General features: G+C 67.9%; 54 protein-coding genes and 1 pseudogene (2 of these 55 running past the window's edge). 21 read left to right on the forward strand and 34 right to left on the reverse strand.

The window, feature by feature from the left end:
* From BVE01S_RS05525 to BVE01S_RS05535, 3 genes are all read right to left on the reverse strand, one after another.
* Positions 1-2,056, reverse strand: partial view of a protein-disulfide reductase DsbD family protein gene (locus tag BVE01S_RS05525; RefSeq protein ID WP_240612041.1) — the 5' portion only. 119 nt of this gene lie to the left of the window's left edge; only the first 2,056 of its 2,175 coding nucleotides appear in the window; its start codon is at positions 2,054-2,056; its stop codon lies off the left edge, out of view.
* 85 nt (positions 2,057-2,141) lie between these two features.
* A complete protein-coding gene (locus BVE01S_RS05530; RefSeq protein WP_066625253.1) occupies positions 2,142-2,570 on the reverse strand; it encodes an OmpA family protein in 429 nt (142 codons plus the stop codon).
* Between the two features lie 131 nt (positions 2,571-2,701).
* Complete coding sequence (locus BVE01S_RS05535) at positions 2,702-3,052, reverse strand: YMGG-like glycine zipper-containing protein (protein WP_066625255.1); 351 nt, start codon at positions 3,050-3,052, stop codon at positions 2,702-2,704.
* Between the two features lie 142 nt (positions 3,053-3,194).
* Between BVE01S_RS05535 and BVE01S_RS05540 the strand changes: the two genes are divergently transcribed.
* Both BVE01S_RS05540 and BVE01S_RS05545 read left to right on the forward strand, forming a co-directional pair.
* Complete coding sequence (locus tag BVE01S_RS05540) at positions 3,195-4,130, forward strand: diacylglycerol/lipid kinase family protein (protein ID WP_055808810.1); 936 nt, start codon at positions 3,195-3,197, stop codon at positions 4,128-4,130.
* Complete coding sequence (locus tag BVE01S_RS05545) at positions 4,130-4,981, forward strand: metallophosphoesterase family protein (RefSeq protein WP_055808812.1); 852 nt, start codon at positions 4,130-4,132, stop codon at positions 4,979-4,981. The genes BVE01S_RS05540 and BVE01S_RS05545 overlap by 1 nt, the downstream gene beginning before the upstream one ends.
* A 164-nt stretch (positions 4,982-5,145) precedes the next feature.
* Here BVE01S_RS05545 and BVE01S_RS05550 read toward each other — a convergent pair whose 3' ends face one another.
* Positions 5,146-6,591 carry an AMP nucleosidase gene (locus tag BVE01S_RS05550; protein ID WP_066625261.1) on the reverse strand — a complete coding sequence of 482 codons (1,446 nt, stop codon included), beginning with the start codon at positions 6,589-6,591 and terminating at the stop codon, positions 5,146-5,148.
* Positions 6,592-6,719: 128 nt separating this feature from the next.
* Between BVE01S_RS05550 and BVE01S_RS05555 the strand changes: the two genes are divergently transcribed.
* Complete coding sequence (locus BVE01S_RS05555; RefSeq protein WP_066625263.1) at positions 6,720-7,970, forward strand: multidrug effflux MFS transporter; 1,251 nt, start codon at positions 6,720-6,722, stop codon at positions 7,968-7,970.
* 63 nt (positions 7,971-8,033) lie between these two features.
* Positions 8,034-9,986, forward strand: a complete 1,953-nt coding sequence (locus BVE01S_RS05560) for a M1 family metallopeptidase (protein WP_066625265.1) — start codon at positions 8,034-8,036, stop codon at positions 9,984-9,986.
* 2 nt (positions 9,987-9,988) lie between these two features.
* Here the strand turns inward: BVE01S_RS05560 and BVE01S_RS05565 are convergent, their stop codons facing one another.
* Entirely contained in the window at positions 9,989-10,420 is a 432-nt protein-coding gene (locus BVE01S_RS05565; protein ID WP_066625273.1) for a DUF488 domain-containing protein, read from the reverse strand.
* Positions 10,421-10,535: 115 nt separating this feature from the next.
* On the opposite strand from BVE01S_RS05565, the gene BVE01S_RS05570 reads away from it, so the two are divergent.
* Both BVE01S_RS05570 and recQ read left to right on the forward strand, forming a co-directional pair.
* Complete coding sequence (locus tag BVE01S_RS05570) at positions 10,536-11,513, forward strand: complex I NDUFA9 subunit family protein (RefSeq protein WP_066625278.1); 978 nt, start codon at positions 10,536-10,538, stop codon at positions 11,511-11,513.
* Positions 11,514-11,597: 84 nt separating this feature from the next.
* Entirely contained in the window at positions 11,598-13,475 is a 1,878-nt protein-coding gene (gene recQ / locus BVE01S_RS05575) for a DNA helicase RecQ (RefSeq protein WP_066625280.1), read from the forward strand.
* Positions 13,476-13,481: 6 nt separating this feature from the next.
* Here recQ and BVE01S_RS05580 read toward each other — a convergent pair whose 3' ends face one another.
* Positions 13,482-13,958 carry a hypothetical protein gene (locus tag BVE01S_RS05580; protein ID WP_066625283.1) on the reverse strand — a complete coding sequence of 159 codons (477 nt, stop codon included), beginning with the start codon at positions 13,956-13,958 and terminating at the stop codon, positions 13,482-13,484.
* A 99-nt stretch (positions 13,959-14,057) separates the two neighbouring features.
* Here BVE01S_RS05580 and pgi point away from each other — a divergent pair, with 99 nt between their 5' ends.
* Positions 14,058-15,665: a glucose-6-phosphate isomerase gene (gene pgi, locus BVE01S_RS05585; protein WP_066625427.1), complete on the forward strand. Its 1,608-nt coding sequence runs from the start codon at positions 14,058-14,060 to the stop codon at positions 15,663-15,665.
* Here pgi and BVE01S_RS05590 read toward each other — a convergent pair.
* A complete protein-coding gene (locus tag BVE01S_RS05590) occupies positions 15,662-16,234 on the reverse strand; it encodes a DUF1826 domain-containing protein (RefSeq protein WP_066625286.1) in 573 nt (190 codons plus the stop codon). The genes pgi and BVE01S_RS05590 overlap by 4 nt on opposite strands.
* A 78-nt stretch (positions 16,235-16,312) precedes the next feature.
* On the opposite strand from BVE01S_RS05590, the gene zigA reads away from it, so the two are divergent.
* Positions 16,313-17,533: a zinc metallochaperone GTPase ZigA gene (gene zigA / locus BVE01S_RS05595; RefSeq protein ID WP_240612042.1), complete on the forward strand. Its 1,221-nt coding sequence runs from the start codon at positions 16,313-16,315 to the stop codon at positions 17,531-17,533.
* A 48-nt stretch (positions 17,534-17,581) separates the two neighbouring features.
* On the opposite strand, the gene BVE01S_RS05600 is transcribed toward zigA, so the two are convergent.
* Positions 17,582-18,004, reverse strand: coding sequence for a YMGG-like glycine zipper-containing protein (locus BVE01S_RS05600; protein ID WP_066625291.1), 423 nt, complete (start codon positions 18,002-18,004; stop codon positions 17,582-17,584).
* A 298-nt stretch (positions 18,005-18,302) separates the two neighbouring features.
* Between BVE01S_RS05600 and groES the strand changes: the two genes are divergently transcribed.
* Together groES and groL are read left to right on the forward strand one after the other, a co-directional pair.
* Positions 18,303-18,590: a co-chaperone GroES gene (gene groES / locus BVE01S_RS05605; RefSeq protein ID WP_017505470.1), complete on the forward strand. Its 288-nt coding sequence runs from the start codon at positions 18,303-18,305 to the stop codon at positions 18,588-18,590.
* A 53-nt stretch (positions 18,591-18,643) separates the two neighbouring features.
* Positions 18,644-20,290: a chaperonin GroEL gene (groL, locus tag BVE01S_RS05610; protein WP_066625293.1), complete on the forward strand. Its 1,647-nt coding sequence runs from the start codon at positions 18,644-18,646 to the stop codon at positions 20,288-20,290.
* 216 nt (positions 20,291-20,506) lie between these two features.
* Here groL and BVE01S_RS05615 read toward each other — a convergent pair whose 3' ends face one another.
* The gene (locus tag BVE01S_RS05615; RefSeq protein WP_066625294.1) at positions 20,507-21,235 is read right to left on the reverse strand and encodes a glycosyltransferase family 2 protein; all 729 of its coding nucleotides are present in this window, start codon (positions 21,233-21,235) and stop codon (positions 20,507-20,509) included.
* A 76-nt stretch (positions 21,236-21,311) separates the two neighbouring features.
* On the opposite strand from BVE01S_RS05615, the gene BVE01S_RS05620 reads away from it, so the two are divergent.
* From BVE01S_RS05620 to BVE01S_RS05630, 3 genes are all read left to right on the forward strand, one after another.
* The gene (locus BVE01S_RS05620; RefSeq protein WP_066625297.1) at positions 21,312-23,000 is read left to right on the forward strand and encodes an ArnT family glycosyltransferase; all 1,689 of its coding nucleotides are present in this window, start codon (positions 21,312-21,314) and stop codon (positions 22,998-23,000) included.
* A complete protein-coding gene (locus tag BVE01S_RS05625) occupies positions 23,000-23,914 on the forward strand; it encodes a hydroxymethylglutaryl-CoA lyase (RefSeq protein WP_066625298.1) in 915 nt (304 codons plus the stop codon). The genes BVE01S_RS05620 and BVE01S_RS05625 overlap by 1 nt, the downstream gene beginning before the upstream one ends.
* Positions 23,915-23,997: 83 nt before the next feature.
* On the forward strand, positions 23,998-24,423 hold the full coding sequence (locus tag BVE01S_RS05630; RefSeq protein ID WP_066553946.1) for a hypothetical protein: 426 nt from the start codon (positions 23,998-24,000) through the stop codon (positions 24,421-24,423).
* Positions 24,424-24,648: 225 nt separating this feature from the next.
* On the opposite strand, the gene BVE01S_RS05635 is transcribed toward BVE01S_RS05630, so the two are convergent.
* From BVE01S_RS05635 to trhA, 3 genes are all read right to left on the reverse strand, one after another.
* Positions 24,649-25,002 carry a hypothetical protein gene (locus BVE01S_RS05635; protein WP_066625300.1) on the reverse strand — a complete coding sequence of 118 codons (354 nt, stop codon included), beginning with the start codon at positions 25,000-25,002 and terminating at the stop codon, positions 24,649-24,651.
* Positions 24,999-25,628, reverse strand: a complete 630-nt coding sequence (phaR, locus tag BVE01S_RS05640) for a polyhydroxyalkanoate synthesis repressor PhaR (RefSeq protein ID WP_066625303.1) — start codon at positions 25,626-25,628, stop codon at positions 24,999-25,001. Before phaR ends, BVE01S_RS05635 begins: the two co-directional genes overlap by 4 nt.
* Before the next feature lie 91 nt (positions 25,629-25,719).
* Positions 25,720-26,433, reverse strand: coding sequence for a PAQR family membrane homeostasis protein TrhA (gene trhA / locus BVE01S_RS05645; RefSeq protein ID WP_066625308.1), 714 nt, complete (start codon positions 26,431-26,433; stop codon positions 25,720-25,722).
* Between the two features lie 160 nt (positions 26,434-26,593).
* Here trhA and BVE01S_RS05650 point away from each other — a divergent pair, with 160 nt between their 5' ends.
* On the forward strand, positions 26,594-27,769 hold the full coding sequence (locus tag BVE01S_RS05650; RefSeq protein ID WP_066625313.1) for an acetyl-CoA C-acetyltransferase: 1,176 nt from the start codon (positions 26,594-26,596) through the stop codon (positions 27,767-27,769).
* Between the two features lie 45 nt (positions 27,770-27,814).
* Here BVE01S_RS05650 and BVE01S_RS05655 read toward each other — a convergent pair whose 3' ends face one another.
* Together BVE01S_RS05655 and htpX are read right to left on the reverse strand one after the other, a co-directional pair.
* Entirely contained in the window at positions 27,815-29,422 is a 1,608-nt protein-coding gene (locus BVE01S_RS05655; RefSeq protein ID WP_066625314.1) for a M20/M25/M40 family metallo-hydrolase, read from the reverse strand.
* Positions 29,423-29,542: 120 nt separating this feature from the next.
* Entirely contained in the window at positions 29,543-30,508 is a 966-nt protein-coding gene (htpX, locus tag BVE01S_RS05660) for a zinc metalloprotease HtpX (protein WP_066625316.1), read from the reverse strand.
* 86 nt (positions 30,509-30,594) lie between these two features.
* Here htpX and BVE01S_RS05665 point away from each other — a divergent pair, with 86 nt between their 5' ends.
* Together BVE01S_RS05665 and BVE01S_RS05670 are read left to right on the forward strand one after the other, a co-directional pair.
* Complete coding sequence (locus tag BVE01S_RS05665; RefSeq protein ID WP_066625320.1) at positions 30,595-30,852, forward strand: DUF1674 domain-containing protein; 258 nt, start codon at positions 30,595-30,597, stop codon at positions 30,850-30,852.
* Between the two features lie 98 nt (positions 30,853-30,950).
* Positions 30,951-32,108, forward strand: a complete 1,158-nt coding sequence (locus BVE01S_RS05670) for a ribosomal eL19 family protein (RefSeq protein ID WP_066625324.1) — start codon at positions 30,951-30,953, stop codon at positions 32,106-32,108.
* A 48-nt stretch (positions 32,109-32,156) separates the two neighbouring features.
* Here the strand turns inward: BVE01S_RS05670 and pyrF are convergent, their stop codons facing one another.
* Positions 32,157-32,885, reverse strand: coding sequence for an orotidine-5'-phosphate decarboxylase (gene pyrF, locus BVE01S_RS05675; RefSeq protein WP_066625327.1), 729 nt, complete (start codon positions 32,883-32,885; stop codon positions 32,157-32,159).
* 83 nt (positions 32,886-32,968) lie between these two features.
* Here pyrF and BVE01S_RS05680 point away from each other — a divergent pair, with 83 nt between their 5' ends.
* The gene (locus BVE01S_RS05680; protein WP_017505485.1) at positions 32,969-33,664 is read left to right on the forward strand and encodes a MarC family protein; all 696 of its coding nucleotides are present in this window, start codon (positions 32,969-32,971) and stop codon (positions 33,662-33,664) included.
* 4 nt (positions 33,665-33,668) lie between these two features.
* Here the strand turns inward: BVE01S_RS05680 and BVE01S_RS05685 are convergent, their stop codons facing one another.
* The gene (locus BVE01S_RS05685; protein ID WP_066625429.1) at positions 33,669-34,067 is read right to left on the reverse strand and encodes a metallopeptidase family protein; all 399 of its coding nucleotides are present in this window, start codon (positions 34,065-34,067) and stop codon (positions 33,669-33,671) included.
* A 130-nt stretch (positions 34,068-34,197) separates the two neighbouring features.
* Here BVE01S_RS05685 and BVE01S_RS05690 point away from each other — a divergent pair, with 130 nt between their 5' ends.
* Positions 34,198-36,519: a sensor histidine kinase gene (locus tag BVE01S_RS05690; RefSeq protein ID WP_066625329.1), complete on the forward strand. Its 2,322-nt coding sequence runs from the start codon at positions 34,198-34,200 to the stop codon at positions 36,517-36,519.
* Here BVE01S_RS05690 and BVE01S_RS05695 read toward each other — a convergent pair.
* A complete protein-coding gene (locus BVE01S_RS05695; protein ID WP_066625332.1) occupies positions 36,516-38,162 on the reverse strand; it encodes a M28 family metallopeptidase in 1,647 nt (548 codons plus the stop codon). The two genes, BVE01S_RS05690 and BVE01S_RS05695, sit on opposite strands and share 4 nt — an antisense overlap.
* Positions 38,163-38,199: 37 nt before the next feature.
* Positions 38,200-39,428 (reverse strand): annotated as a pseudogene (locus BVE01S_RS05700) (BaiN/RdsA family NAD(P)/FAD-dependent oxidoreductase).
* Between the two features lie 64 nt (positions 39,429-39,492).
* Here BVE01S_RS05700 and greA point away from each other — a divergent pair.
* Complete coding sequence (greA, locus tag BVE01S_RS05705) at positions 39,493-39,972, forward strand: transcription elongation factor GreA (RefSeq protein WP_026108478.1); 480 nt, start codon at positions 39,493-39,495, stop codon at positions 39,970-39,972.
* A 3-nt stretch (positions 39,973-39,975) separates the two neighbouring features.
* Here the strand turns inward: greA and BVE01S_RS05710 are convergent, their stop codons facing one another.
* From BVE01S_RS05710 to BVE01S_RS05755, 10 genes are read right to left on the reverse strand one after another with little or no spacing between them, the layout of a single operon-like run.
* Positions 39,976-40,383, reverse strand: coding sequence for a helix-turn-helix domain-containing protein (locus BVE01S_RS05710; RefSeq protein WP_066625335.1), 408 nt, complete (start codon positions 40,381-40,383; stop codon positions 39,976-39,978).
* Between the two features lie 16 nt (positions 40,384-40,399).
* Complete coding sequence (gene lnt, locus BVE01S_RS05715; protein ID WP_084375305.1) at positions 40,400-42,037, reverse strand: apolipoprotein N-acyltransferase; 1,638 nt, start codon at positions 42,035-42,037, stop codon at positions 40,400-40,402.
* 4 nt (positions 42,038-42,041) lie between these two features.
* Entirely contained in the window at positions 42,042-42,488 is a 447-nt protein-coding gene (gene ybeY / locus BVE01S_RS05720) for an rRNA maturation RNase YbeY (RefSeq protein ID WP_066625337.1), read from the reverse strand.
* On the reverse strand, positions 42,485-43,471 hold the full coding sequence (locus BVE01S_RS05725) for a PhoH family protein (protein WP_066625340.1): 987 nt from the start codon (positions 43,469-43,471) through the stop codon (positions 42,485-42,487). The genes ybeY and BVE01S_RS05725 overlap by 4 nt, the downstream gene beginning before the upstream one ends.
* Entirely contained in the window at positions 43,471-44,907 is a 1,437-nt protein-coding gene (miaB, locus tag BVE01S_RS05730; RefSeq protein WP_066625433.1) for a tRNA (N6-isopentenyl adenosine(37)-C2)-methylthiotransferase MiaB, read from the reverse strand. The genes BVE01S_RS05725 and miaB overlap by 1 nt, the downstream gene beginning before the upstream one ends.
* 43 nt (positions 44,908-44,950) lie before the next feature.
* Positions 44,951-45,436 (reverse strand): Fur family transcriptional regulator, encoded by a 486-nt coding sequence (locus BVE01S_RS05735; RefSeq protein WP_017505496.1) that lies wholly within the window; start codon positions 45,434-45,436, stop codon positions 44,951-44,953.
* A gap of 27 nt (positions 45,437-45,463) precedes the next feature.
* A complete protein-coding gene (rimI, locus tag BVE01S_RS05740) occupies positions 45,464-45,907 on the reverse strand; it encodes a ribosomal protein S18-alanine N-acetyltransferase (RefSeq protein ID WP_066625343.1) in 444 nt (147 codons plus the stop codon).
* Positions 45,904-46,584, reverse strand: a complete 681-nt coding sequence (gene tsaB / locus BVE01S_RS05745) for a tRNA (adenosine(37)-N6)-threonylcarbamoyltransferase complex dimerization subunit type 1 TsaB (RefSeq protein WP_066625345.1) — start codon at positions 46,582-46,584, stop codon at positions 45,904-45,906. Before tsaB ends, rimI begins: the two co-directional genes overlap by 4 nt.
* Before the next feature lie 46 nt (positions 46,585-46,630).
* A complete protein-coding gene (locus BVE01S_RS05750; RefSeq protein WP_055808867.1) occupies positions 46,631-47,191 on the reverse strand; it encodes a NifU family protein in 561 nt (186 codons plus the stop codon).
* Positions 47,192-47,240: 49 nt separating this feature from the next.
* Complete coding sequence (locus BVE01S_RS05755) at positions 47,241-48,803, reverse strand: helicase HerA-like domain-containing protein (RefSeq protein ID WP_066625355.1); 1,563 nt, start codon at positions 48,801-48,803, stop codon at positions 47,241-47,243.
* A 98-nt stretch (positions 48,804-48,901) separates the two neighbouring features.
* Between BVE01S_RS05755 and BVE01S_RS05760 the strand changes: the two genes are divergently transcribed.
* Positions 48,902-50,035: an AI-2E family transporter gene (locus BVE01S_RS05760; RefSeq protein ID WP_055808872.1), complete on the forward strand. Its 1,134-nt coding sequence runs from the start codon at positions 48,902-48,904 to the stop codon at positions 50,033-50,035.
* Here the strand turns inward: BVE01S_RS05760 and obgE are convergent, their stop codons facing one another.
* From obgE to nepR, 6 genes are all read right to left on the reverse strand, one after another.
* Complete coding sequence (gene obgE / locus BVE01S_RS05765; RefSeq protein ID WP_066625361.1) at positions 50,036-51,082, reverse strand: GTPase ObgE; 1,047 nt, start codon at positions 51,080-51,082, stop codon at positions 50,036-50,038. It lies immediately after the preceding gene.
* A gap of 52 nt (positions 51,083-51,134) precedes the next feature.
* Complete coding sequence (locus BVE01S_RS05770; protein WP_066625363.1) at positions 51,135-52,589, reverse strand: NAD-dependent succinate-semialdehyde dehydrogenase; 1,455 nt, start codon at positions 52,587-52,589, stop codon at positions 51,135-51,137.
* Between the two features lie 93 nt (positions 52,590-52,682).
* Positions 52,683-52,820: an entericidin A/B family lipoprotein gene (locus BVE01S_RS05775; RefSeq protein WP_017505506.1), complete on the reverse strand. Its 138-nt coding sequence runs from the start codon at positions 52,818-52,820 to the stop codon at positions 52,683-52,685.
* 50 nt (positions 52,821-52,870) lie between these two features.
* Positions 52,871-54,565, reverse strand: a complete 1,695-nt coding sequence (gene phyK / locus BVE01S_RS05780; protein ID WP_066625365.1) for a sensor histidine kinase PhyK — start codon at positions 54,563-54,565, stop codon at positions 52,871-52,873.
* A 102-nt stretch (positions 54,566-54,667) separates the two neighbouring features.
* The gene (locus tag BVE01S_RS05785; protein ID WP_055754558.1) at positions 54,668-55,279 is read right to left on the reverse strand and encodes a sigma-70 family RNA polymerase sigma factor; all 612 of its coding nucleotides are present in this window, start codon (positions 55,277-55,279) and stop codon (positions 54,668-54,670) included.
* Positions 55,276-55,476, reverse strand: coding sequence for an anti-sigma T factor NepR (nepR, locus tag BVE01S_RS05790; protein WP_045809524.1), 201 nt, complete (start codon positions 55,474-55,476; stop codon positions 55,276-55,278). The genes BVE01S_RS05785 and nepR overlap by 4 nt, the downstream gene beginning before the upstream one ends.
* 201 nt (positions 55,477-55,677) lie before the next feature.
* Between nepR and phyR the strand changes: the two genes are divergently transcribed.
* Positions 55,678-55,706, forward strand: the start of a protein-coding gene (gene phyR / locus BVE01S_RS05795; RefSeq protein ID WP_026108480.1) for an anti-anti sigma factor/receiver protein PhyR. 766 nt of this gene lie beyond the right edge of the window; the window shows 29 of its 795 coding nt (coding positions 1-29); the start codon lies at positions 55,678-55,680; its stop codon lies off the right edge, out of view.

Consider the following 55,706-nt stretch of genomic DNA (forward strand, 5'->3'; position numbering starts at 1 on the left):
GAAGCTCGCGGGTGATGGCGTCGTCGCGCCGGGTCCAGTCGCCGATCAGATAGGCGGCGTTCGCTTCGCGCATGGCTTCGGCCACGCGGGGGGAGGACAGGGCCGCGCGTTCGTTGATCTTGCAGGTCACGCACCAGTCGGCGGTCAGATTGACCAGCACGGGTCGCCTCGACGCGGTCGCTGCATTCACCGCCGCCGCCGACCAGGGCTGGGCCGCCAGCGGGCCGCTGTCGCCTTGCGGCGCGGCGTCCGCATCCCGTGCCGCGCCCGCCGCTGCGCCCGCCAACCCCAGCGCCAGGACGCCGACGACGATCGCGCAGATCGTGGTCAGGATCGGCCGTTCATCACGCTGGCGCGCCGCTTGCGCCAGACCCGTCAGCCAGGCCGCCAGGGCCAGCAGCAGCGCCGCCGCCAGCAGCAGGCCGAGAGCATCCACGCCGCCCTGTCGCGTGAACACCCACAGCAGCCACAGCGCCGCCCCATACATGGGAAAGGCCAGCAGACCCTTCAGCCGCTCCATCCAGACGCCCGGTCTCGGCAGGCGCGACAGCAGGCCGGGCGACAGGCTGATGGCCAGATAGGGCAGGGCCAGACCCAGCCCCAGCATCAGGAACACGGCCAGCGCCATCGGCCAGGACAGCACCAGGGCTGCCCCGAGCGCTGCGGCCATGAAGGGCGCGGTGCAGGGCGCCGCAACGACCACGGCCAGCACCCCGGTGAAGACGGCGCCCGCCGAACCGGGCAGGCGCGACAGGGGACCGGACCCCGCGCTCTGCAATCCGGCGCCCACATGGAAGACGCCCGACAGGTTCAGCCCGACCAGCAGCATGACCAGGGCCAAGGCCGCGACCACGCCCGGCGACTGGAGCTGGAAGCCCCAGCCGATAGCCTGACCCGCCGCCCTCAGCGCCAGCAGAACGCCGGCCAGAACCAGAAAACTGACCAGCGCCCCGGCGGTGAAGGCCAGGCCGTCGCGCCGGGCCCGCGCCGGATCATGTGCAGCCGCCGACAGCGACGCCGCCTTCATCGCCAGAACCGGGAAGACGCACGGCATCAGGTTCAGCACAAGCCCGCCCAGCAGCGCCAGGCCCAGGGCTTGAAGGAAGACCAGCGCGCCGGTCTTCACCGGCGTCGCCGTGGTTTCGTCCAGCGGCTTCAGCGCCTCGCCGCCTTGGGCGCCCGCCAGAGGCGCGCCCGGCTCCGCCGCGATCTCCCACGCGCCCTTGTCGGTCGCCAGGACCCCTCTCAGCGCCGTCTGCGTGGCATCCTTGCCGGCCGTCAGCGTCAATGTCAGGCCGTTCGGACCCCGCTGGCCCGACTGGGCCGCCGCATGGTCGATCCGCCCGCCGTCGAAAGGATAGAAGTAGACTTGGACGATGTCGGCGCCCGCCTGGTCACCAGATAGCGGCCCGCCGATCGCGGTCAGGATCAGCTGGCCGCCCTGACGCGTGACGCGCGCCTCGATCCCGGCCGGGCGAGGCGCGGTTTCGACCAGCCGCTCGATCTCCTCGCCCCAGGGTTTGGCCAAGGGCGCTGCGCCCTCGCGCACCGGCAGCGCCAGCGACAGGGTCATCGGCTCGGGCACGCACATCTGGTCGCTGCACACCAGAAACAGCACATCCGTCGTCAGGGTCAGCACTTCGCCCGGCCGCGCCGTCGGCGGCACATGGATCGGCACGGGCAAGAGCACCGCGCCCGAATAGCCATAGTTCATCAGGCTCATCAGCCGCTGGCGGCTGGGCAGGGGCCACAGGATCGGATCGGCGGTCACCCCGGCGGGCAGGGTCCAGATCAGGCTGGTCGCACCGCCGCTGTCGCCCGGATTGCGCCAATAGGTGTGCCAGCCGGGCGCGATCTTCTGGCGCACCGCCACCACGGTCGTCGAACCGGGCGCGACCCATTGCGACATCGGGACCAGTTCGGCCTCGATCCGCTCGGTCCGCTGCGGCCCGAAGGCGACGACGCCTGTGGGCTGGCTCTGAACCGGCTGGGCGACGGTCGCCGAAACGCCCGTCAAACTAAACAGCAGGCCGAGGAGAAGAGCGAAGAGGCGCAAACGCGTGTTCCGGCAGGCGAGGGGAGCGCCGCAACCTAATGCGTCACGCGTCCCCGCGCCATCGCTGCGCCCGCTCCCGCGTCGATCAGCGCGGATAGGCCTCGTAGATCACTTCCGCACGGCGCCGCAGCGGTTCGTCATTGCCGGCTGCGGTCGTGGCGCCCGCATCGCCTGCGGCGTTCAGCTCGAAGATCGGCGCGGGCATGCCCGCTTGGGTCAGCGCCTCGACCACCGTCCGCGCGCGCCGCTGCGAAAGGTTCAGATTGGCTTCGGGCGTTCCCGTGGCGTCGGCCAGGCCAACCACGCGCACCTTGCGCACGTCGCAATCCTTGGCCTTGCTCGCCGCCGCCTTCAACACCATCGCCGCCGGTTCGGTCAGCCGCGCCTGGTTTTCCAGGAAATAGATATCGAAACGCCCCGGCGCGCACAGCGACTCGCCCACCACCAGCGCCTCGCGCTTCGGCATCGGCGCGCACGCCGCCAGCACACCCACGGCCGCCACAGCCAGAACCATTGATCGCTTCATCTCAGCCCTCCTCCGGCTCGGCCGGCCCATTACGCAAAAGAGGCGGCCCGTCGTCCGACAGGCCGCCTCTTCAACCTAGCGCCGGTCGCGGACCTTCGCGACCGGCATTTGATCGCTGATCAATAACGGCGCTGACCGTTGTCCCAGTAGCACTCGTCCTGACGGTTGTCGTAGCAGTAGTAGTAGCGACCTTGGCTGTCGCGATAACGCTGCTGGTTGTTGCGGTCCTGGTTGGAGCCGCGGATGGCGCCGGCCGTGCCGCCCAGGGCGCCGCCGATCAGAGCGCCGGTCGCAGCGTTGCCGCCGCCGACGTTGTTGCCGATGATGGCGCCGGCGACGGCGCCCAGGCCGGCGCCGATGGCGCCCTGGCGGACGGTTTCGTTCGAGCCGTTGTTATAGCCGTACGGGTCGCTGGCGCAGGCCGAAGCCAGCAAGCCGGCGCCGGCAATCGCGATAATCGCCTTTTTCATGATGAATTCCTTTGTCCCTGGGTGTTGGCCCCTGTGGGCAGCAAACGTGTCCTCGCGGCATAGGTTCCGCGTCGGCAGACTGCATCCGCAACTATGGTGACGCTTGGGCGGAACGACGGCGCCTGCGGGGCGTTCGGCCGCCATGACCGATGTCGCCCAACCCCCCTCCGATGCAGACGACAAAACTGCGTTGACGCCCCATGCCCAGATCCGGCACGCCGTGATGCTGGTCAATCCGCTGTCCGGAAGCGTGGGGCCCCGCGCCGCCGGCGAGGCCGAAGCCCTGTTGGGGCAGTATGACCTCAAGGCCGAGGTCGTGTCGTTTGAAGGGGGCAACTTCGACCAGATCATCGCCGACGCCTTCGCCGCCAAGCCGGACGTAATCTTCGTTCTGGCCGGCGACGGCACGGCACGCTCGGTGGCGTCGAAGGCCAAGCCTGACGGTCCGATGATCGCGCCCTTGCCCGGCGGCACGATGAACATGTTGCCCAAGGCGCTTTATGGCACCGCCGACTGGAAGCTGGCGCTGAAGCGGGCGCTGGAGGAGGGCGAGCCTCAGGCCGTTTCGGGCGGCGAGGTTCAGGGCGAATACTTCTATTGCGCCGCCATTCTGGGATCGCCGGCGCTGTGGGCGCCGGCGCGCGAGGCGATGCGGACCGGCAAGATCAAGCTGGCCTGGCAATACGGCCGGCGCGCCCTGAAACGCGCCTTCTCCGGCCGTCTGCGCTTCACTCTTGATGGCGGCGAGAAACGCCGCACCGAGGCGCTGGTGCTGATCAGCCCGATGATCTCCAAGGCGATGGAGGATCCCATCGGACTGGAGGCCGCCGCCATGGACCCCAGCGACACGACCCAGGCCTTCCGCCTGGCCGCGACCGCCTTGTTCAGCGATTGGCGCCAGGATCCGGCCGTCTCGACCCGCCCGGCGAAACGGATCGAGGTGCGCGCCCGCTCGAAAATTCCGGCCGTGATCGACGGCGAGCCGCTGCTGCTCAAGCCCGAGGCCGTGATCCGCTTCGTGCCCAAGGCCTTCAAGGCGCTGGCGCCCAAGCCGCCCTCAGCCGAGGACAGCATCTAGTGGGACGCGTTCTTCAGTTCTCCGACGTCCATTTCGGCTGCGAGCACAAACGCGCCTGCGCCGCCGCTCTGGAATACGCCCACGCCACGCCGAACGATCTGGTGCTGATCACCGGCGACATCACCCAGAAGGGGTTTCCCGACGAGTTCACGGCCGCGGGCGAATGGATGCGGGCCATGCCCGAGCCGCGCTTCGTCATCGTCGGCAATCATGACGTGCCCTATTGGGACGCCATCGCGCGGGTCTTCCATCCCTGGCGGGCGTTCGAGACGGCGACAGGCTTTCCCGCCCACGACGGCCAGTTCTGCAGCGATGCGGTCATGGTGCGCGGCGTCGTCACCGCGCGCGGCTGGCAGGCGCGGCCCAACTGGTCGAAGGGCGTCATCGACCTGGACCAGACGCGGCGTGCGGCGGAGGCCCTGCGTCAGGCGCCGATCGGCGCGCTGCGGATCCTGGCCTGTCACCATCCGCTGATCGAGATGGTCGGCACGCCGATGACTGGCGACGTCAAGCGCGGCGACGAGGCGGCCCTGATCTTCGCCGAGGCGGGGGTCGATCTGATAATGACCGGCCACGTCCATGTGCCGTTCGCCATGCCGATCCCGCTGGCGGATCGTTGCTCCTACGCCGTCGGCTGCGGGACGCTGTCGCATCGCGAGCGCGGCGCGCCGCCCGGCTTCAACCAGATCGACTGGGACGCCAAGACCATAACGGTGACGGCCCTGGCCTGGGATGGAACGAGCTATCGCTCGCACCAGGTGTGGCGCCTGCCGCGCCGTCAGGATACCCGCAAGGCGACCACCGCGCCCAGCCCGGTCGAGCCGGGCGCCTTGGAGAAGGCTGCGGTCTGAAGACTTCAGATCCGTCCCCTCCCTGCGAAGCGGGGAGGTGGCTCGAAGAGTAGCGGAGAGACGGAGGGGTTCTTTGCCGCATTGCAGGCGCTAGTGGGATTTCAACAACCCCTCCACCGCTCCGCGGTCCCCCTCCCCACGCTGTGGGGAGGAGACTTTCTCGCCTACCGGAACGGCGGTTCGTCGAAGGCGCGCAGCTTGCGTGAGTGCAGCTTTGAGCCTTCGCTGCGCATCAGATCGACCGCCTGGATGCCGATCTGCAGATGTTCAGAGATCGAGCCTTCGTAGAAGCGGTTGGCCTGACCCGGCAGTTTGATCTCGCCGTGCAGCGGCTTGTCCGACACGCAAAGCAGCGTCCCGTAGGGCACGCGGAAGCGATAGCCCTGGGCCGCGATGGTGGCGCTTTCCATGTCGATGGCGACGGCGCGGCTCTGGTTGAAGCGCAGGGCCGACTTGGAATAGCGCAGCTCCCAGTTCCGGTCGTCGGTGGTGACGACGGTGCCGGTGCGCAGGCGTAGTTTGACCTCGTCGCCCGGCATGCCGCTGACCGACTTGGTGGCGTCATAGAGCGCGCGCTGAACCTCGGCGATCGACGGGATCGGAATGTCGGGCGGCAGCACTGCGTCCAGAACGTGATCGTCGCGCAGATAGGCGTGGGCCAGCACATAGTCGCCGATGGTCTGGCTGGCGCGCAGGCCGCCGCAGTGACCGATCATCAGCCAGACGTGCGGACGGGTGACCGCAAGGTGATCCGTGATCGTCTTGGCGTTGGACGGGCCGACGCCGATGTTGACCAGGGTCACGCCCTTATGGCCCGGCGCGGTCAGGTGATAGGCCGGCATTTGGTGCTTCTTCCAGGCCGTGTCGCTGATCGCCGCCTCGGGGTTGGGCGTGTCGCGCGTGATCACCACGCCGCCGGCGCAGGACAGGGTCTGATACGGCGAGCCGGGCGTCCGAAGCTGCTCGATGGCCCAGCGCACGAACTCATCGACGTAGCGATTGTAGTTGGTGAACAGGACATAGGACTGAACGTCGTCCACCGGCGTGCCGGTGTAGTGTTTCAGCCGCGCCAGCGAGAAGTCGGTCCGCAGACCGTCGAAGTGCGACAGGGGGAAGTCGCCGCCCATTTCGAACAGGCCGTCGGCGATCTCGTCGCCGATATGGGCCAGGTCCGTGGTGGGGAACCAGCGCGCCAGGGCCGCCGTCATCGACCGGTCCAGCGCGACCTCCAGCCCGTCGGTCACATAGGGGAAGGGGATCTCCTGGCGGGACAGGCCGACCTCGAAGGTCGCGTTATATTCCTGCTCCAGCAGGCCCAGCTGTTCCGTCAGATAGGGGCGGAAAAGGTCGGGCCGCGTGACCGTGGTCGAATAGCTGCCCTGTCTGGACAGCCGGGCGTAGGCGCGCGGCTCCAGGTCCTGGGGGCGATCCCCGTCCCAGCGGATGCGAAGTTCGGGATAGGCGAACACACCTTCGGCGCGTTTGACCGGATCGGGCCGCGCGCCGGTATTGACGAAATCCCGCACGGCGTCGCGCAGGTTGGTCACGGATTGGGTGTAGAGGGTTTCGAGGCGGTCCAGCGCCGCCTGTGCTGTCATCTGTTCTGTCATGACTTCCTCTAGCGAAGCTTCGCGGCTTTGGCGAGGCGCCGCCCGTTCAAACCCGATTTCGCTGCATTGCAGCAATTTATGACGGGCGTGCGGTTGCGGATCGGGGCGTTACGGCGCATCTGGCCCGGATGTCTTCTTCCCTTGCGTCAGCGCCCGCCAAGAAGGAACTCGGCTTCGTCGAGTTCGTCTGCCTCATCGCCCTGATGATGGCGCTGAATGCGCTGGCGATCGATTCGATGCTGCCGGCCCTGCCGCACATCGGCGCCGACCTGAACGTGGCGACCGACAACGACCGACAATGGGTGGTGACGGCCTATCTGCTGGGCTTCGGCGGGGCGCAGCTGTTCTACGGTCCGTTGGCGGATCGGTTCGGCCGAAAGCCCGTCCTGCTGTTCGGCGTCGGCGTCTATGTGATGTTCAGCCTGCTGGCGACCCTGGCGCCGACCTTCGAAACGCTGATCATGGCCCGCGTCGGCCAGGGTCTGGGCAGCGCCTGCACCCGCGTGCTGGCCGTCTCGATCGTGCGCGATCGCTATGAGGGTCGCACCATGGCGCGGGTCATGTCGTTCAGCTTCCTGGTCTTCCTGGGCGTGCCAATCCTGGCGCCGTCGCTGGGACAGTTGATCATGCTGGTCGGACCGTGGCGCTGGATCTTCGCGGGGCTGGGTCTGATCGGGGTCGGCCTGGTCGTCTGGGCGTCTTTGCGTCTGCCCGAGACGCTGAAGCCCGAGGATCGGCTGCCGATCCAGATCAAGCGTCTGACCGCAGCCTACAAGATCGCCCTGACCGACCGCACCGCCGTCGGCTACACCCTGGCCATGACGGCGATCACCGGGGCCCTGTTCGGCTTCATCAACTCATCGCAGCAGATCTTCGCCGACGTCTTTCACGCCGAGGCGGCTTTTCCGGCGGTGTTCGCGCTGATCGCGGGCGGCATCGCCGTGGCCTCGATCGTCAATGCGCGGCTGGTGGTGAAGTTGGGTTCGCGCAAGATTTCGCACACCGCCCTGATCGGCTTCACCAGCATCGCCGCCATCCATGCGGGGGTGGCGATCAGCGGTCATGAATCGATCTGGACCTTTGCGGTGCTGCAGACCCTGACCATGTTCTGTTTCGGCCTGATCGCGGGCAATTTCGGATCGATGGCGATGGAGACGATGGGCAAGATCGCGGGCACGGCGGCCTCGATCCAGGGCTTCATCTCCACCATCGTCGGCTCTCTGCTGGGCTTTGCGGTGGGCCAGCAGTTCAACGGCACGACCATTCCGATGTCGGTCGGCTTCACCGTCTTTGGTTTGATCGCCCTCGGCTGGGTGCTGTTCGCCGAGCGGGGACGGCTGTTCCGGGCCCATCACGCGCCGGTCGCCGCCAAGGCTTGATCTTTTTCGCGTTTCCGCGCGTTCTCCGGGCCAATCGTCAAGATCAGCCCAGGAAAAACCTCGATGACGCTGAAAGCGCTCGGTCTCGTCTCCGCCCTCGCCCTGGCCGCCGCCATGGGTCTGAGCGCCTGCTCCACCACGACGGGAGGGTCGGCCATGACCCCGCCCGCCATCGCCCCGGCGCCCGGTCCCGAAGCGGTGGACGTCCATACCCACGCCCGGCCCGAGATCGCCCGCGTCGTCGATGTGGCCTTGGATCTGACCGCCGACTTCAACGCCAAGACCCTGGCGGGCACGGCGACCCTGGACGTCCTGGCGATCCCGGGCGCCAACGAGATCGTGCTGGATATCCGCGACCTGGAAATTCAGGACGTGCGCGACGCGGCGGGTCAGCCGCTGCGCTATGTCGTCGGCGACAATGACGCCGTTCTGGGCCAGCCGCTGACGGTCTATTTCCCGGCCTTCGCCGCCAATGAGCGACGCAAGATCACCATCCGCTACTCGACCCGCCCCAACGCGGCGGCTCTGCAATGGCTGAACGCCAGCCAGACGGCCGGTGGACAGAAGCCCTATCTGTTCAGCCAGGGCCAGGCGATCCTGACCCGCACCTGGGTGCCGACCCAGGACAGCCCCGGCATCCGCCAGACCTATTCGGCCCGCATCACCGCGCCCGAAGATCTGACGGTGGTCATGAGCGCCGACCATCTGACGCCGAACGGCGAGCGGGCCGCAAACGGCATGAAGACCTGGCGCTTCCGGATGGACAATCCGATCCCGCCCTATCTGATCGCGCTGGGCGTCGGCGACATCGCCTTTGCGCCGTTCGACGGCCGCACCGGGGTCTGGACCGAGCCCAGCCGGCTGCGCGCCGCCCAATCGGAGCTGGAACCGACCGCCCAGATGGTGACGGCGGCCGAGAAGCTGTACGGCCCCTATCGCTGGGGCCGCTACGACCTCCTGGTCCTGCCGCCCTCCTTCCCGTTCGGCGGGATGGAGAACCCGAAACTGACCTTCGCCACCCCGACGATCATCGCCGGCGATCGCTCGCTGGTGTCGCTGGTCGCGCACGAACTGGCGCACTCCTGGTCGGGCAATCTGGTGACCAACGCGACCTGGAACGACTTCTGGCTGAACGAGGGCTTTACCGTCTATTTCGAGAACCGGATCATGGAGTCGGTCTATGGCCATGACCGCGCCATGCAGGAGCAGGTGCTGGGCTGGGACAGCCTTCAGGATACGCTGAAGTCCCTGCCGGCGGCGGACACCCGCCTGCATCTGGACCTGAAGGGCCGCGATCCCGACGACGGCATGAACGACATCGCCTACGAGAAGGGCGCCCTGTTCCTGCGGACCATCGAACGCACCGTCGGACGGGATCGGTTTGACGCCTGGCTCCGCGGCTATTTCGACCGCAACGCCTATCGTCCGATGACCACGGCCATGTTCCTGCAAGACATCCGCGACAACCTGATCAAGGGCGACGCGGCGCTGGAAAGTCAGCTGCAGATGGACGCCTGGGTCTATCAGCCCGGCCTGCCGTCCAACGCCGTCGCGCCGGTGTCCCACGCCTTCGAGCCGGTGGACGCCGCCGCCGTCGCCTTCTTCAAGGACAAGGGGCCGGCCTCGGCCATTCCGTGGGCGGACTGGAACACCCAGCAGCGCCAGCGTTTCCTGGGCTGGCGTCCCGAGGGTCTGCGGACGGGGGCCGACTGGCTGACGAATGCGCAACTGGCCGATCTGGAGCGGACGCTGAACCTGGCGAACGAAGGCAACGCCGAACTGACCTTCGCCTGGCTGCAGATCGCCCTGGCCCATCGCTATCAGCCGTCGGTCGCCACGGCCGAGAAGTTCCTGACCAGCCAGGGCCGTCGCAAGTTCGTCCTGCCGCTGTTCCAGACCCTGTGGAACGAGGGCGAATGGGGCCGGGGCAACGCGCGGCGCATCTACGCCGAGGCCCGGCCGCTCTATCACCCGGTCACCAGCGGTTCGGTCGATCAGCTGGTCGGACGGCCTTAAGGCTAGAGATCCACGACCGCCACGCCGGTTTCCTCCGCCAGTCGTTCCGCCAGGACGGCGCGGTGGCAGCCGGCGTGGTCGGCCTCGAAGCACAGCAAGGCGACGGGTTTGTCGGCCGCCAGCGCCTTCAATTGCTCGTACTCGATCTGCGCCTGGGGCTCGGCCAGGTGATCGGCGAAGATGGCGCGCATCTCGTCGACACGGCCCTTGCGCGCTGCGTCACGTCCCGCCTTGGGCGTGCCCAGCCCGCGCAGGTGGACATAGTCGATCCCTTCGGCCTTCAGGCTCTCGCCCAGGATCGTCTTAGAAAAGCCGGCGCGGCGGGATGCGGCGACCGCGCGGACATCGACCAGGGTTTGCACGCCGGCCGTCTTCAGCCGCGCGATGACGTCGGCCTGGGTCGCGCCCTCGTAGCCAATAGTGAAAAGCTTCATCCGCCTCAGATGGGCGGGAGCGCGTCGAACGCCAGCGTGACCGTGAAGGCTCGCGTTGCGGTGCGGCGCCCTATCGTCTATCCCGCCGAAACGGATTTCGACTGGAGCTTTCCCCATGGCTGACCTCGCCCCCGGCGTCGTGACCCTCTTTGGAGGTTCGGGCTTTATCGGGTCGCAGGCGGTGCGCGCCCTGGCGCGTCGCGGCTGGCGCATTCGGGTCGCCGTGCGAAACCCGGTCCTGGCGATCGAAATCCAGCCGCTGGGCGATCCCGGCCAGATCCAGTTCATGCGCTGCGACATCACCAACCCGGCGGATGTGGCGCAGGCCGTGCGCGGCGCGGACGCCGTCGTCAATCTGGTCGGCGTGCTGCATGACGCAGGCGGCAAGCGCGGCTTCGACGCCGTTCACACCGAGGCGGCCAAGACTATCGCCGAGGCCGCCAAGGCGGCGGGCGTTGAGCGCCTGGTCCAGATCTCGGCCATCGGCGCCGACGCCGCCAGCCCTTCGGCCTATGGTCGCACCAAGGCCCAGGCCGAACAGGCGGTGCGCGCCGTCTATCCCGATGCGGTGATCCTGCGGCCTTCGCTGGTGTTCGGCGCGGGCGACGGCTTCCTGAACCGCTTCGCCGCCATGGCGACCCTGTCGCCGGTCCTGCCGTTGATCGGCGGCGGCGAAACCAAGTTCCAGCCGGTCTATGTCGGCGATGTCGCCGAGGCCATTGCGCGCGGCGTGACCCGCGCGGACGCCGCCGGCCGCACCTATGAACTGGGCGGGCCGAGCCTCTACACCTTCCGGGAAGTGCTGGAGCTGGTGCGTCGCGAGACGGGCCGCGACCGGATGCTGGTTTCGGTGCCCTTCATCGTCGCCAAGCCCCTGGGTTCGCTGCTGCAACTGAGCCGGTTCGTCGGCCTGACCCCGCCGCTGACGCGCGATCAGGTGCTGATGCTGGAAAAGGACAATGTGGTTGCCGCAGATGCGTTCGGCCTCAGCGATCTGGGCATCGACCATCCGGCCGGCATGGCGGCGATCGCCCCGTCCTATCTGTGGCGCTACCGCGTCGGCGGCCAGTTCGCCGAAGCGCCCGCCCACTGAACCCTCCCCATCTGATGCCGCCGCCGGTCGCCTTCGCGCCCGGCGGCGTCTTCTGTTCGGGAACAAAGAGTGCACAGCTTAAGGATGCCGGCCACGCGCCCCCAGTTCTCCTCGACCGATACGCCTGACCTGAACGACGCGCGGGCGTTGTTGGCGCGCGTCTGGGGTCACGCCGACTTCCGGGGGCTGCAGGGGCGGGTGGTCGAGCAAATCCTGTCGGGCGGCGATGTGCTGGCGGTCCTGCCGACCGGCGGCGGCAAGAGCGTCTGCTATCAGATCCCGGCCATCCTGCGCCCCGGACTGGGGCTGGTGGTGTCTCCCCTGATCGCCCTGATGACCGATCAGGTGGAGGCGTTGAAGCAGCAGGGCGTCGCGGCGGCGCGGCTGGATTCCGGCGTGTCGCTGGACGAGCGTTCGGCCATCTGGGCGGCCGCGCGGTCGGGGGACCTGGACCTGCTCTATGTCTCGCCCGAAGGCCTGGCGGCGGGCGCCATGATGGACCGGCTGGCGGAACTGCCGTTGAGCCTGATCGCCATCGACGAGGCGCACTGCGTCTCGCAATGGGGCCACGACTTCCGCCCCGACTATCGCAACCTGGGCCTGCTGGCCGAGCGGTTCCCCGATGTGCCGCGCATCGCGGTGACGGCGACCGCCGACGCCCGCACGCGCGACGACATCCTGCGCTCGCTGCGGCTGGAAGAGGCGACGGTCTTCGTCGACAGTTTCGCGCGTCCGAACCTGCAACTGTCGGCCGAGCGCAAGGAGAGCGCGTCCCGGGCCAAGACCGATGCGCGGGTCATCGAACTCGTGCGCGAACGGCGGGGCAAGTCGGGCGTCGTCTATTGCGGCAGCCGCGACGGTTGCGACCGCGTGGCCCAGGCCCTGCGCGACGCCGGGACCAACGCCATCGCCTATCACGCCGGCATGGACACGAAAGAGCGCGACCGCCGGCTGGAGCGCTTCCTGGCCGAAGAGGGCGCCGTCATGGTCGCGACCATCGCCTTCGGCATGGGCGTCGACAAGGCCGACGTGCGCTTCGTCATTCACGCCGATCCGCCGGGCAGCCTGGAGGCCTATTGGCAGGAGATCGGGCGCGGCGGTCGCGACGGCGAGCCAGCCGAGGGCATCACCCTGTATGGGCCGTCCGACATCGCCTGGTCCTTGCGTCGGCTGGACAGCCGCCCGATGGCCGATGAGGTCAAACAGGTCCAGGTCAGGAAGACCCGCCAGCTGTTCGCCATGCTGGACGGCGCTGTCTGTCGCGCCCAGGCCGTGCGGCGATACTTCGGCGAGCATGACGCTCAGCCTTGCGGCGTCTGCGATATCTGCGGCGACCCGCCTCAGCTCTATGATGCGACCGTCCCGGCCCAGAAGGCGTTGGCGGCGGTGCAGCGGCTGGGCGGCCGGTTCGGGCGCAATCGCGTCGTCGATCATCTGACCGCCCGCACCAAGGACGTGCAGCCGTGGGAGCAGCAACTGTCCACCTGGGGCATCGGGCGCGAGATTTCGCTGAACAGCTGGCGCGAGATCGTCGATCATCTGCTGTTCGAAGGTCTGCTGGCCGAGGATCCCAACGACGGCAAGCCGCTGGTCGGGCTGGGCGATTCCGAGGCGGTGCGCGCCGTCTATCGCGGCGAGCGCCAGATCGAGGTGCGTCGCGCGCCTCTGAGGGCCGATACCGCCCCGCGCCGTCGTGATCGATCGGGCGAAGGGCGCAATGCGGCGCTGGAGACGATGGACGCGGACGTCCGCGCCCGGTTCGAGGCCTTGCGCGCCTGGCGCCGCGACCGCGCCTCGGAACAGCACGTCCCGCCCTATGTCATCTTCCAGGACCGGACGTTGCTCGAGATCGCCCACGCCGAGCCGGGCGACCTGAACAGTCTGGGCGCCATTTCCGGCGTCGGTCAATCCAAGCTGGATCGTTACGGCAAGGGCGTGCTGGAGGCGCTGGCCGCTCTCTAGAAGGCGTCAGACTTCCGGCTTGGGCGGGGCGGTGATGACTTCGACGTTGTCGTTCAGCAGATAGGACAGTTCCGACAGGGCCACGGCGCGTTCGGCCGGGTTGGCGGCGGCCTGAACGGCCTGAACCTTCTTGGGCATGTCCTCGGAAATGCCGCGCAGGATGCATTTCAGGTCGCCGTCGGTGCCGCGTTCCTTCAGGATCAGGTGGCCCTGCATGTCCAGAGCGGCCAACTGCTCGGCCTGGGCCTTGAAGCCGGTGAAGGCCTGGCTGGTGAAGAAGGCGGCGTCGTCGGCGGCGTTGGCGGCGGCCCAGCCGTCGACCATGGCCTTCAGGCTGGCCGAGCGCGCGATGATGTCGGCGAACAGCGGCTCGCCCGCCACCGAGATCGGCGCGCCGGGCGCGGCGGCCGGCTGTTCGGCGGCCAGGGCCACCGAGGGATTGGACATCGCCAGGGCGATCGTGAGAGCAAGGCCGCAGGACATGGAGGTGACTTCCTGTTTCAGCGTCCGCTGGGACGTTGAACCTGAATACGCCCCAGCCGTAAACGAGTGTTTACCCTGTCATTCCCGATGGAGACGACGATGACCCGCGACGCCGCCTGGACCGCCTTCGACCAAGCCGCCGCCGAGGCCGCCTCCGCGCGGATCGTGGATCAGTTCGCCGCCGATCCGGACCGGCTGGCGCGGATGTCGGTCGAGGCGGCGGGGCTTTTTCTCGACCTGTCGAAACAGAGCTGGACCAAGGCCGCCTTCGACGCTTGTCTGGACTTGGCGCGCGCCAGCGACGTCGAAGGGCGTCGAGCGGCCCTGTTCGCCGGCGAGGCCGTCAATCTGACCGAGGGCCGGGCGGTCCTACACCCCGCTCTGCGCGCTGCGCCGGGCGCCGACTTCAAGGCCTTAGGCGAGCCCGTCTCGGCCGAGGTGGACGCCGTGCGAGTGGACATGAAGGGCTATGCGGATGCAGTACGGTCGGGCGCCGAGGCGGGCGCGACGGGCAAGACGTTCGAGGCGATCGTTCATGTCGGCATCGGCGGTTCGGACCTGGGGCCGCGCGTGGTCTGGGATGCGCTGCGCCCGCTGGACCCGGCCATCGACCTGCGCTTCGTTGCGAATATCGACCCGCGCGACATGGCTGAGGCGCTGACCGGCCTGGATCCCGAGACGGCCTTGGTGGTGGTCGTGTCCAAGACCTTCACGACGCAGGAAACCCTGGCCAACGCCGAGGCGGCCAAGGCCTGGCTGGCGGCGTCGCTGCCGCCCGAGGGGATGACGAAACACTTCATCGGGGTGACGGCGGCGCCGGACAAGGCGGCGGCCTTCGGCTGCGGCCGCACCTTCGCCTTCCGGGACTGGGTCGGCGGGCGATATTCGCTGTGGTCGGCGGTCAGCCTGTCGTGCGGCATCGCCCTGGGCTGGGACGTATTCGAGGATATGCTGGCGGGCGCCGCGGAGATGGATGCGCATTTCGTCTCGGCGCCGCTGGAGCGAAACGCGCCGATCCTGCTGGCCCTGGCCCAGGTGTTCAACGTCGATGGGCTGAACCGGCCGGCGCGGACGGTCGCGCCCTATGCGCACGCCCTGCGTCGCCTGCCAAGCTTCCTGCAACAGTTGGAGATGGAGTCGAACGGCAAGCGGGTGCATCGCGACGGCACGCCGGTGACGCGCCAGACCTGCCCCGTCGTCTTCGGTGAGCCGGGCACCAACGGCCAGCACGCCTTCTTCCAGCAGATCCACCAAGGGCCGCAGACCGTCCCGGCCGAGTTCGTCATCGTCGCCAAGACTCATGAGGACGCGCCGGAGTCGCCGCTTTGGTCGAATGCGCTGGCTCAGGGCCAGGCCCTGATGCTGGGCAAGACGACCGAGGCCGCCAAGGCCGAGGGGTTGGCGCAAGGATTGTCGGAGGAGGAGGCGACGCGCCTGGCGTCCCACCGCACCTTCACCGGCAACCGTCCGTCGACATCCATCGTCATGGATCGTTTGACGCCCCAGACCCTGGGCGCGCTATTGGCCCTGTATGAGCACAAGACCTTCGTCGAAGGCGTGATCTGGGACATCAACAGCTTCGACCAATGGGGCGTCGAACTGGGCAAGGTCCTGGCCAAGGCGATCCTGAAGGACGTGGACGCGGGCGGCCCCTCGGCGGACCTGGATCCGTCCACAGCGGCCCTGATGACGCGGTTGATGGGTTAGGCCTCGATCGGCGCCACGGCGTCGATCGTCAGCACGTGACGAAACGCATTTCGGCTGGCCGCAGGCGACCGATGCAGCACGACCGGAAGGTCGGGCCAAGGCTCCCACCCATCGGCCGTGCCCTTCATGATGGCGATGTCGCCCGGTTGGAGCGTGCGCACGCGACGTCGCGTTTCTGCGCGTCGCGCGTCCAGATCATCGCCTAACTCGGTCGCGAAAGCCCATTCCGATCCTGGTCCTTGATAGGTCGCGATCAACCGCACCGAAATCGCATCCTGATGAAAGCGCGGACAGGCGCGCGTGGTTACGCGTTGAAATGTGGCGCGCCAGTTCGGGCTTCCGCTGACGGCCGACAGGATGCCGCCCAGGCCCTGAATGTCGTCAAGCAGCCAGTCTGGCGCCGGCCCCGAAGTCGCGAGCCACGGCCCTTCGCACGTCGCCTCGAATGCATCGGGTCCGTCCACTTCAAGCGGGGCCGGACGCGACCAGACGGCCATCCGAACGTGAGGCTCCATCAGCGTTGTGAAGACGGTGGGACTAATCCCCGTCACGACCGCGCCAACCGCCATGTTCCATCCTCGATCAAGTATGTTATAACGTAACATACTCTGTATATATCTATGAAACACGCCTCAAGAGAGATTGCTGTGCCCGAGTTGCGCAAACTGCCCGTCACCGTCCTGTCCGGCTTTCTGGGTGCGGGGAAGACGACCCTGCTGAACCATGTGCTGAGCAACAGAGACGGACTGCGCGTGGCGGTGATCGTCAATGACATGAGCGAGGTGAACATCGACGCCGCCCTGGTGCGGGACGGCGGCGGGGCGGATCTGTCGCGGACCGAGGAACGGCTGGTGGAGATGTCGAACGGCTGCATCTGCTGCACCCTGCGCGAGGATTTGCTGATCGAAGTCGGCAAGCTGGCGCGCGAGGGGCGGTTCGACTGCCTGCTGATCGAGTCCACCGGCATTTCCGAACCTATGCCGGTCGCCGCCACCTTCGACTTTCGCGACGAGGACGGGTTCAGCCTGTCGGACCTGGCCCGGATCGACACCATGGTCACGGTGGTGGACGCCTTCAACTTCTACCGAGACTATCCCTCGACCGACCGGCTGAAGACCCGAGGCGAACATCTCGGCGAGGACGACGAGCGCACCGTCGCCAATCTGCTGATCGATCAGATCGAGTTCGCCGACGTCATCGTTCTGAACAAGTGCGACCTGCTGGATGCGACCCAACTCGGGACGCTGAAGGCGATGATGACCCAGTTCAATCCCCGCGCCAGAGTCCTGGAGGCTGTGCGCGGCGCCGTGCCCTTGGAGCAGGTCATCGGCACGGGCCTGTTCGATATGGAGCGGGCGGAACAGGCCGCCGGCTGGTCCCAGGCCCTGCGCGGCGAGGTCACGCCCGAGACCGAGGAATACGGCGTATCGACCTTCGTCTATCGGGCGCGCAGGCCGTTCCATCCCCGGCGCTTCTACGACCTGATGAACAGGGAATGGCCCGGCGTCTGGCGTTCCAAAGGGTTCTTCTGGCTGGCGAGCCGAATGGCCTATGTCGGATCCTGGAGCCAGGCCGGGGCCGTGACGGAACACGAATGGGGCGGTCTGTGGTGGGCCTCGGCGCCGCGCGAACGCTGGCCCGACGACAATCCCGAATGGCTGAAGGCGATCGAGGCGGTCTGGCGTCAGCCCTACGGCGACCGCCGTCAGGAAATCGTTCTGATCGGCAAGGACATGAACCGCGACCTGCTATTCTCCATGTTTGACGGCGCCTTGCTGACCCGCTTCGAGATGGAGCGCGGTCCGAAGGGGTGGGCGAAACTCGAGGATCCCTTCCCGCATTGGGGACCCCGTCAGGACGCGGCATAAGAAAAAGAGGCGCCCCACCGGGCGCCCCCTCTCCTCGAAACCCGACGCTTACCAGCGGCGGTCGTAGCGATAGTCGCGGTCACGGCGATAATCGCGATAGTCGCGGCGACCTTCGTAACGGCGGCCGTCGTAGCGGTAATCGTAGCCCGAGCGGCTGCGGTCGCTGCCGTGCTCGCGCTCCCAATGGCCTTGGTTACGGTAGCACTGGCCGCCGCGGTAGTATTCGCAGCCCGAGCCGCGGTTGGAGGCTACCGCGCCCAGCGCCGCGCCGGCCAGGGCGCCGCCCGCGATGTAGCTGCCGTCGCCGTTGCCATAGATGGCGCCGGCCAGACCGCCCACGGCGGCGCCGATCAGGGCGTTACGGCCGGTGTTGTCGCGATCGCGCGATTGGGCAGAAGCCGGAGCGGCCATCAGGCTCAGGGCCACGACGGGGGCGGCGGCGACCGCAGTGATCTTCAGCAGCTTGGACATTTTGGTCTCCTTGTTTGCTTGCCGATCTGCGTTTCCGGGGCGGGAAGGCATCCAGCGTTGAGGCCTTTCTATCGCTCCCAGTTTGAACGACCCCGGAGGTCGGCATTCATTTTCGGTTCATTTGTCACAGAGAATTCGCGCGGCGATCCATCGCCGCCGCTTGACGATGACCCTGCCTCTGCCTAACTCCCGCTCGCGTTAGCACTCTCGCTGGTCGGCTGCCAAAACGGCGATCGCGAGAGCGCCGCACACCGTTTCAAAAACGCCCCGATCCGGGGGTTTTACAGGGAGAAGTCCGATGGCGTTCCGTCCGCTCGGCGACCGCGTGCTGGTCAAGCGCGTTGAAGAAGAATCCAAGACCAAGGGTGGCATCATCATCCCCGACACCGCCAAGGAAAAGCCGCAGGAAGGCGAAGTCGTCTCCGTCGGCCCTGGCGCCCGTGACGATCAAGGCAAGGTCAATGCTCTTGAGCTGAAGGCCGGAGACCGCATCCTGTTCGGCAAGTGGTCCGGCACGGAAGTGAAGATCGACGGCGAAGACCTGATCATCATGAAGGAATCCGACGTCCTGGGCGTGCTGTCCTAAGCACCCGACGTCCGACGTTCTTCAATCAATCCATATAGATAGGAGCTGCCCGCATGGCCGCTAAAATCGTACACTTCAACACCGACGCGCGCGACAAGATGCTGCGCGGCGTCAACGTGCTCGCCAACGCCGTCAAGGTGACGCTGGGTCCCAAGGGCCGCAACGTCGTGATCCAGAAGTCCTTCGGCGCTCCGCGCTCGACCAAGGACGGCGTGTCGGTCGCCAAAGAGATCGAGCTGGAAGACGCCTTCGAGAACATGGGCGCCCAGATGATCCGCGAAGTCGCTTCGAAAACGAACGACAAGGCGGGCGACGGCACCACCACCGCAACCGTTCTGGCTCAAGCCATCGTGCAAGAGGGCCTGAAGGCCGTCGCCGCCGGCATGAACCCGATGGATCTGAAGCGCGGCATCGACAAGGCCGTCGGCCTGGTGCTGGAAGAGATCAAGTCGAAGTCCAAGCCCGTTTCGAACAACTCGGAAATCGCCCAGGTCGGCACCATCTCGGCCAACGGCGACTCGGAAATCGGTGAGCTGATCGCTCAGGCGATGGCCAAGGTCGGCAATGAAGGCGTCATCACCGTCGAGGAAGCCAAGACCGCCGACACCACCGTCGACGTCGTCGAAGGCATGCAGTTCGACCGCGGCTACCTGTCGCCTTACTTCATCACCAACGCCGACAAGATGGAGGCCCAACTCGAAGAGCCGCTCATCCTGTTGTTCGAGAAGAAGCTGACCTCGCTGCAAGCCATGCTGCCGATCCTGGAAGCCGTGGTGCAGTCGGGCCGTCCGCTGCTGATCATCGCCGAGGACATCGAAGGCGAAGCCCTGGCGACCCTGGTCGTCAACAAGCTGCGTGGCGGCCTGCGCGTCGCCGCCGTCAAGGCTCCGGGCTTCGGCGATCGCCGCAAGGCCATGCTGGAAGACATCGCCATCCTGACGGGCGGCCAGGTCATCTCCGAAGACCTGGGCATCAAGCTTGAGAGCGTCACCATCGACATGCTCGGCAAGGCCAAGAAGGTCACCATCACCAAGGACGACACCACCATCGTCGAAGGCGTCGGCGGCAAGGACGAGATCGAAGCCCGCGTGGCCCAGATCAAGCGCCAGATCGAAGACACCACCTCCGACTACGACAAGGAAAAGCTGCAGGAACGTCTGGCCAAGCTGGCCGGCGGCGTCGCGGTTCTCCGCGTCGGCGGTTCGACCGAAGTCGAAGTGAAGGAAAAGAAGGACCGCGTCGACGACGCCCTGAACGCCACGCGCGCCGCGGCTGACGAAGGCATCGTTCCGGGCGGCGGCATCGCCCTGCTGAAGGCCTCCAAGATCCTGGCCGACGTCAAGGGCGACAACGCCGACCAGAACGCCGGCATCGCGATCATCCGTCGCGCCCTGCAGGCTCCGATCCGTCAGATCGCCGAAAACTCGGGCGTCGAAGGCTCGATCGTGGTCGGCAAGGTGCTGGAAAACGGCGACGCTTCGTTCGGCTTCAACGCCCAGACCGAAGAGTACGGCGACCTGGTGCAGATGGGCGTCATCGACCCGGCCAAGGTTGTCCGCACGGCCCTGCAAGACGCCGCTTCGGTGGCCGGCATCCTGATCACCACGGAAGCCGCCGTCGCCGACGCCCCCAAGAAGTCGGGCGGCGCCTCGGCCCCCGACATGGGCGGCATGGGCGGCATGGGCGGCATGGACTTCTAAGTCCAAGCTGACCGACGCTGAAATGCAGAGGGGCGGGGCCGCAAGGTCCCGCCCTTTTTGTTTGCCTATCCTCTCTGCGAAGCGGGGAGGGGGATCGCGTAGCGGTGGAGGGGCTCTTGAAGTCCACTGACGTCTGCGATACGTCGCAGAACCCCTCCGTCACGACGCCAAGAGGCGTCGCGCCACCTCCCCACGAGGTGGGGAGGAGACAGCGTTCTAGAACTCGGAAATCGCGCCCGGCTTGCGGGACCGGGTCTTCAGCCACATCACGCCCAGGAGGTCCGAGACGGACGCCCGCAGTCGGCCCCAATTGGTGTATTTCGACCGACCGACCTCGCGGTGGCGGTGGTCCACGTCGAGATACTGGTTCTTGAACCCCTCGCGGATCATCAGCGCCGGCAGGTAGCGGTGGATGTGATCGAAGTAGGGGAGGCGCAGGAAGACGTCGCGGCGGAAGGCCTTCAGCCCGCAGCCGGTGTCGTCGGCGTCGTCACCCAGCAGTTTGCGGCGGATGCGGTTGGCCCAGATCGAGGCCTGGCGTTTGGCCTCGGTGTCCTGGCGTTTGGCGCGACGGCCGCCGACCAGGCCCACGTCGCCGGGGGCGGACAGAAGCGCATCAACCAGGCGCGGCGCATCGGCGGGCGGGTTCTGGCCATCGCCGTCCATCGTCACCACGACCGGCGCGCGCGCGGCCAGGACGCCGGTTCGAACCGCCCGGCTCTGGCCCGCATTGGTCCCGTGGGCCAGCACGCGGAGCGCCGGCAGTTCGGCCATGGCCGCCTTCAACTCGGCCAAGGTCGCGTCCCTGGACGCATCGTCCACGAAGATCATCTCGTACGAACGGCCGGCGAAGGCGGCGGCGATCTCGCGCGCCAGGGGCACGGCGGCGCCCGCCTCGTCATGGACGGGAACGACGACGGAGATTTCGGGCGTTTCGGCGGTCATCGGCGCTCCATAGAGGATAACGAGCGCTTAGGGGAGACGGCTGACGCAGGCGTGGTCGCCGTGTAAGGAGTCTGGAATGAAGACTTTCGATCTGGATAGCCGCATCGCCGGCTGGCGCGGGCCGGTTCTCGCGGCCCTGCTGACGCTGATCGCCGGCCTGCCGGGCCTGCTGCTGCTGCCGCCGCTGGATCGCGACGAGAGCCGGTTCGCCCAGGCCACGTCCCAGATGCTGGAAAGCGGCGACTATGTCGACATCCGCTATCAGGACGAGCCGCGCTGGAAGAAGCCGGTCGGCATCTACTGGATGCAGGCGATCGCCGTGGGCCTGACCTCGGATGTCGAGGACCGCAAAATCGCGCCCTATCGCATCCCTTCCTTGCTGGGCGCCATGCTGGCGGCCTGGGCCGTGGCCTGGGCCGGCTCGGCCATGCTGGGCGGGCGAGTCGGCTTCTTCGGCGGGGCCATCATGGGGGCGACCTTCCTGCTGTCGACCGAGGCGGGGATCGCCAAGACCGACGCCATGTTGTGCGGGGCGACGACCCTGGCCATGGCGGCGCTGGCGCGCATCTATATGGCGACGAAGGCGGGCGAACGACCGATCCGGCCGCACAAGCTGTTGTTCTGGATCGGGATCGGTCTGTCGATCCTGATCAAGGGACCGATCGGGTTCCTGGTCGTGGCCCTGGCGATTATCGCCCTGTCGATCTGGGATCGGAACGTCAAATGGCTGTATCGCCTGGGCTGGGGTTGGGGTCTGCCGCTGGTCGCCCTGATGGTCGGACCGTGGGCCATCGCCATAACCATCGCCACCGACGGCGGTTTCTGGCGCGAGGCCATCGGCGGGGACCTGGCGCCCAAGATCGCCGGGGCGCATGAGAGCCATTCGGGCTTCCCCGGCATGTATCTGCTGCTGGCGCCCCTGCTGTTCTTCCCTTCGACCCTGCTGTTGCCCGCCGCCGTCTCGACGGGCTGGAGCCGACGCGCCGAGCCGGCGATCCGGTTCCTGGTCTGCTGGCTGGTCCCAGGCTGGCTGATGTTCGAACTGGCGCCGACCAAGCTGTGGCACTACACCCTGCCGACCTTCGGAGCGCTGGCCCTGTTGGCGGCCGCGGCCCTGGCCCAGCCCATCGGCAAGGTTTCGCGCATCACCGGCGCGGTGCTGGGCGCGTTCGCGGCCCTGCTGATCATCAGCATCACCGTTTATGGACTGACCGTCTACGGCACCTCGACGGCCCAGACCTGGGCGGCGCTGACGGTGGTCATGGCGCTGGCGGCGGGGGCGATGGGCGGCTTCCTTCTGCTGAACCGCGCGCCGGTCGCAGCGCTGGTCGCCTCGCTGGCGTTCGGGATCGTGGCGCACGCGGCCCTGTCGGGCACGATCCGCCAATTGCGGCCCCTGGCCATCGCGCCACAGCTTGAAAAGGCGCTGGAGGCGGCCGACCTGCATCCGCGTCAGGGCCGCACGCCGGGGCCGGTGGCGATCACCGGCTTCCATGAACCCAGCTTCGTCTTCCTGACCGGGCGCGACACCGACCTGACCGACGCCCAAGGCGCGGCTGAGGCCCTGGCCGAGGGGCGGCCCGCCATCGTCGAGGGACGTGACGCCGACACCTTCCGTGCAGCTGCGGCGCGTCTGGGCGTCTCCGGTCGCGCGGTCGGGACGGTCAACGGCTACAACTATTCGGCGGGCGATCCGGTCAGCCTGACCGTCTATGCGCCGCCGCCCCGAAACGGGAATGGCGCCGCCGCTGCGGGAGCCGAGTGATGGGCCGCTTCATCCAGATCGTCGAGGTCGGGCCGCGCGATGGCCTGCAGAACGAAAAGGCGGTGCTTGAGCCCGCCGTCCGCGCCGATCTGGTGCGGCGGCTCGAGCAGGCGGGGGCGAAGCGGATCGAGGCCGTCTCCTTCGTCCACCCCAAATATGTGCCGCAGATGGCCGGCGCCGAGGAGGTCATGGCCGCCCTGCCGCACGAAGCGGGGCGCAGCCGCATCGGCCTGGTGTTGAACGGCAAGGGCTATGACCGGGCGTTGGTGACCGGGGTGGACGAGGTCAACGTCTCAGTCGCGGCCACCGACGGCTTCGGCCTGAAGAACCAGGGCCTGGCGGTGAAGGATCAACTGGCCATGCTGGGCGAGATCGTCGCCCGCCGCCACAACGCCGAGGCCAGCGAGGGCGCGCCGTCGCTGTCGGCCATGATCTCCTGCGTCTGGGGCTGTCCGTTCGACGGCGAGGTGTCGGTCGATCAGGTCGCAGACATGGTCGGCGCCATCGCCGATATGGGCGTCGGCGAGATCGGTCTGGCCGACACCATCGGCGCGGCCGATCCCTGGGCGGTGACGAAAAAGGTCGAGGCGGCCAGGGCGGCCGCACCGGACGCGAGCCTGCGCCTGCACTTCCACGACACCCGCAACACCGGCCTGGCCAACGCCTATGCGGGCGTCGAGGCCGGGATTGACGTGCTGGACGCCTCGGTCGGGGGGATCGGCGGCTGTCCGTTCGCGCCGGGCGCCACGGGAAACATCGCCACCGAAGACCTTGTCTATATGCTGGCGCGGGGCGGGTTCGAGACCGGCTATGACCTGGACGCCCTGATCGCGACGGCGCGCTGGATCGGCGAGGCCATCGGCCGGCCGGCGCCGTCTGCGCTCAGCCGGGCAGGTGGATTTCCGAGGGCTTGAACCTTTGTGGCGGCGTTTCGAAAACGGCGCTAAATCAGGGTGAACAGGCGTAGCCGTTGGACCGGCTGCGAAGAGGACCGTCCATGCTGCTCGCCATTCCGCTGCTGCTGATCCCGGTGGTGCTCTACAATATCGTGGTGCTGTTCGGCGCGCCGAGCGGGGCGGGCATGGTGCAGGCGGACGTGCTGCTGCGCGATCCGCTGTTTTCCGTCACCATGACCTCGGGCGCGCAATGGACGATCGGATCCGGCGACCTGATCCTGTTTCTCGGCCTGATTCTGCTGTTCTTCGAGCTGGTGAAGTCCACATCCAGCCAGCGGATCGCCATCATCAATCACGCCCTGTCGATGATCCTGTTCATAGGCGTGCTGGTGGAGTTCCTGCTGCTGCCGGGCTTTGCGACCTCGACCTTCTTCTTGATCGTGATCATGATCCTGCTGGACGTGCTGGCCGGGTTCATCGTGACCATCATCGCGTCGCGCAAGGATTTCGATTTCGGCGGGGCATGAGCCGAACGGCCTCAAGTCGCGCAAAGCGCGGTAGGCCCTAAGAAACATGCGCTCAAGCAGCGCGAAGCGCGGTAGCGCTTACGAAAATGCCGTGAAGATCAGCGCGACGACGGCGACGTCGAAGGCTTTGGCGGCGAGGGCGAAGACGGCGGGCATGGGCGGGTCCGGCTGAGAGCGTTCTGCCTCGCTCCCCAGCAAACCCCGTGCCGCCCGAGCGGCGTCAGCTCAGATGTCGGTCTTGGCGGTCTTGCCTGTTTTCGGACGACGCTCGGCCGCGCCCGAATATTCGGCTCCAAGGTAGGCGGAGCGGGCAGCATCCAGAACCGGCGGGCCTCCGCGCAGGCCGCGTTTCTGCCCGCTCTGGCCCATCTGTTGAGCGACGAAGGCGGCGGCGCCGGGCTCGGGCGTCGGCAGGACGGCAGCTCTTGCCGGGGTTGGTTGCGGCTCGACGATCTCAGGCGCATTGACGGGGACTAGGGCGCGCGAGGCGGATCGGGCGCGCCGCTCGCGCTCGCGGCGTTCGCCTTCGCGGCGATCCACCCTGTCCGGTCCGCCGACGGCCTGGATCCGGTCGGTCATTTGCTCTTGCCGCCCGCCAGTTTCTCGATCTGACGGCGCATCTCGTCCATCTGGCGACGCATTTCGTCCAGGGCGTCCGGCGCCTCGGGCGGCGGGGCCGGCTCGGCCTTGTCATCCGAGGCGGCAGGCGTCGGCTCGGCGCGGGGATAGGTGAAGGCCGGGAACATCTGCATGGCGCGCTCGAACATCGCCATATTGGCGCGCGCGGCGTCCTCCATCAGGGCCGCGCCCGCGCCAGTGCCGAAGGCGCGGCCCATCTGACTGGCGAACTGCTCCTGCTGACGACCGAAGTTGGCCAAGGACATCTCCAGATAGGAGGGCAACACGCCCTGCATCTGACCGCCGTAGAAGCCGATCAGCTGGCGCAGGAACTGAACCGGCAGCAAGGCCTCGCCCCGGCTCTCTTCCTCGAAGATGATCTGGGTCAGGATCTGGCGGGTCAGGTCGTCGTTGGTCTTGGCGTCATAGACGACGAACTCCGTCCCCTCGCGCACCATGGTCGCCAGATCTTCCAGCGTCACATAGGCGCTGGTCCGCGTGTTGTAGAGCCTGCGGTTCGCATACTTCTTGATGACGACCTGAGCGCTGTCGCCGGTCTTTCCACTCTTGGTCTTTTCGTCAGCCACGCTTGTTCTCGCGATGTTGCAACGCGTCACTATCCTCCGTTGCGACGCGATGCGCCAGAGGGGGAGAAAACCGCGGGGAACGGACGGTTGATCAGTGGCTCATGGCCGGGGCCAGCACGACGCCGACCAAGACGGCTGTCCAATGCACGGTCGCTCCGGTGACGACGAACCCGTGCCAGATGGCGCGGCGGAACTTCACGCGTGGGCTGATGAAGACGAAGACGCCGGCGGTGTAGATCAGGCCGCCGATGACCAGCAGGGCCAGGGCGACGGGATGGACGGTCTCGACCATCGGCTTCAGGGCCGCGACCGCCAGCCAGCCGAAGACGACATAGACGCCGCTCCAGAACTTGTCCGAGATGCGTGGCGCGAACAGCTTCACCCCGGCGCCGAGGAAGGCCAGGGTCCAGATCAGGGTGGTGAAACCGATGGCCCACAGACCCTCGAACCGCTGGGTGGTGAAGGGGGTATAGCTGCCAGCGATCATCAGGAAGATCGCCGCCTCGTCCAGCCGCCGCAGCACGGGCCGCGCGGCGCAGGGGTTTGTCCAGTTATAGACGGTCGAGGCCGTCAGCATGCCGACGAGGCACAGGGCGTAGATTGCGGTAGCCATCACGCCGCCGATCCCCGCATAGACCCCGGCCAGACCCGCCAGAATGATGCCGCCGACCGCCGCCAGCATCAGGCCGACGACGTGGACCCACAGATCCGCCAGCTTTTCCGCGCGCGTCGGATAGTGCTCGATCATGTCCAGCTCGTCCGGCGTGCAGACGTGGGTGACAAGACGTTTCAGCGTGCGCAGCATGGACCTTCCAATCCGTCGATCGCCTCTATCGTTCCCCGACAATGCGCCGACAGGGTGACGATTGGCTGAATCGCGCCCTGTCCATGTCGTCGCAGGTGACGAACGCGCTGCAATGCGGCAAAACGGTCACGCCGAGTTATTCTCCAAAGAGTGAAATCCCATGACCGACGTCGTCATCGTTTCCGCCGCGCGCACCCCGGTCGGCTCCTTCCTGGGCGCCCTGTCGTCGCTTCCGGCGTCCAAGCTGGGCGAGATCGCCATCAAGGCGGCGCTGGAACGGGCCGGCGTCTCCGGCGACGAGGTCGATGAGGTGATCCTGGGTCATGTGTTGCAGGCAGCCGCGGGTCAGGGCCCTGCGCGTCAGGCCGCCGTGGGCGCAGGCGTTCGAAAGGAAGCCGCCGCCTGGAGCCTGAACCAGATCTGCGGCTCGGGCCTTCGCGCCGTCGCCATCGCCGCCCAGCAGATCGCTCTGGGCGACGCCAGGATCGTGGTCGCCGGCGGACAGGAGAGCATGAGCCAGGCGCCGCACGCCCAGCAGCTTCGCAACGGACACAAGATGGGCGACGTCGCCCTGGTCGACACCATGGTCAAGGACGGCCTGTGGGACGCCTTCAACGGCTATCACATGGGGCAGACGGCCGAGAACATCGCCGAAAAATGGTCCATCAGCCGCGAGGCGCAGGACGAATTCGGGCTGGCCAGCCAGCACAAGGCCGAGGCTGCCCAGAACGCCGGCAAGTTCGATGACGAGATCACGCCGGTCGTCATCCCCGGGCGCAAGGGCGATGTGACGGTCGACAAGGACGAATACATCCGCCACGGCGCGACGCTGGAGCTGATGCAGAAGCTCAAACCGGCCTTCACCAAGGACGGCAGCGTCACCGCCGCCAATGCCTCCGGGCTGAACGACGGGGCCGCCGCCCTGGTGCTGATGAGCGCCGACGAGGCCAAGGCGCGCGGGCTGGAGCCGCTGGCCCGCATCGCCTCCTACGCCACCGCCGGCGTCGATCCGTCGATCATGGGGACCGGCCCGATCCCGGCGTCCAAGAAGGCGCTGGAGATGGCGGGCTGGAGCGTCGCGGATCTGGATCTGGTCGAGTCCAACGAGGCCTTCGCCGCCCAGAGCCTGTGCGTGGTCAAGGAACTGGGTCTCGACCCGGCCAAGGTCAACGTCAACGGCGGCGCCATCGCCATCGGCCACCCCATCGGCGCCTCGGGCGCGCGCATCCTGACGACGCTTCTGTTCGAGATGAAGCGGTCGGGCGCGAAGAAGGGTCTGGCGACCCTGTGCATCGGCGGCGGCATGGGCGTGGCCATGTGCGTCGAGCGCTCGTGATCCCCTAAGAAGAAAAGGGGCGAGGTCTCCCTCGCCCCGCAAATCTTAATCCGCCGCGGGATATTCGAACGGATCGCTCGGCGTCGGCTGGGTCGGCAGCGGCATGCGGGGCAGGGGTTCGTCGCGGTTGGCGGCGTTCAGCAGGAAACTGGCCAGGATGACGGCCGCCTGACGCAGGTCCTCGGCCTTCAGGTGGTCATAGCTGTCGATGCTGGTGTGGTGCAGGCGGCTGGAATAGTCGAGCGGGTCCTGGATGAACTGATATCCCGGCACGCCGACGGTCTGCATATAGACGTGGTCGGTGCCGCCCGAATTGCGCAGCGAGACCGTCGTCGCGCCCATGCTGGCGAACGGCGCCAGCCATTCCTGGAAGATCGGGGCAGCGGCGACATTGCCCTCGGCGTTGATGCCGCGGATCTTGCCCGAGCCGTTGTCCAGATTGAAATAGGCGACCAGATCGCGATAGCCGGCGCGCGGCTCGATCGGCCAGCGGCTGCGCCACGTGCGGTTGTCCGGCAGGCCCGCCAGCGCCGGATCGTTCGACGCAGCCCGCGTCGCCAGATGACGGTCGACGTAGGCGAGAGAGCCCAGGATGCCTTGCTCCTCGCCGTTCCACAGGGCGAAACGGATGGTGCGCTTGGGCTTGACGTTCAGGGCCTTCAGGATGCGGGCGGCCTCTATGACCACCGCGCTGCCGGCGGCGTTGTCGACCGCGCCGTCCGAGGCGACCCAGCTGTCCAGGTGAGCGCCGGCCATGACGTATTCGCCGCCGCGCGCCGTGCCGGGAATGTCGGCCAGGATGTTGTAGGCGTTGACGTCCTCGTCGTGGAAGCGGACCTCGCTCATCAGCTCTAGCGTCGGCGGCGCGTCGGTCAGGGCGAGGCGCGCCAGACGGCGATAGTCCTCGGCCGCCAGCTCCATCCCCGCCAGCTTGGGCGTGGCCCCGACCTGATAGGTGTAGCCCGTGCCGTGCAGCAGGCCGCCGTCACGCTGGGAAATCCGCACCCAGGCAAGGGCGCCTTGTTCAGCCAGGAAGGCGTCCATCTGATTGGCGAAGTTGACGGTCTTCAGCGAGCGTTCGATGGCGGCCGGCGAATGTTGAGGCTGATTGTAGGTGTTGCGCTCGGCCAGTTCGGCGCTGGTCCAGCGGCGGAAGGCCGGCTCGGTCGGCTCCGACCCCATGCCCGGCTGGGACAGCATGACGATCTTGCCCGACAGCTTACCGCGCCACTTGTCGAAATCCTCGACCTTGGAGATCGGGGCGACGATCACGCCGCCGCTGATCACGCCATTGGTCGAGGGCGTCCAGGCCACCGGGATGGCGCGCAGATCCAGCGGGCGCGGCGCGGTCATGCGGGCGCTGGAGCGGACGATGGACCAGCCCCGGCCGAACTCGAACCCTTCGGCGCGCACGTCGGACAGGCCGTAGTCGCGGAACTGCTGTTGCGCCCAGCGTTCGGCCTCGCGCATCTGGGGCGAGTTGGTCATCCGCCCGCCGATCCGGTCGGTCAGATAGGCGGCGGTCTGCATCACCTGGCTGTGGTTCAGCCCCTGGTCGATAATGCCGTTGACGGCGACGCGGTCCACCGACTGGGCGGCGACCGGCGTGGCGAGAAGAGCGCCGGCGGAGACGAAGGCGAGCAGACGCGACATGGATTTCCCCAAGAAAGCCCGATGGCTGAACAGGGGCGCATCTGATGTGATCCGGTCGCGGAGTGCAAACCGCAAACGGCGTCTAGGCCGCGACGATCAGCCCCATGTTCGCCCGCATGTTCACCCCCACGGGCCGCGCGGCTCGCTCGGGGTGGTCGGGACGCCGGTGGTCGTGAAACCGGCGGCCGGTCGCGGCTGGGTCAGGTCCGGCGTTCGGGCGCGGGACTGCATGCCCATCTTCGCGCCCAGCTCCATCAAGGCCCGGACGCGGTTCCCCGTCGCCGGATGGGTCGAGAACAGATTGTCCGCGCCGCGGCCCGCCAGCGGATTGATGATGAACATCTGACCCGAGGCCGGATTGCGCTCGGCCGTCTGATTGGTGATCCGCCTGGCGTAGGCGTCGATCTTCTGCAGGGCCGAAGCCAGGGCCTGGGGATCGCCGGCGATCTCGGCGCCGACGCGGTCGGCCTCGTATTCGCGGCCACGGCTGATGGCCATCTGCACCAGACCGGCGGCCATCGGCGCCAGCAGCATCAGGGCGATCGTGCCGATAACGCCGCCCGGCCGCTCGCGGTCGTTGCCGCCAAAGAACAGGGCGAAGTTGGCGAGCGCCGCGATGGCGCCCGCGATGGTCGCCGTCACCGTCATGATCAGGGTGTCGCGGTTCTTCACATGGGCCAGCTCGTGCGCCATCACCCCGCGCACCTCCTCGCGCGTCAGCATGTCCAGCAGGCCGGTGGTGGCGCAGACGGCGGCGTTCTCGGGGTTTCGGCCCGTGGCGAAGGCGTTGGGCTGATCGTTGGGAATGATGGCGACCTGCGGCTGAGGCAGGCCGGCGTCGCGCGCCATCTGACGCACGTCGGCGACATAGTTGCGGACCACGGCGTTGGGATGCTGCTCGTCGACCGGCTGGGCCCGGTACATCTTCAGCACGATCTTGTCGGCGTTCCAGTAGCTGAACAGATTCATCCCGCCCGCGAACAGCAGGGCGATCGCCATGCCGGTCGCGCCGCCGATCAGATAGCCGACCCCTGCGAACAGGGCCGTCATCGCCGCCAACAGAATGAAGGTCTTCAGATGGTTCATCGCGGTTCCATTCCCGATCCGTCTGGCATCACGGGCTTGAACCTCTATTTGAGAGAAGGCGCATCAAGCCTCAAGGGAGCCGCCCTGTGACCGAACATCCCACCCTCGCGCCGAATGACGCCGACGAAACGCCGGTTGCGACGCCTGTCTTCAACGCCGACGTGCCCCACGCTACGCCTGAACGGCCGCTCAGCGAGGCCGCACGGCGCGCGCTTCAGGAAGCGGCGGATCGTCGCGCGGCGGAAACGACCGTTCAGGCGGACACGGAATACGGCGGTCCGACCGGTCCCGAACCGACCCGCTTCGGCGACTGGGAGAAGAAGGGTCTGGCGGTCGATTTCTGACCCGCCGAGCCTGCTGCGACGGGCGCAAAGGTTAACCACGCCTTAAGAAACAGGCGCCGGACTTGCCAGTGTCAGGACAACTCAGAGGAGTCTGTCCCGTGACGATACAGTCGATACTTACCGCCGCGTCGGCGGCTCTGCTGCTCTCCGCAGCGCCCGCTTTGGCCGGTGGTCCCGGTCACGGGGGTTATGGCGGCGGCCATCCCGGCGGCGGCTGCGGCGGGGGATGCGGCGGCGGCGGTCACTACGGCGGCGGCAACTACAACGCCAACCACAACGTCAATGTGAACGTGAACGGCGGCGCCTACGCCAATGCCAACGCCAACGCCTATGCGAGCGCCTCCAGCTATTCGGCGAGCAGCGCCCGGTCCTATTCGAGTTCGTCCAGCTTCCAGCGCGGCTATGTCGGCGGCGGCACGACCTATGTCGGAAGCGGCGGCTATTCGGACGGCTATTACGGCGGCGGCTATGTCGGCGGCGTCAGCGCGACCTCGGTTCTGGTCGGTCGCCCGCCGGTCAGCGCTCCAGTCGGCTATCCGGTCTATGGGTTCGGCCGTGACTACATCGGCTGGCGTCCGTATCCGGGACGTCCGGTCGACTGCAACTGCCGTCCGCCCGTTCGCCCGCCGGTTCGCTACGAACACCGTTATGAGCAGCGCTACGAGCAGAGCTACGTCGATCAGCCGCCGGTCTATGTCCAGGCGCCGCCCGTCCAGATCGCGCCGCAGCGCATCTATGTCGCGCCTTCGCAGGTCAGCATGGCCCCGCCCCAGATCGAGATGGGACCGCCCACCTATATCGAACAGCCGCCCATCTATGTGCAGGCGCCGCCGGTGAACATCGGGCCTCAGCGTGTCCAAGTGGCTCCGTCGCAGGTCAACCTGGCCCCGGCCCAGGTCGATGTCGGCCCGCCCGTCTATGTCGATCAGGCCCCGGTCTATGTGCAGTCGGCGCCCGTCAACATCGGTCCGCAACACATCCAGGTCGCCCCGGCCCAGGTCAATGTCGCGCCCGCCCAGGTCGAAGTCGGCGGCCCGGTCTATGTCGATCAGTCGCCGGTCTATGTGCAGTCCGCGCCGGTCAATGTGGCCCCGGCCCAAGTCTATGTCGCGCCGCCGGAAGTGAACACCACCCCGCCGCCTCCTCCGCCGCCGCCGCCGTCTGGCTACTACGGCGACCTGCCGCCGCCCGAAGCGCCCGCGCCACACGCCCCGCCGCGTCACGGCTACGCCCAGGAGCCGGGCGAGCGCGGCTGATCGCCTCGCGCGAGAACAACCGAAGACGAACGGTCGCCCTGGTCTGTCTCAGATCAGGGCGATCTGCTGTGCGATCTGTTGCGCCCCCGCGCGTGGATCGCTCGACGCCGTGATCGGCCGACCGATGACCAGATGGGTCGCGCCGGCCTGAAGCGCCGCCTCGGGCGTCGCCGCCCGCGCCTGATCGTCCAGTGCGGCGCCGACGGGTCGCACGCCGGGCGTGACGATCAGGAAGTCGGGCCGGCCCGCCTCAACCGCCAGAGCCCGCGCACGCGCCGCCTCATGCGGGCTGGAGACGACGCCGTCGATCCCGGCCTCTAGCGCCTGACGCACACGCCGCTCGACCAGATCGGCCGGGGACAGGCTGTGGTCGTCGGCAGACAGGTCCTCGGCCGTCAGGCTGGTCAGGACCGTAACCCCCAGCACCTTCATCTTCGAGCCCGCCGCGCCGCGCGCCGCCGCCGCCATGACCTGGGGCCGCGCATGGACCGTCAGCAGGTCGCAGTCGGCGCCCGCCAGATTGGCCGTCGCCTTCTCCACGGTCGCGCCGATGTCGTGCAGCTTCCAGTCCAGAAAGATTTTTCGCCCCTGCGCCTTCAGTTCCCGCGCCAGCGCCATGCCGTCGACCGCGAACAGTTGCAGTCCAACCTTGTAGAAGCCGATCGCATCGCCGATCCGCTCGGCCAAAGCGGCCGCCTCGGCTGTGGTCGGCACGTCCAGGGCGCAGATGATCCGCTCGTCGGGCGCACGATCGGAGGAGGTTTGGGGATCGGTCATCGACGGACTCGCGCTGAGCGGCTATGCCGGACACGAGGGCGCGTCGGCAGGGCGGCGTGATGGATTGAGGGCGAGGGCAGGCGATGAACGCAGTCGATTTGGGTGTCAACCTGTTCGTGACCCTGTTCGCCCTGCTGGACCCGATCGGCAATCTGCCGATCTTCGCCGCCGCGACGGCCGGGGCGACGCTACGTCAGCGGATTTCGGTCTCGGCCCTGATCTGCGCCTTCGCCGCCGTCTTCCTGGCCTTCTTCCTGTTCACGGGCCTGGGCCTGTTGCAGTTCTTCGGTATTTCGCTGGCGGCGTTCCGCATCGCGGGCGGCATATTGCTGCTGTTCCTGGGGCTGGACATGGCCCGTGGCGACTTCCTGGCCATGTTCGCCGACAAGGATGCGCTGGCCGATTCCAAGGACGTGCGCGGCTATGCCCGCCGACGGTTCCAGCGTCTGGTCGTGCCCTTCGCCATTCCGCTGATGATCGGCCCCGGCGCCATTTCGGCGGTCATCATCCAGGCGGGCGAGGCGGCCAAGCTGGGCTATGCCGGCACCATGGGGTCGCTGGTTGCGATCGCGGCGGCCTGCGCCGTCTCCTTCGTCTGTTTCGCCCTGACCGGGTCGCTCAGCCGCCTGCTGGGCGAGGTCGGCATGGCGATCATCGTCAAGGTGCTGGGCCTGATCCTGTGCGCCCTGGCGATCCAGTTCATCCTGCTGGGCCTGGGCGAGGCCATCCCCGGCATGATCTCCGGCGCGGTGACGACGCCGTACCCGGCGACCAAATAAGACGTCAGTCCGCCTCGTCCTCGATGGCGTGGATGTCATCGTCGGTCAGGCCCAGGTGGTGGCCGATCTCGTGGATCAGGACGTGGGCGATCAGCTCGCCGATCCCCACGTCGCCGCGCTCGCACCATTCGTCCAGGATGGGGCGGCGATAGAGGAAGACCCGCGACGGCTCGGCCGCCGGGCCCAGGGTGTCGCGCCGGCCGATGTCCACGCCGTGATACAGGCCCGTCAGCTCGAACGGATCCTCGATCTCCATCTCCGCCAGCGTCGCTTCGTCGGCGAAGTCGTCGATGCGGATGACCACCTCGCCCGCCGCTTCTTTGAACGGTCCGGGCAGGGCGTCGAACGCCTGTTGCGCCAGGCGGGCGAAGTCGTCGAGGGAGGGGGCGGTCGGGTCGGTCATGCCCGCGATATCGCGGCCCCGACGCTCTTCCGCAACGGGGCGCGATGACGCGATCACGAGACTGCCGCTTTTTCGCGCGCTTGGAGTATGGTTAGCGAATCGGGGCTGAGACTCTTCTCCAGGGACACGAATGGCCGAGGCCGACATCGCCTATGTCGCCACAGCGGGCGCAGCCGGACTGGCCATGGCCGTCAGCGCCTGGGCCTTGCTGCTGCGTGGGCGGTTGCATGAGACCGCCGTCGCCGCCGAGCGCGAGCGGGTTGAGGCCCTGGCCGACCTCAGCCGCCATGACGCCATGTTGCGCGCCTTCGACGATGTCAGCCTGGCCCTGACGCCGGACGGGCAGGCCGCCGGTCTGCCGATCGGTTCGGCCGAACTGATCGCGCGGCTGTCGGGTGAGGACGCCGAGGCCGGCGCCGCCGTCCTGAACAAACTCCGGATCACCCACGGCGCGCTGATCGACGCCCTGGTTCACGAAGGTCAGGCGTTCGAAGGTCTGGTCGCGCTGGACGATGTGGAGCCCTGGCGGATCGAGGGCCGGGTTGCGGGCGGTTCCGCCTGGCTGCGGCTGTCGCCCGCCTCGCGCTTCACCCTGACCGGGGCGGATGCGACCGAAAGCGGCCTGGCCCTGTTGGGCGACGCCTCGCCGACCCCGACCTGGGTCGTGGACGGGACCGGCAAGCTGGCCTGGGCCAACCGCGCCTGGCTGAACGAGACCAATGCCGAGAGCATCGACGACGCCGTCGAAAAGGGCGTGTCCTTCGACCGCGGCGCCGACGCCCTGGTCGCCGAGGCTGCGCGGTTGGGCGTGCGCCAGGAGGGCTTTCGCTGGACGACCGGCGGGGGCGCGCGGCGCGCCTGGCGCATCATCGCCGAACCGGCGGGCGGCGGCGCCGTCACCGCCTTCGCCATCGAGGTGACCGAGGCGGAAGAGACGCGCGACACCCTGCGCCGCCACGTCGACGCCCATGACGAGACGCTGAACCACCTGGCCGACGCCGTCGCGATCTTCGGCCCGCAAAAGCGGCTGGCCTTCCATAACACCGCCTTCCAGACCCTGTTCGACATCGACGCGGCCTGGCTGGACGAACGTCCGACCCATGCCGAACTGCTGGACCGTCTGCGCCAGCGCCGCAGCCTGCCCGAGGTCGTCGACTACGCCGGCTGGAAGGCGCGTGAGCTGGAGTTCTATGGCGCGTCGGAGGCCTCGCCGGACGACAGCTGGTCCCTGCCGGACGGGCGCACTCTGCGCGTCGTGCGCCAGCCGCACCCGCTGGGCGGCATTCTGCTGATTTTCTCGGACATCACCGACGAGCTGAAGCTGCGCAGCCGCTTCAACGCCCAGATCCAGGTCCAGCGCGCCACGCTGGACAAGCTGAACGACGCGGTCGCGGTGTTCGGCTCCGACGGCCGACTGCGCCTGCACAATGAGGCCTTCGAGACCTTCTGGAATCTGTCGGCGGACAAGATCGCGACGGCCTCGGATTTCGACGCCCTGGCCGAACTGTGCAAGGCCGTGCTGCCCGATCCCGCCCTGTGGCTGGGGCTGAAGGCGCGCGTCGCCGATCCCGATCCCGAAAGCCGCGTCGCCATTTCCGGCGAGGGCCGGACCGTGGACGGTCGCGTCGCCGCCTGGCAGACCCGCCCCCTGCCGGACGGCGCGACCCTGGTCGCCTTCTCGGACGTGACGGCCCGGCGCGGGCTGGAACAGGCCCTGGTTCAGCGTGAACAGGCCCTGGCCGAAAGCCAGGCGTTGAAGCGCGAGTTCGTAGGCAGTGTCTCCTATGAGCTGCGCACGCCCCTGACGACCATCGTCGGCTATTCCGAACTGCTGGAGACGATGGGCGACCTGCCGGAGCGCAGCCGCCAGCACGCAGGCGCCATCCGCATCGCCGCCAGCCAACTGGCCCGCTCCATCGACGACGTGTTGGACATGGCCCAGATCGACGCCGGCGAGATGGAGCTGTCGCTGGGCGATCTGCGGGTCTGCGACCTGCTGAGCCAGGCCGCCGAAAAGGTCCGGGCGCGGGTCGAGGGACGCGGCGCCACCCTGACCGTGTCCTGTCCCGCCGATCTCAAACCCATCCGCGCCGACGAACACCGCATCGGCCAGGCGCTGGATCATCTGCTGGAGAATGCGGCGCGCGCCGTGTCCGAAGGCGGGGCGGTGGAGCTGAAGGCGGAGACCGGCCCGTCCGAAATCCGCCTGACGGTGTCCGACACCGGGCGCGGAATCCCCTATCACCTGCAGGCCCACGTCTTCGACCGCTTCGTGCGGCGCGAGCGCGGCGGCCCCGGCGTGGGTTTGGCCCTGGTCAAGGCCCTGGTCGAACTGCACGGCGGCTGGGCCGAGGTCGAAAGCGAGCCGGGCAAGGGCGCCGCCTTCATCCTGCATCTGCCGCTGGGCGCCGCGACCACCGCCGCCGCGCCCGAGCTTCAGCTGGAAATCTAGCGCCGCGACGCCTTCGAGGTGTCCCGCGCCGGGCCGAACTCGGCGCCCGCGTTCCATTCCGGCCATTGGTCCCCGTCCGCCAGTTCGCGACCGACGGCGTAGATCAGGGCCACATCGGCGGCGGCGGCGTTCATCGTCCAGGTCGAATCCCATTCGTCCGTAGGCTGATGATAACGGTTCTGGACGTAGTCACGGCTGGACGCGCTGGCGCCGGTGAAGCCCGCCGCCGGGAACAGGGCCGGCACGCCCTTCAGCGCCAGGGGGAAATGGTCCGAGCGATAGAAGGCCCCGGCCTGGGGCGCCGGATCGGCGATCAGGGTGCGGCCCGTCTCGGTCGCGTGGCGCGCCAGAATGTCGTCCAGCTGGTTCTTGCCCTTGCCGATGACGACGACGTTGGGGTCGATCTCGGTCCCCGGCAGCAGGCTGTCGACGTTGATGTTGGCGACCGTGGTCTCCAGCGGCCAGACCGGGTTGGCGGCATAATAGGTCGAGCCTAACAAGCCCGCCTCCTCGCCCGACCAGGCGGCGAAGACGACCGAGCGTTTGGGGCGCGGACCGTCGGCGAAGGCGTGGGCCAGCTCCAGCAGGGCCGCGACGCCGGTCGCATTGTCCACCGCCGCATTATAGATCTTGTCGCCCTGGGCGTTCGGGGTGCCGACGCCGTAGCCGTCCCAATGGGCGCCATACATGACGGTCTGGTCCGGGCGTTCGGAGCCGGGAATGCGGGCGATGACGTTCTTGGTCTCCACCTTGTCGGCGATCTGGCCGAAATCGACGCTCATCGTCAGGCCGGGCAGGACGACGGGCTTGAAATCGGCCCTGCGCGCGCTGTCCTTCAGGGCGGCGAAGTCGAGGCCGGCGGCGCTGAACAGCTCTTCCGCCTTGGCGCGCTGGATCCAGCCCTGGAACGCCGCGCGCTCGGCGTCGGGGTTGGCGCGCACGATGTCGAACTTGGGCGCGGCCGATGAGTTCTGTAGCGTGGACCAAGGATAGCCGGCTCCGGCCGTCTCATGCACCACCAGCACCCCCGCCGCGCCGCGACGACCCGCCTCCTGGTACTTGTAGGTCCAGCGGCCATAGAAGGTCATGGCGTTTCCGTCGAACTTGCCCGCGACCGGATCCCCGTCGGGCGCCTGGAAGTCGGGATCGTTGACCAGGACGACGATGACCTTGCCGCGCACGTCCATGTCCTTGAAATCGTCCCACTGGCGCTCGGGCGCCGTCGCGCCGTAGCCGACGAAGACCACAGGCGCGTCGGTCACTGTGATGTGGTTGGTCGGCCGGTCGCTGGACACCAGAACGTCGGGACCGCGCTCCAGGCTGATGGTCTTGCCGCCAACGGTCGCGGCGACCGTCGCCGGACCGTCTTGGCGCGTGCGCGACAGATGGGCGACCTGGACGAAGGCGCCGTCCGGCCCGCCGCCCTCGGCCCCCGCCGCCTTGAACTGTTCGACCAGCCAGGCGACGGTCTTTTCCTCGCCGGCCGAGGCGGGGGCGCGGCCTTCGAAATCGTCCGACGCCAGAACCCGAACCGACTCATTCATCCGCGCGGCGTCGATGTTCGGCGCCGTCTCCTGCGCCAGGGCCGGAGAGCAGGCCATCATCAGGGCCAGGATGGAAACAGCGGGGAGGGCGTGGCGCATCGGATACTCCTGATCGAACTGCGCGACCCTGCCCTTCTCAGTCCCGGCTGTCGAGCCAGTCGATGACGCCCTCGGCCGCGACGATGGCGGAGGCGAAGCTGGCCTGAAGCAGATAGCCGCCGGTCGGCGCCTCCCAATCCAGCATCTCGCCCGCGACGAAGACGCCCGGTCGCGCGACCAGCATCAGCCGTTCATCCACGCCGTCCAGTATGACGCCGCCCGCTGAGGAAATCGCCCGTTCCAGTCCTTGAACGCCGGTAAGGGTCAGCGGCACGGCCTTGATCCGCTCGGCCAAGGCCCGAGGCGAGGCGGGCAGGGGACCGGCCTCATACAGCAGGGCGACGGCGGCCGACTCCAACCCGACCACCTTGCGCAGATGGTCGACAGGCTGGCTTTGCCGCGCGGCTTCGACAGACGGTCGGTCAGTTGTCCGACCGCCACATCCGGCTTCAGGTCGATCTGGATCTCGGCGCGCTCCTCCGTCTCGACCGTCGTCCTGAGCGCGGCGGACAGCGCATAGATGGCGCCGCCCTCGATACCGTAACGGGCGATCATCGCCTCGCCCCGCGCCGTTCGGTCGCCATGGGTGACAGCGACGCCTTTCAGCGGCTGGCCCGCGAACCGATCACGGAACAGCGCCGACCAGGCCACGTCGAAGCCGACATTGGCCGGTCGGAAAGGCGACACGGACGCGCCCTGCGCTTCCAGCCACGGCGCCCAGGCCCCGTCCGAACCAAGGCGCGGCCAGCTGGCGCCGCCCAAAGCCAGAACCACGGCGTCGGGCCGTTCCAGTCGCTCCCCGTCCGGCGTCTCAAACACCAGCGCGCCGTCGCGCCAACCGCTCCAGCGCGAGCGCGTGTGGATCTGCACGCCCTGGGCCTCCAGCCGCGCCAGCCAGGCCCGCACCAGCGGCGACGCCTTCATGGCCTTCGGAAACACCCGCCCGCTTGAGCCGACGAAGGTTTCCTGCCCCAGGGCCTCGACCCAGTCGGTCAGGTCGGCAGGCGTGAACCGATCTATCCAGGCGGCGGCCGTCGGCTGGGCCGGACCATAGCGCGTCATAAACCGGTCCAGCGGTTCCGAATGGGTCAGGTTCAGCCCGCCGCGCCCAGCCATCAGCAGCTTGCGGGCCACGGACGGCATCCGGTCGTGCACCACGACCGTCGCCCCTGCCTGCGCCAGCCGTTCGGCCGCCATCAATCCGGCAGGACCGGCGCCGATCACGTGAACGGTGCGGGAGGTCGTAAGACTGGGCGACTGTTGCATGGCGTGGCTTTGCGCGCTTGCGGCCGCGCTGGCTATAGGCGTCGTCATCGCTATGTTCCCTACCATGAGCGTTGCCTTCACCCGCGAAGAAGATCTGGAAGCCACCGCCGCCGACCTGGCGGACCGCCCGATCTCGCCCCATCCCAATCTGGTCACGCCCGAGGGGCTGGCTGCGATCGAGGCCGAACTGGCCTCGGCCCGCGCCGCCTATACGGCCGCCCAGGTGCAAGGCTCGATCGAGAGCGACCGCACCGCCATGGCCCGCGCGACGCGGGACCTCCGCTACTGGTCCGCACGGCGCGCCTCGGCCCAACTGATCGCGCCGACCGAGGACGATGGGGCTGTGCGGTTCGGGGGTTCCGTCTCCATCGAGCGCGAGGATGGGCGCGCCCAGACCTGGCGCATCGTCGGCGAAGACGAGGCCGATCCGGCCGCAGGCTCGGTCAGCCATGTCTCGCCCCTCGCCCGCGCCGTCATGGGCAAAAGGGTCGGCGACGAGGTGACGGTGGCCGGTCAGTCGGCCGAGATCGTCGCGGTCGGTTAGATCTCAGTTCTGGGCGTCGTCGTCGCCCAGCATATCCCGCATCATGTCCAGGATCAGCTTCTGCTTGCGCGCGGGCAGGCGCGGCGCCAGGCGGGTGATCTCAACGCTGGTCTTGGTCGGACGATGCTCGTGGTCGAAGGCGGGCGCCTCTTCGGCGACGCCGACCGTCGCGCTGCTGTAGCCGTCGAAGAAGAAGGGGATGCCGACCTTCATGAACTCGGCCATTTCGAACAGTTTCGAGGCCGAGACGCGGTTCGTGCCCTTCTCGTACTTTTGCACCTGCTGGAAGCTGACGCCGACGGCTTTGGCGAGGGCGGTCTGGGTCAGGCCAAGGTCGAGACGCTTTTCCTGAACGCGACGGCCGACATGGCGATCGACGGGATGCGGATCCTCGTCCTTTTCACGCGCCATCGCCGTCACCCTTCACCTAGATCGCTGCTTGATTCCCCTGGACCCTAGGTCGCCGGATCGACGGCCACAAGGACAGGATGAACGCTGTTAGCACTGAGAAAAAGAACAGGAAATCGCCAAATCGACCGTAGGGCGTTACGCCCGTCGGACGGGGCAGGGGGGCGTCGATGACGCCCATGACGCCCGGCTCCAGCCGTTGGCCCTCGACGATCCGGCCCCACGGGTCGATCATGGCCGAAATGCCGGTCGGGGTGGCCCGCGCGATGGGCAGGCCGGTCTCTATGGCGCGATAGCTGGCCAGGTTCAGGTGCTGGCGCGGGCCCGAGGTCGCGCCAAACCAGGCGTCGTTGGACGCATTGACGATCCACTCGGGCCGCCCGGCTGCGCCCGGGGTGAAGCCGGGATACAGGCTCTCGTAGCAGATCAGCACCTGCACCGGCGGGGCCCCCGGAACCGAAATCGGCGCCGGTGTCGGCCCGGCGGAAAAGTCACTGGGCATATGCACCAGGCTGCGCAGGCCGATGGAGGTCATGATCGACCCCAAGGGGAGGTACTCGCCGAACGGCACCAGCCGGTGCTTGTCATAGACGGCGGCGACCCTCAGGCCCGCTCCGCCTTCGTCGGCCAGGGCGAACAGGCTGTTGTAATAGCGCGCGCCCTCGGGCGCGGTCAGGTCCGGCTCGCCCCGCGCCAGGCCCATCAGCAAGGTCTGTCCGGGACGCAGGGCGCCCGCGATGGAATGGGCGTCGGCTGAGGCGAAGACGTCGTTGGCCGAGGCGGGCAGGGCGCCTTCAGGCCAGACCACGACATTGGGCGTCCGCGCCGCCGCCTGACCCGTCAGGGCGACATAGCGATCGACGATGGAGCGATAGGCCTCGGGCGACCATTTGGTTTCCTGTTTCACATCGGCCTGAACCAGACGCACGACCGTGTCGGTGAACTGAAGATTCGACTGCGCCAGCCTGACGGCGCCGAAGCCGCCGACGGCGATCAAGGCCAAGGCGCCCAAGCCCGCCGAGATCAGGCGGCTGCGCCTGTCGCCGGGCCCGATCAAAGGCGCGAAAGCCGCCGTCGCCGCGACCGTCACCAGGCTCAGCCCATAGACGCCGACGACCGAGGCGAACTGAGACATGCCGCCGCCCGCGCGCCAGGTCGCGCCGGCCGGGTTCCAGGGAAAGCCGGTCAGCACATGGCCGCGCAGCCATTCGGCGGCGCAGAACAGGGCGGCGAACAACAGGACACGAACGACGCCTATGGGGGCGAACCGGCGGTAGAGGGCGCAGGCCGCCCCCCAGAACAGGCCGATGCCCGCCGGCAGCAGGCTGGCGGCGAAAGGCGCCATCCAGGCCTGTTCCGGATTGACGAAGAAGGCTTCGGCCACCCACCAGCAGCCGACGAAGAAATAGGCGAACCCCGCCAGCCAGCCCATCCAGAAGGCGCCCCGCGCCGTGTCGGACCGCTCCGACAGGATCATCAGCAGCGGATAGCCCAAAAGCCCGATCAGCAATCCGAACGGCGGATGAGCGAAGGCCGTCCCGGCGCCGGCCAGCAGCGCCAGAACGATGCGGATCAGCCGCCACGTCAGGGCGCGTTTCCTGTCGGGCAGGGCGCGGATCGTGGCCGCGAAACGGTCCAGCAGGGCGTCGGGGAACATCGGGTCAGTCCTGCTTTTCGAGATAGGGGTCCGCGACGCCGATCTGGGCCAGGATTTCGCGCTCCTCGGCCTCCATCTCCTCGGCCTCGGCGTCGTCCTCGTGGTCGCGGCCCAAGAGGTGCAGGACGCCGTGGACGACCAGATGGCTCAGATGATCGGCCAGAGTCTTACCCTGCGCCTCGGCCTCGGTCGCGCAGACGCCGTAGGCCAGGACGATGTCGCCCAGATGCGGAAAGGCGTTTTCCGGCGCGGGGAAGGACAGGACATTGGTCGGCCTATCCTTGTCGCGAAACCGTCCGTTCAGCTCGCGCACGGCGGCGTCGTCAGTCAGCAGGACGACGATATCGCCCTCCCCCGTGCCCAGCGCGGCCTGCGCCGCGCGTTCGACGATGGCCTCGACGTCCGGCAGGGCGCCGGTCCAGGCCTCGGCCTCGACTTCAATCTCGATCATGCGGGGTCTTCGAGGTCCGGGGCGGGGCGTCCGCGCGCGGCGTCGGCGTCATAGGCGCGCACGATCCGCTCCACCATGGCGTGACGCACCACGTCGGACGCCTCGAACTTCAGGATGCCGACACCCTGGACCCCGTCCAGGATACGCAGGGCGTGGGCCAGGCCGGAGTCGCGCGGGTTCAGCAGGTCGATCTGCGACGGATCGCCCGTCACCACCATCCGCGCGCCCTCGCCCAGGCGCGTCAGCACCATCTTCATCTGCAGGCGGCTGGTGTTCTGGGCTTCATCGACGATGACGAAGGCGTGGCTGAGCGTGCGGCCGCGCATGAAGGCGATCGGGGCGGCTTCGATCTCGCCCTTGTCGCGGCGACGCTGCACGTCCTCGGCGCCCAGAATGTCGTTCAGCGCCTCCCAGATCGGGGCCAGATAGGGATCGACCTTTTCGTTCAGGTCGCCGGGCAGGAAGCCCAGCTTCTCGCCCGCCTCGACCGCCGGGCGAGTGATGACCAGCCGGTCCACCTGCCCCCGCCGTAGCACCGATGCGCCATAGGCCGCCGCCAAAAAGGTCTTGCCGGTGCCCGCCGGGCCGACGCCGAAGCTTAGTTCGCATCGGCCCAGCATGTCCAGATAGGCGGCCTGCGCCTTGGTCTTGGGCACGATGGCGCCGCGCTTGCCGCCCGGCAGCGACACGCCCGCCGCCGCCATGCCCGGCGTGCCGCGACCGCCGCGCGCCTGGCCCAGGGCTGCGCGGACGTCGGCCTCGGTGACTTCGGCGCCCAGGGCCGCGCGCTTGGCCAAGTCCTCGATCACCTGGCGGGCGTCCGTGCGGTCGCGTGCGCCGCCGTTGACGGAGACCCCGCCGCCCGGGGCCTCGACCAGCACCTTGAAGGCGTCCTCGATCAGGGCGACGTGGCGACTATTCGGCCCGATGACCGCCCGCAGTTCGGCATCGTTCAAGGGGACGAATTCAGACTCACGCGCCATCAAGCGGCCTTTTCTGCTTGGGCTAGCGCTGAGCCCGCGGGACCCGGCTGCTTGAGCCCGTCTGCTATGAGCCGGCCCGACAGACTGTTCTGCTGGCCGGCGATGATCTCGACCGGAACGATCTGCCCGATCAGATGATCCGCGTCATCGACGTGGACCGATTGAAGATATGGGGATCGACCGATCGCTTGGCGACGGTGGCCGTGCCGTCCCGGTTTGTCGAACAGCACGTTCAGCGTCCGGCCGGCCTGCGCCGTGTTGAAGGCGGTCTGCTGTTTCGTCAGCAGGGCGATCAGGCGATGCAGTCGATCCTTGACGACGTCCGGCTCGACCTGTTTGCCCATGCCCGCCGCCGGCGTGCCCGGCCGCGGCGAATAGGCGAAGGCGAAGGCCCCGGCGTAGTTCACGCGACGCACCAGATCCAGCGTGTCCTCGAACTCCCGATCCGTCTCACCGGGGAAGCCAACGATGAAGTCGCCCGCGATGGCGATGTCCGGCCGTGCAGCGCGGATCCGGTCGATCAGGTCGAAATATTTCTGACGCCCGTGTTTGCGGTTCATCGCCCGCAAAATCCGGTCCGACCCCGCCTGAACCGGAAGGTGCAGATAGGGCATCAAGGCGTCCAGATCGCCATGCGCGGCGATCAACTCATCGGCCATGTCGTTGGGATGGCTGGTCGTATAGCGGATGCGGTCCAGGCCGGGGATCTCGGCCAGGGCATAGGCCAGTTCGGCCAGGGTCGCCTTGCGCCCGTCCGGCCGCTCGCCGTCATAGGCGTTGACGTTCTGGCCCAGCAAAGTGACCTCGCGCACGCCCCGATCCGCCAGTTGTCTCGCCTCTTCCAGCACCGCCGCCATCGGCCGCGACCATTCGGCGCCGCGCGTGTAGGGCACGACGCAGAAGGTGCAGAACTTGTCGCAACCCTCCTGCACCGTCAGGAAGGCGGTCGGCCCCTCGGTGAAGCGGGCTGCAGGCAGGGCGTCGAACTTGTCGTCAGGAGCGAAGTCCGCGCCGATCCGCTCGCCCCGCGCCCGCGCCGTGCGGGTCAGAAGCTCGGGCAACTGGTGATAGGCCTGAGGGCCGACGACGATATCGACGGCCGGCTGACGCCGCATGATCTCTTCGCCCTCGGCCTGGGCGACGCAGCCGGCGACGGCGATGGTCAGGTCCCCGCCGGTCTCGCGCCGGATGTCGCGCATCTCGCGCAGCTTGCCGAGCTCGGAGTAGATCTTCTCGGCCGCCTTCTCGCGGATGTGGCAGGTGTTCAGGATGACGAAGTCGGCGGCCTTCACGTTGTCGGTGACGCCATAGCCCAGCGGGCGCAGCACATCGGCCATGCGCTCACTGTCATAGACGTTCATCTGACAGCCGTAGGTCTTGATGAACAGACGCTTTTGGGGCGCCGTCTCGACTTGAGGAACCAGGGTCTCGGTCATCGTGGGCTTATGATCGCCCGCAAGCGTCGCGACAAGCCGAGCGTCAGCCCGCATCCACATCGGCGGGATCGACGCGCGCCGCATGGCGGGTGAAGATCAGGCCTTCGCGCTTGGACGGCTCGGCGCCCTCGATCGCAACGCCGTAGAGCTCCAACTTGTGGCCGATCAGCTGGAAGCCCAGCCGCTCCGCGATCTCGTTCTTCAACCGCTCGATCTCGGCGTCGAAGAATTCAATCACCTCGCCCGACTTGGTGTCGATCAGGTGATCGTGGTGATCGTCGCCAGCCTCTTCATAGCGGCTGCGGCCGTCGCCGAAGTCATGCTTCTCGACCACGCCCGCCTCTTCGAACAGGCGCACGGTGCGATAGACGGTGGCGATGGAGATGTGCGGATCGATGGCCGAGGCGCGGCGATACAGCTCCTCGACATCCGGGTGGTCCGCGGCGTTGGACAGCACCCGGGCGATCACCCGGCGCTGTTCGGTCATACGCATGCCGCGCTCGGCGCAGAGTTTTTCGATCCGGTCCATGCGCCTAGAATAGGGGCTTGGATCGCATCAGGGAAGCGTCAGGTTGGCGTGAGGCGCACAGAGGTCGCGGCTCATCACCAGCGCATCGGTCCGCGATCCGTCGGCGCCCGCATAATAGGCTTTGCGGCGACCGATCGGATCGAACCCGGTCCGCTCATACAGGCCGCGCGCGGCGATATTGTCGTCGGCGACCTCCAGGAACAGCCGCGTCGCGCCGGCCTGGACCGCAGCGACGGCCGCCGCCTCGACCAGACGTCGTCCCAGTCCGTGGCGGCGCGCGCTCGGCGCCACGGCCAGGGTCAGGATTTCCGCCTCGTCGACCACGGTCCGGATCAGGATGAAGCCGTCGGGCTCGCTGACCGCCAGCACCCCCGGCTGCGACAGCAGATCGGCGAAGGTGTCGGCGCTCCACGGCGGGGCAAAGGCCTGGGCGTGCAGGGCGGCGAGAGAGGCGGGGTCCGCCGCCGTCATGACGCAGGCTGGCGCGGCTGGCCCGGCAGGCGGCTGGGCGGCGTGGCGTCGGGCGCGCGCAGATAGAGCGGACGGGGCGGCTGGGTCGCCGGATCGGCGACGGCGGCCAAGCGCGCCAGCGCTTCCGGCGACGGCGCAACCCGGTCGTCCAGATGGGCGAAGGGCAGATCGGGGAAGGCCTGGGTCACGACCGCCGCGCCATTGCCGACCAGAGCGACGCCCGGTCCGATGTCGGCGATCCGCCGCGCGGCCTCTTCCAGCGACAACGCTTCATCGGGGCCAAGCGGCCCACCGTCGGCCAAGAGCCGCGCATAGACCTGACCGCGCCGCGCATCGATCAGGGCCGCGATGGGGCCGTCGTGATTGGCGAGCGAGGCGGCGAGCGCGTCCAGCGCCGACAGACCGACGACCGGCCGATCCAGCGCCGCGCCCAGACCCTGAGCAAAGGCCAGACCGACGCGCAGACCGGTGAACGAGCCCGGTCCAACCGTGACGCCGATCCGGTCCAGGCTGTCGAAACCACCGCCCGCCTCAACCATGACGTCGCGCACCAAGCCGCCGATCCGTTCCTGATGTCCCTTGGTCATCGGCTCAAAACGCATGGCGAGCGCGTGATCGTCCTCGAACACCGCCGTCGTGCAGGCGCCGAGCGCCGTATCGATCACCAGAAGTCTCATGGGCGTCTTCTAGGCGGCGCGTTGCAGAACCGCCACCGCGTCCGGATCAGAGGGTCTGCTCGACCCGCGTCACCTCGGGGACATAATGGCGCATCATCTGCTCGACCCCGGCCTTCAAGGTCGCCGACGACGACGGACAGCCGGCGCAGGCGCCGCGCATCCGCAGGTTCAGCACGCCGGTCGCCTCGTCGAAGGAATCGAACAGGATGTCGCCGCCGTCCTGGGCCACGGCGGGGCGAATGCGGCTGTCCAGCAGGGCCTTGATCTCGGCGACGATCTCGCTGTCGTCCTCGGCATGACCGTCGGTTTCGCCGCCGGCGCCGCGCGTCAGCGCCTGACCCGAGACGAAGTGATCCATGACGACGCCCAGGATCGGCGCCTTCATCTCCGACCATTCCGGCCCCTGGGGCTGACGGGTGACGGAAACGTAGTCCGCGCCAAAGAAGACGCCGTCGACGCCTTCCAACTCGAACAAGGCCTCAGCCAGCGGAGAGGCCGTCGCCTCGTCGATGGTGCGGTATTCCAGCGCGGCGGTCGGCGACACGTCGCGGCCGGGCAGGAACTTCAGCACGTTGGGATTGGGCGTGGGTTCGGTCTGGATGAACATGGGCGGGAGATGCGCTCGCCCCCGCCCCGTTGCAAGACCCGAGCAGAACCTAGCGCCGCTTCAACCCGCCCAGCAGACCGCGCATCAGCTCGCGGGTCAGGGTCGACCCAGCGGTGCGCAGGACCGACTTGGTCAGCGCCTCGACCGGCGTTTCGCGGGTGGACCGGCGCGCAGGCTTCGCGGCCTCGCGCGACGCCCGCGCCTCGGCCTGAGCCTGAGCCTTCGCCCGCGCTTCGGCGGCCTTCTGATCGGCCTTGGCCTGGATGGCGGCGGCCTTGTCGGCCTCGGCCTGCGCCTTGGCCTGAACTTCAGCCTGATCGGCGGCGCTGTGGCGATTGGCCAGGATTTCGGCGGCGGATTCGCGGTTCAGCACCTGCTCGTAAAGGCCCCGCACCGGGCTGGCGGCCATGACGGCGGCGCGCTCAGTATCGGTCGCGGGACCCAGGCGCGAGGCCGGCGGGCGGATCTTGGTGCGGGCCACGATGGTCGGCGCGCCCTTTTCGTCCAGCACGGACACCAGGGCCTCGCCCACCCCCAGACCCTGAATGGCCTCCGCCGTGTCGAAGGCGGCGTTGGCGCGGAAACTCTGCGAGGCGGCCTTCAGCCCCTTCTGTTCCGACGGCGTATAGGCACGAAGCGCGTGCTGAATGCGGTTGCCCAGCTGGGCCAGCACGCTGTCGGGAATATCGGCCGGGTTTTGTGTCACGAAATAGACCCCGACGCCCTTGGATCGGATCAGGCGCACGACCTGTTCGACCTTTTCCAGCAGGGCGCGCGGGGCGTCGTTGAACAGCAGGTGCGCCTCGTCGAAGAAGAAGACCAGGCGCGGCTTTTCCGGATCGCCCACCTCGGGAAGCTGCTCGAACAGCTCAGACAGCAGCCACAGCAGGAAGGCCGCATACAGGCGCGGACTGTTCATCAGCCGGGTCGAATCCAGCACATTGACCTGGCCCCGGCCGTCCAGGCCGACGCGGATCATGTCTTCCAGCTTCAGCGCCGGCTCGCCGAAGAAGGCGTCGCCGCCCTGTTGCTCGACCTGCAACAGTGCACGCTGGATGGCGGCGATGGAGGCGGGGGCGACGTTGCCGACCTCTCGCCCGATCCGCTCGGCGTTCTCGCCGACATAGACCAGCAGGCTCCTCAGATCGTCCAGGTCCAGCAGCAGCAGACCTTCCTTGTCCGCGACGTGGAAGACGACGGTCAGCACGCCCTCCTGCACGTCGTTCAGGTTCAGCATCCGCGCCATCAGCACCGGACCGATTTCTGACACGGTGGTGCGGATCGGATGTCCCTTCTGGCCATACAGGTCCCAGAAGACGGTCGGGGCGGCGCGCGGCGTCAGGGTCAGGCCCATCTCCGTCGCGCGGGCGACCAGCTTCTCGTTGGGCGCACCGACCTGGGAGATGCCCGACAGGTCGCCCTTCACATCGGCGCAGAAGACCGGCACCCCGGCGTCGGAAAAGCCCTGGGCCATGATCTGCAGCGTGACCGTCTTGCCCGTCCCGGTCGCGCCGGCGACGACGCCGTGGCGGTTGGCGCGGTTGAACAGCAGGTTTTCCGGCTGGGCGGCGTCGGACTGGCCGAGGAACAGGCCGGGCAGGGCGTCGGGCATTGGGGTCTCCGATGGCGTCTCCGGCAAAGGTCTAGCGCGTTCCCTGCGCGCTCGGAACAGCGATTGACGGCGACGGCGGGCGGTTCGACAACACGATCATGAAAAACCCCATCGCCACGCCGTCTTCGGTCGCCGCTCGCAACGCCCTCGGCGTCATCGCCACGGTCGCGGCCGGGGCGGCGATCTACTGGCTGCGGGATATCTTGACGCCGCTGGCGATGGCCATCTTTCTCTTGATCATGATCGACGGGGTGAAGCGGTCGGTCGAGGCGCGCACGCCATTGAACAGCCGCATGGCCGGGATCGCGGCCCTGACGCTGGTGGTGCTGGCCTTCTTCGCCTCCATCGCCATCATCGTGAACGGGGCGGCGGGCTTCTTCGGCGAGGCGTCCGGCGTGTCCCAGAACATCGGCCCGCGCATCGATCAGATCATTCGCGACGCCTATGGGCTGGTGCGTCTGGCCAATCCGCCGACGGCGCAGGACCTGATCAACGGCGTCGATGTGCGCGGCTGGCTGACCTCGATGGCGTTCCAGGTGCAAGGCATCGCCTCGGGCGCCTTCTTCGTCCTGATCTATCTGGGCTTTCTGCTGGCCTCCCAGGTCGGGTTCCGGCGCAAGATCGTCGCCATGTTCCCGTCGGAGGCCCAGCGCGACGAGGCGGTCGCGGTGTTCCAGCGCGTGCGCGGCGGGGTCGAGGGCTATATCTGGGTGCAGTCGGTGACCGGCGCGATGATCTGCGTCGTCGCCTGGATCCTGATGCGCGCGGTCGGGCTTCAGAACGCCGAGTTCTGGACCTTCGTCATCTTCATCGTCGGCTTCATCCCCGTGCTGGGCGGGGCCGTCGCGGGCCTTGCGCCGCCTCTGTTCGCCCTGGTCCAGTTCGAAAGCTATTGGCCCGCCGCCATCCTGCTGGTCGGGTTGCAGGTCATCCTGTTCGTCGTCGGCAACTTCATCCAGCCGCGCATGCAGGGCGACAATCAGAACATCGACCCGGTCGTGGTGCTGCTGGCCCTGGCCTTCTGGGGCAAGCTGTGGGGCGTGGTCGGCATGTTCCTGTCGACGCCGCTGGCGGTCATGGCCATGGCGATCCTAGCCGAGTTCAAGGGCTCGCGCTGGATGGCGATCCTGCTGTCGGGCGACGGCGAGCCCTATGCGAACGAGGGCAAGACGACCGACAAGCCGAAATCGACCCGCCGCAAGCCCAAACCGGAGCCCGCAGCGGAGGCCTGATCAGGGCTGCCAGCCGCTGATCTGATCCGCGTCGCTGTCGCCGGCCAGGGCGCCGCGCGTCTTCTTCACCTCGGCCCAGGCGGCGCGCAGCAGGGCGGGCACGCCCTCGCCCGACACGCCGGACACCAGCATGGGGCGGCGACCGGCGACGGCCTCCAGTTCGGCGGCCTTCTCCTTGCGCGCTTCGGGCGTCAGGGCGTCGATCTTGTTCAGGGCCAGGATCTCGGCCTTGTCCGCCAGACCCTCGCCATAGGCTTCAAGCTCGCCCCGAATGATGCGGTAGGCCTCGACCACATCGTCCTGGGTGCCGTCGATCAGGTGGATCAGGCTGGCCGAGCGTTCGACGTGGCCCAGGAACCGCGTGCCGAGGCCCGCGCCCTCGCTGGCGCCCTCGATCAGGCCGGGAATGTCGGCGATGACGAACCGCTCGGACGGCGACAGGTCCACCATCCCCAGGTTCGGCGCCAGGGTGGTGAACGGATAGTCGGCGATCTTGGGCTTGGCGGCGCTGGCGGCCGACAGGAAGGTCGACTTGCCCGCATTGGGCAGGCCCGCCAGACCGATGTCGGCGATCAGCTTCAGTCGCAGCCAGATCCAACGCTCCTGCCCCTCCTGACCAGGATTGGCGTAGGTCGGCGCCTGATTGGTCGGTCCCTTGAAGCGTACATTGCCCCAGCCGCCGTTGCCGCCCTTCAGCAGCAGCTCCATCTTGCCGGGCGTATCCATGTCCAGCAGGACCGTTTCCTTGTCCTCGTCCAGCACCTGGGTGCCGACGGGCACCTTCAGATGTACGTCCTCGCCCTTGCCGCCGTGCATCTGGCGCCCCTGGCCGTGGTGGCCGGTCTGGGCCTTGAAATGTTGCTGATAGCGATAGTCGATCAGGGTGTTCAGCCCGTCGACCGCCTCGATCCAGACATCTCCGCCCTTGCCGCCGTCGCCGCCGTCCGGCCCGCCGTTGGGGATGAATTTCTCGCGTCGGAACGACACGGAACCCGCGCCGCCGTTGCCGGAGCGGATATAGATCTTGGCCTGGTCGAGGAACTTCATCGCGGGCTTATGCCGCAGAAGCGCGGCGAATTACAGGCCCGGCGACCCGGCGCTATTTCAGCGCCAGCGTCACCGTCTTGACGTCCACATATTCGTCGATGCCGTGGATCGAGCCTTCGCGACCATAGCCCGACTGCTTGACCCCACCGAACGGCGCGACAGCGGTGGAGATCAGGCCGGTGTTGACCCCGCACATCCCCGCCTCGATCCGACGGCTGAACCGCATGGCCCGGTCCAGATCGCGCGTGAACAGATAGGAGGCGAGGCCATAGTCGCTGGCGTTGGCCTTCTCCAGCGCCTCGTCCTCGGTGTCGAAGGCGAAGACGGGGATCATGGGGCCAAACGTCTCTTCCTCACGGAACAGTTCATCATTTCCGCCCAAGGTGACGGTCGGCTGGAAGAAGCGGCCGCCCAGATCGTGACGCGACCCGCCGGTCAACACCCGGCCGCCGTCGGCCTTGATCGCCGCGACGTGTTTCTTGACCTTCTCGATGGCCTTGTCCTCGATCAGCGGCCCCACCTTCACGCCGTCGTCGAAGGCCGGACCGACCACGATCTTGGCCACCTCGGCGGCCAGTTTCTCGGCATAGGTCTCGGCGACCGACCGCTCGACATAGACGCGGTTGGGACAAACGCAGGTCTGGCCCGAGTTCCTGAACTTGCCCTTGATGGTCTCCGCCACCGCCAGATCCAGGTCGGCGTCGGCGAAGACGATCAGGGGCGCCGCGCCGCCCAGCTCCATCGACACCCGCTTCAGCGTTTCGGCGCATTGCTCGGCCAGCTTGCGGCCCACGCCGGTCGAACCGGTGAAGGACAGTTTGCGAATGTCCGGGCTATCGGTCAGCGCCTTGCCGATAGTGGCGGCGTCCCCGGTGACGATCGACAGGGCGCCTTTCGGCAGGCCGGCTTCATAGGCCAGTTCGGCCAGGGCGATGGCGGTGAAGGGAGTCTGGCTGGCCGGCTTGACCACGGCGGTGCAGCCTGCCGCGAAAGCCGGCCCCAGCTTTCGCGTCAGCATGGCGGCGGGGAAGTTCCAGGGCGTGATCAGGGCGCATGGCCCGACCGCCTCGCGATAGGTCAGGATCAGATGTCCCAGCGGACTGTCCTGAGTCTCGCCGATCAACCGTTCGGCCTGGCCGGCGAACCATTTCAGGAAGCCGTTGGCGTAGGTGACCTCGCCCTTGGCCTCTTCGAACGGCTTGCCGTTTTCCAGCGCCATGAGGGCGCCCAGGCCTTCCAGATTGTCGTCGATCAGCGCCGCCCATTTGCGCAGGAAGGCCGCACGCGCGTGCGGATCGGATCGCGACCAGGTCTTGAACGTCTCGCTCGCCGCCGCGATGGCCTGTTCGGTCTCGGCGGCGCCCAGATCGGGGACGTGGCCGATCACATCGCCTGTCGCCGGATCATCGACGGCGATGCCGCCGCCGTTGGCCGGAATGGCCTTGCCGGCGATCAGGGCGTGCTGGCGCAAGAGTTTGAGGCCGGCGTCGCGGGCGGTGTGGTTCACGGGATGGCTCCTATCGCGGTCCTGAAACGAACAAGGCCCCGACGATGCGGGGCCTTGCCGGTCGAATGCTGCAGCCTGGGCTGCGGCCGTCGATTAGTTCTTGGCGTCTTGGGCGGCGCCGGTCACGGCCTGGCCGGCGGCCTGGGTGTCGCGGCCCACGCCTTCAACGGTGTTGCAGGCGGCGGTGGTCAGGGCGGCGGCGGCGGCGACCAGAACGAAAATCTTGCGCATAGGGGAAGCTCCAGGGTTGGCCGGGGTGAAACTCCGCCGGACTCGCCTCATCAACGCGACGCCAGCGCTGCGGTTCCGGGCGTCTTGTCCGCCGGATCGACGGGCGCGAGCGCTTCTGGGGTGGCGAAGATCATGCGGGCGATGGTGCCGCCGCCGGGCGGGGTGGCGAACTCGGTCTCGCCGCGCAACTGCTTGGCGAAGGCGCTCATCAGGGTGCGGCCCACCCCGACCTCAGCGCCGGCCTGGGCGCCGGGCCCGTTGTCCTCGACTTCCAGAACCGATTTCTCGCCCTGGACGCGGAAGCGCACCTTCAGCTCCCCGCCGCTGCCGGCGAAGGCGTGCTTCTGGGCGTTTGTCACCGCCTCGACCAGCCACAGCGCAAGGGGCGCCAGCTTGTCGGGATCGACGTGCAGGGAATCGGCGTCCACCGAGCTGATGACCACCGGTCCGCGCCCGGCCTCGCTGGCGACCAGTTGCCCCACCAGTTCGTTCAGGAACTCGCGCGCATCGGCGTGGCGAATGTCGTTGCTCTGATACAGGGTGCGGTAAATCAGGGCCAAGGCCGAGATGCGCTGGCGCGTATCACCCAGCGCCGCCTTGGCCGGCGCATCGGTCAGGGCGCGCTGCTGCATCGACAGCAGGGACGAGATGATCTGAAGGTTGTTCTTCACCCGGTGATGGATTTCGCGCATCAGCGCGTCTTTTTCCGTCAGGGCGTCGGTCAGTTCGCGGTCACGCACGGTGATGGCCTCGGCCATCTCGTCCAGGGTGCGCGCCATGGTGCGGATTTCGGACGGGGCGTTCATCGCCTGCAGCGGACGCACCGAGAACCGGCCCTTGGCGTAGATGGCCGCGACCCGCTCCAGATAATCCAGCCAGCGGATGAAGATGCGTTCGGACAGCAGCATCACCGCCGCGAACGCCGTCAACCAGGCGCCCAGCGGCAACAGCAGCGTGCCGATCGGATTGAGCCGTGCCCACGACAGCCACCCCGGCGCCGGGGCCGACAGCAGCGCATAAAGATCGCCGCCGGCCAGAGCCGCGCCCGCATAGTCGCGGCGCTGGTTCTGCGCATCCTTGGCGTCGAACACCGCAGACCCTTGATCGCGCGCCCGATCGACCCAGCCCGCGATGTCGTCGCCGGCCGAGAGTTTGAACACGTCGGGATCACTAGCCGTCAGAATACGACCCGCGCCGTCGGTCAGGGCGGCTTGAGCGCCCGACGGCAGCGCGGCGTCAGCGACATCGGGTTGCAGGGCGGAGAAGGGGATCACGGCGACCATGGCGCCGTCGAACCGGCCCATCGGCCGCTCGGCGCGTGTGGCCACGATCAGCGCGCCTTCATAGCCGGCGCCATCGGGGGCGCGCATGACGACCAGTTCTTCGCCATTGCGCAGCCGCTGGAACCAAGTCGACTGGGCGGCGGGCGCCACGCCGGATCTCACACCGTCCACTCGGCCCGAGGCGCAGACCGCCTCGCCTGTCGGGCTGATGCGATAGAGGCCCTCATAGCCTTCCAGACGTCCGACCAGCGCCGTCAGACGCGGTGCGCAATAGGGGCCGACCGCATCGGGGCTGAGCGCGCGCAACAGCACCTGGGCGCTATCCAGTTTGGCCTTAGCGCTGGAGGCGCTGCGTTCGGCCGCCAGTTGAAGGTCCACCTGCCGGTCGTCGGCCTGTCTTTGGAAGTCCGCCTGGGTCTGGATCAGGCTGAGCACGAAGATCGGCAGCAGGGCCATGGCCATGGCCGCGCCCAGCCTAAACCGGATGCCCTGAAAGCGATCCGAGCTCCACGTGCGACCGAGCCGCGGCCTTGGGGCGTCCCTGGTCGTCTCGTTCACCGCCGCTCAGCTCCGGGCGCCGGCCAGCCTGTCGGCCTCGCCGAGAATTGAGCGCATGGCGTCACCCGCCGCCTTGCCGTCGCGTCCGTAGCCGCCCCGTTCCAGGGTGGCTTGCAGCGCACGCCGCGCGCGGCTGACGCGGCTCTTCACTGTGCCGACGGCACAGCCGCAGATTTCGGCCGCTTCTTCATAGGCGAAGCCGCCGGCGCCAACCAGGATCAAGGCCTCGCGCTGTTCTTCGGGCAGGGTCTTCAAAGCTTGACGCAGCTCGTCCAGAGCAACGGGCGCCTCGGGATCGTCCACGGCGACCAGGGTCCGCTCGGCGGCTTCTTGATCCAGCTGCGACTGACGCCACGAGCGGCGTTTTTCGGAATAGAACTGGTTGCGCAGGATCATGAAGGTCCAGGCCTTCATGTTCGTGCCCATCTGATAGCTGGCGCGCGCGTCCCAAGCCTTCATCATGGCGTCCTGCGCCAGATCGTCGGCTGCGGTCGGGTCGCCGGTCAAGGTTCGGGCGAAGGCGCGCAGATGCGGGATCAGCAGGACCAGTTCGCGCTTGAAGCCCTCGTCGTCGGCCGACGCGGGTTTGGGGGCGGCCCCAAGGCGTGAGGTGCTCATGCGGCGCTGTCCGAAGACTTGGCGTCGGCGCGTTTCAGGATATCGAGAAACTCATCGGGCACGGGTTCGTTGACGACCTCGTCGAACATGTGTCGCAGCTTAACGCCAATGGCCTGCTGGCGAAGGCGAGCTTCTTCAAGCCCTGCCTCCCCCTTCTGGTCGCCTTTGGGACGAGAGGAGTCCGGAGAATCGATCATAGACAGAGCCAAGCCCACCCAACTGTCATCGCGAAGAGATGTCGGTCTCAAACGTCATCAGACCGGCGGGGTTCCTGCATGAACGGCTTTTAATGCTAAAGCTTGTTCGCGGCGGCGGAACCGTGATGCGAATGTGACGTTTAAGCTGGCTATAACGCCCTGCCTTGCCGGTCGGGCTGTGATTTGTCGGGGACTATCTGAATGAGCCTTCTGGCCAGACTCGCGCCGCA

Source organism: Brevundimonas vesicularis NBRC 12165 (assembly GCF_001592205.1).
GTDB classification, from domain to species: domain Bacteria; phylum Pseudomonadota; class Alphaproteobacteria; order Caulobacterales; family Caulobacteraceae; genus Brevundimonas; species Brevundimonas vesicularis.

Coding starts and splice junctions, on each gene's coding strand:
- BVE01S_RS05530 (WP_066625253.1), bottom strand. CDS start 2,570: ATGGTTCTGGCTGTGGCGGCCGTGGGTGTGCTGGCGGCGTGCGCGCCG.
- BVE01S_RS05535 (WP_066625255.1), bottom strand. CDS start 3,052: ATGAAAAAGGCGATTATCGCGATTGCCGGCGCCGGCTTGCTGGCTTCG.
- BVE01S_RS05540 (WP_055808810.1), top strand. CDS start 3,195: ATGACCGATGTCGCCCAACCCCCCTCCGATGCAGACGACAAAACTGCG.
- BVE01S_RS05550 (WP_066625261.1), bottom strand. CDS start 6,591: ATGACAGAACAGATGACAGCACAGGCGGCGCTGGACCGCCTCGAAACC.
- BVE01S_RS05555 (WP_066625263.1), top strand. CDS start 6,720: ATGTCTTCTTCCCTTGCGTCAGCGCCCGCCAAGAAGGAACTCGGCTTC.
- BVE01S_RS05560 (WP_066625265.1), top strand. CDS start 8,034: ATGACGCTGAAAGCGCTCGGTCTCGTCTCCGCCCTCGCCCTGGCCGCC.
- BVE01S_RS05565 (WP_066625273.1), bottom strand. CDS start 10,420: ATGAAGCTTTTCACTATTGGCTACGAGGGCGCGACCCAGGCCGACGTC.
- BVE01S_RS05570 (WP_066625278.1), top strand. CDS start 10,536: ATGGCTGACCTCGCCCCCGGCGTCGTGACCCTCTTTGGAGGTTCGGGC.
- recQ (WP_066625280.1), top strand. CDS start 11,598: ATGCCGGCCACGCGCCCCCAGTTCTCCTCGACCGATACGCCTGACCTG.
- BVE01S_RS05580 (WP_066625283.1), bottom strand. CDS start 13,958: ATGTCCTGCGGCCTTGCTCTCACGATCGCCCTGGCGATGTCCAATCCC.
- pgi (WP_066625427.1), top strand. CDS start 14,058: ATGACCCGCGACGCCGCCTGGACCGCCTTCGACCAAGCCGCCGCCGAG.
- BVE01S_RS05590 (WP_066625286.1), bottom strand. CDS start 16,234: ATGGCGGTTGGCGCGGTCGTGACGGGGATTAGTCCCACCGTCTTCACA.
- BVE01S_RS05600 (WP_066625291.1), bottom strand. CDS start 18,004: ATGTCCAAGCTGCTGAAGATCACTGCGGTCGCCGCCGCCCCCGTCGTG.
- groES (WP_017505470.1), top strand. CDS start 18,303: ATGGCGTTCCGTCCGCTCGGCGACCGCGTGCTGGTCAAGCGCGTTGAA.
- groL (WP_066625293.1), top strand. CDS start 18,644: ATGGCCGCTAAAATCGTACACTTCAACACCGACGCGCGCGACAAGATG.
- BVE01S_RS05615 (WP_066625294.1), bottom strand. CDS start 21,235: ATGACCGCCGAAACGCCCGAAATCTCCGTCGTCGTTCCCGTCCATGAC.
- BVE01S_RS05620 (WP_066625297.1), top strand. CDS start 21,312: ATGAAGACTTTCGATCTGGATAGCCGCATCGCCGGCTGGCGCGGGCCG.
- BVE01S_RS05625 (WP_066625298.1), top strand. CDS start 23,000: ATGGGCCGCTTCATCCAGATCGTCGAGGTCGGGCCGCGCGATGGCCTG.
- BVE01S_RS05630 (WP_066553946.1), top strand. CDS start 23,998: ATGCTGCTCGCCATTCCGCTGCTGCTGATCCCGGTGGTGCTCTACAAT.
- BVE01S_RS05635 (WP_066625300.1), bottom strand. CDS start 25,002: ATGACCGACCGGATCCAGGCCGTCGGCGGACCGGACAGGGTGGATCGC.
- trhA (WP_066625308.1), bottom strand. CDS start 26,433: ATGCTGCGCACGCTGAAACGTCTTGTCACCCACGTCTGCACGCCGGAC.
- BVE01S_RS05650 (WP_066625313.1), top strand. CDS start 26,594: ATGACCGACGTCGTCATCGTTTCCGCCGCGCGCACCCCGGTCGGCTCC.
- BVE01S_RS05655 (WP_066625314.1), bottom strand. CDS start 29,422: ATGTCGCGTCTGCTCGCCTTCGTCTCCGCCGGCGCTCTTCTCGCCACG.
- htpX (WP_066625316.1), bottom strand. CDS start 30,508: ATGAACCATCTGAAGACCTTCATTCTGTTGGCGGCGATGACGGCCCTG.
- pyrF (WP_066625327.1), bottom strand. CDS start 32,885: ATGACCGATCCCCAAACCTCCTCCGATCGTGCGCCCGACGAGCGGATC.
- BVE01S_RS05680 (WP_017505485.1), top strand. CDS start 32,969: ATGAACGCAGTCGATTTGGGTGTCAACCTGTTCGTGACCCTGTTCGCC.
- BVE01S_RS05685 (WP_066625429.1), bottom strand. CDS start 34,067: ATGACCGACCCGACCGCCCCCTCCCTCGACGACTTCGCCCGCCTGGCG.
- BVE01S_RS05690 (WP_066625329.1), top strand. CDS start 34,198: ATGGCCGAGGCCGACATCGCCTATGTCGCCACAGCGGGCGCAGCCGGA.
- BVE01S_RS05695 (WP_066625332.1), bottom strand. CDS start 38,162: ATGCGCCACGCCCTCCCCGCTGTTTCCATCCTGGCCCTGATGATGGCC.
- greA (WP_026108478.1), top strand. CDS start 39,493: ATGAGCGTTGCCTTCACCCGCGAAGAAGATCTGGAAGCCACCGCCGCC.
- BVE01S_RS05710 (WP_066625335.1), bottom strand. CDS start 40,383: ATGGCGCGTGAAAAGGACGAGGATCCGCATCCCGTCGATCGCCATGTC.
- lnt (WP_084375305.1), bottom strand. CDS start 42,037: ATGTTCCCCGACGCCCTGCTGGACCGTTTCGCGGCCACGATCCGCGCC.
- ybeY (WP_066625337.1), bottom strand. CDS start 42,488: ATGATCGAGATTGAAGTCGAGGCCGAGGCCTGGACCGGCGCCCTGCCG.
- BVE01S_RS05725 (WP_066625340.1), bottom strand. CDS start 43,471: ATGGCGCGTGAGTCTGAATTCGTCCCCTTGAACGATGCCGAACTGCGG.
- miaB (WP_066625433.1), bottom strand. CDS start 44,907: ATGACCGAGACCCTGGTTCCTCAAGTCGAGACGGCGCCCCAAAAGCGT.
- BVE01S_RS05735 (WP_017505496.1), bottom strand. CDS start 45,436: ATGGACCGGATCGAAAAACTCTGCGCCGAGCGCGGCATGCGTATGACC.
- rimI (WP_066625343.1), bottom strand. CDS start 45,907: ATGACGGCGGCGGACCCCGCCTCTCTCGCCGCCCTGCACGCCCAGGCC.
- tsaB (WP_066625345.1), bottom strand. CDS start 46,584: ATGAGACTTCTGGTGATCGATACGGCGCTCGGCGCCTGCACGACGGCG.
- BVE01S_RS05750 (WP_055808867.1), bottom strand. CDS start 47,191: ATGTTCATCCAGACCGAACCCACGCCCAATCCCAACGTGCTGAAGTTC.
- BVE01S_RS05755 (WP_066625355.1), bottom strand. CDS start 48,803: ATGCCCGACGCCCTGCCCGGCCTGTTCCTCGGCCAGTCCGACGCCGCC.
- BVE01S_RS05760 (WP_055808872.1), top strand. CDS start 48,902: ATGAAAAACCCCATCGCCACGCCGTCTTCGGTCGCCGCTCGCAACGCC.
- obgE (WP_066625361.1), bottom strand. CDS start 51,082: ATGAAGTTCCTCGACCAGGCCAAGATCTATATCCGCTCCGGCAACGGC.
- BVE01S_RS05775 (WP_017505506.1), bottom strand. CDS start 52,820: ATGCGCAAGATTTTCGTTCTGGTCGCCGCCGCCGCCGCCCTGACCACC.
- phyK (WP_066625365.1), bottom strand. CDS start 54,565: ATGGCCATGGCCCTGCTGCCGATCTTCGTGCTCAGCCTGATCCAGACC.
- BVE01S_RS05785 (WP_055754558.1), bottom strand. CDS start 55,279: ATGAGCACCTCACGCCTTGGGGCCGCCCCCAAACCCGCGTCGGCCGAC.
- nepR (WP_045809524.1), bottom strand. CDS start 55,476: ATGATCGATTCTCCGGACTCCTCTCGTCCCAAAGGCGACCAGAAGGGG.